Below are 55,784 nucleotides of genomic sequence, written 5' to 3'. Positions count from 1 at the left end.
CGTGGCTGAACCGCACCTTCTCCGTCTGGCTGAACTGACTGGAGATACCGTTTACCTGTCTGTCCGGGCAGGTGGCCGTGCTCTTTGCATTGACCAAGCGGTCGGTTCATTCCCCATTCGCACATTGAACCCGCGCGTGGGCGACCGGCTGCGACTCGGAACATGTGCCGGCAGCCTCGCACTCCTAGCCTGGTTGGACGACGACGATATTGAACATATCGTCCGTGATGATGCCGAGAATCACAGCGGAGGGAGCCTTGCTCTTGAATCGACTGTTCTGCGTCAAATGATCGATGAAACCCGAGCCGCGGGGTATGCGTATTTCCCCGGGCTTCTGGTTCCGGATTCGGCCGGCCTGGGGGTACCTGTTCGAGGCGCCGATGGGCTGCCAGTCGCTTCCCTCAGCGTCGCAGCCATTGAGCCGAGAATGACTGAACCCCGCCGGTCGCAAATTGTCGAATGGCTACAGCAGGAATCGGCTTCCTTTGCGGAAGAATTATTCGATCTAGACCCCTTGTTCAACAACAGCAGCATGCGGCGACTCAGCCTCAATAGTTGATCTGTAGACGTACTCAACGGCTCTACTTGCAAAAAGAAGAACTACCGCCTACAGCAAGGTTGAATTTGGACTAGTTGATCCGGGTTCCAACACTCGCCCTTTCAATAAATTCTCAGGCGATTGCGACGCCGATACAGTAAATCTCGTACCGGCGTCGCTACTTGTTGGGAAGTAAAAGCTTAAGTCACTACAGCTTTCTCGTTAGGATTCGCCTGGCAGCGGCTTCCCTGACTTTATCTAGTGGATTCTCAGACCTGGTGGGCGTCACTTGGCTCCACTGGCGAGCCTTCGAAGAATTTCATTGCCATGAAACCATGGGCAAGACCGCCACCAGCCCTCATCGCCGAGGTGATCATCACCGTCTCTGAAATCTCCTGTTCGGTGGCTCCCTCCTCCTTTGCTGCCTTCACGTGGGCCTCAATGCAGTAGGCGCATTGCGTTGTCAAGGCAACAGCCACGGCCATCAGTTCTGTATTCTTGCGTGAAATGACCTTATTTGCTCCTCTGAGAGCTTCTTGGTCAAAGTCCAGAAATGCTTTGACTGCTTCTGGAGCTCCCGCTCGAAGATTTCGCAGGTATCGCTGGTCTGTGTGTTCGTGGTATGCCATGAGCTGGCCTCTTTCCCTGTTGTTGTTGCCACTCGGTGGGTTTGCGGGTACGGGCCCTGGTCTTGCATGAAACTAGTTGTTACCGCTGTGGGCTCGCGTCTAGGTGTTCAAGTAGACCGAGAGTCGCTCTTCAAAGGCCTCCTTGGGCATCGCGCCAACAAAGGAGCCGGCTGCATGCCCGTTGTCGAAGACCCTGAAGGCGGGTATCGATGTCACCCCATATTGCTGTGCAAGTTGGGGATTTTCATCCACGTTGACCTTGACGACTTTGATCTTCCCTGCGTACTCCTGTGCCAAGGAGTCCAAGACAGGCCCGACCGCCCGGCATGGTGGGCACCAGGGCGCCCAAAAATCTACGAGAACTGGCAGTTGCTCCTGAAGGACCTCTGCCTGGAATGTGGAAGTTGCTACGGATTGGACTGCCATGGTTGTTCCTTCTATTCGTTGTTGTCAGCCGAACCCCACTGCCACTGTCTGCGATGAACCCAAGGTCACGGTTCATTTAACCCGCAAACAACATTATGTAGTGATCGCTAAAGCTGCCGTGAGATAAACTGTATCAATCACTATAGAATTGGTAAAGCCCACCACCTTCTTCAAATCAGGAAGTGCATCATGCCAGCAGGACGTAAGCGCAGTTTCGACGAACAATCTGCAGTGCTCAAGGCCATGGAGCTCTTTTGGAGCCAGGGGTACGAAGGCACTTCCATCGCAGACTTGACTAAGGCTCTGGGCATCAATCCTCCGAGTCTCTATGCAGCTTTCGGAAGCAAGCGTGAGCTGTTTGAGAAAACGCTCGACCTGTACATGTGTGATCGAAGCCACCAGCTGAAAGTAGCCATGGCGCAGCCCCGCGTTCACGATGCAATAACCGACCTGTTGATTGGTCGCGTAGAGGTATTCAAGGATCCAAGTGTCCCGGCTGGCTGCATGACAATTCAAGCAGGCTTATCATCAGCCAATCCCCACAGGGAAATTGTCGATCTACTGGCAGATGCCCGGGAAAACATGAGGCTTGCCGTAATGGAGCGGATCACTCAGGCATCAGACACGGGAGAGATACCGTCCAGCACGGATTGTGAGGCATTAACCCGCTTTATCATGGTTACGCTCTACGGGCTCAGCGTTGAAGCGGCCTCCGGAGCCCCTAAAGATGAACTCATCGCCGCTGCCCGCATTGCAGCCACAGTCATTCCGAGACGCTGACTTCTCGAATTTCAGACTTGGTAGGCTTGCCGGCAATGCCCCCGTTCCCATTCCCGCTTATGTCATTTAAACGCTCGTTTTCGGTGTCCCGTAGAGCGTTCCTCTTACGGGCGGCAGTGCTGTGGACTATGGACAGAAGTGATGACGACTTCGGACTCTGACAGAACCCCGGCGACACGCCGGGGTTTTTTGTTTCAGAAACGTCTTTCAAAACCGAAACGTTGCACAACCTGGCTGTGTACCGTTTTTGATATGGCAGTCATTGGATATGCGCGAGTGAGCACGCGCGAGCAGAACCCGCAGGCGCAGGCGGCCGAGCTGCGCGCGGCTGGGGCCGAACAGATATTTACTAACCGTGGGGAGTCGAGCCGTGAAGCTGCGCGGCCGCAGTGGATCGCGTGCAAGACGCAATTGCAGCTGGGGGATACTTTGGTCATCCGCGCCCTGGATCGTGTGGCAGGTGAAGAGCGGATGGCCATTGAGATTATCCGCGAGCTGGGGAGCGCGGCGTGAGGATCAAAAGTCTTACTGAGCCATTCTTGGACGTGGACATATCTACGCCGATGGGCGAAGCCATTGTGGGCATTATGGCGGTTATGGCGCAGCTGCGCGTTTCTATGATCCAGGAGAACACCCGCCGAGGTTAAGCGCACGCGCGCCCAGGGAAAGTCGGAGGGCGCCCACGCGTCATGGATGCAGACCGCATCGACACGGCGCGGCAGTTGCGCGAGGAAGGGAAAAGCTACGCGCAGATCGGCAAGATTCTTGGTGTCAGCGCGGCGAGTATTTACCGTTCGCTATCGAACAAAACCCTTGATCCATAATGATAACTAATGTTATATTTGAAGTGAGGGAATGTTTGTTTCGAGGTTTAGGAGGTTGTCATGAGTCAGCTAATGGAACGGCCGCAGCATGATGATATGCGTGCGCAGCTGCTGAAAGCTCGGCAGCGTGTCGAGGTTGATGCGCTGGACTACAAGCGTACTTTGAAGGCTGCTGCTGGCGGGATGACTCAGCGTGAGATGGCGGCGCTGCTGGGTATGTCCCAGCCTGCGGTGGCGAAGGCGTTGCAGCGCGCCCAGGCTGTACCGGCAGTGGTTGGCGAGTTCAACGCTGCAAGCCCTTATGAGGTGTGCCAGCGGTACGCGGCCGGATTTATCGACCGTGAGGAACTGGTGCGTCTACTGGTGGAGTGGCCGTACAAGCCGACCCCCTGGGCGAACGAGTACGGGGAGTACGAAGAGAGCCTGGACGGAACTTGGGAAGAAGTGGGTGACGCGCTGCGGCATGAGCTGATTGACGCTGCTACTTACGATGAAGTTTTGATGAAGACGGCCGATTAGGCGGCGAGCAACCGAAGGGTGAATCGTTGGCTAACGACGAATCAATAGAACGACATTACGCGGCGCTGCGTCGGGTGCTGGCTGATCCTAATATGAACCCTCGCGGGGCATACTCGACGATCAAACAGGAGCAGTATTTTATTCAAAGCGGATCGCGGCCACGTGCCATGTCGGAGCGGGAACTTTTGCATAAGAAGTGGATGCAAGAGGTTGTTGCTGACTCGGCCAAGCGCGGCGAAATCAAGCACGAGGGAAAAGCCATTGTGATGGCTGGACCGCCCGGAGCTGGCAAAGGAACCGTGCAACGGGAACGTTTGAATAATGTACCTGGTTACGTTCAGTGTGACCCGGATATGTTCAAAGAGAAGATCATCCAGCACGAGCTAGAGAGCGGGAACCTGGATCGCCTGAAAACTCCATTGGTGAAAGAACTTGAAGCACAAGGGCACAAGTTCGCGCCAATGGAGTTTGCTGCGTTAGTGCATGAAGAATCGTCCATGCTTAGCGCCAAGCTACAGAAGGACTTGCGCAAGGATGGAACGAACTATGTCATTGACACTGTGCTGAAATCGCAAGGGTCGGCGCAGGAAGTTGCCGCTACTTTGGACAAGCGCGGCTACACCTACGATGTGGTGAGTGTGCAGGCCACATTCGAGGAATCCAAGGCCGGAATTTTTGGCCGGTGGCAGGCCGGGCGCGAGGCTTTTGAACGCGGAGAGAGTCAGCTTGGCGGCCGCCCGGTGCCATCGGATTTTGCGAATAATTTGGTCACGCCGGAGGGCAAGTCTGCTACCGAGGAAGCGGCAAGATGGTTGGCTGAGAATGGCAAGGGGGTTGCCAGTTTCAAGCAGTTCCGTCGAGGTTCTGCAGTACCTGAGATTGATCAGGTGAAGCGGGATGGCCAGCTCATTGCGCGTCGCGCAGCGACGGCAAGGCAAGGTTTTCCCAAGGGCCACGGGATGCCGAAAACTATAGGGAAGTCGAACCGATCCGGTCGGGATCGAGGAACTGGAATCGGAGAATAAAGTCCGAACGATTCAGAGAACTTTATCCTGGCGGGTTGCCTTTACTAGAGGCCGTGCACAGGCCGCGATCACTCGTCGTAGAGTAACTCAGGTACCGCAGCTTGTGGCTTGTGTGCGGGCGGTCGATTGGTCCCTGCTGTCCATCATGTGTGCGAAAAAAGCAGCGGAGCGGGAGGGCTTTTTTCGTGCCCATGTGGGCAGGAGGCTACCCACGTAACCAGGTCTAAAAAATGGGCCGGTACTCACTTTTGGGTGAGTGCCGGCCCATTGCCATGTGCTCGTTTAACTCTCTGCTGCTGGGGTGGTTTGGTCGGCCTTCTTGCGAGGCCGGCGACGGGATGGTGAGCCAATCTTGTTCAGCTCGGTTTGCGTCCATCCCTTCTTCAATGCAGCGGCGAAAGATTGCTTTTCGGCGGCCTTGGCTTGTTCTAGTTGCTGTTCAGCTTCCACACGCGCGGCGACGGCTTGGGCAATATCGTTGGCGGCTTGCATGCGCAGGTCGTTTTGCGCTTGGAGCTGTTCGAGGATGCGGCTTGCTGAGTCACTCATGGCTTGAACCTTCCGATAGGACTGCGCCACTTCGGCTAGGCCGATCTGGCGAGCTTCTGATGCTTCCAGCGTAGCGCGGGCATCTTCTTATGCCAACGCTTGTTGCACCCACTAAAGACGAAGTGCCCCGCCGAAGAGGCGGAGCAAGCTATACACTTAGCACGGCTAAGTGGCTTGTGTCCTTGATCTTTGATTTTGCGGGTGGGACAATTGACCTTGTTAGGTCGATTGGCGTTGCACTGGGCGGGAGGTTGGTTCGCATGGCTCGTTTTGATTCGCGCAAGCGCCAGCCGAATGCGGCTGGTGGTCGTTCGGTGCGTCGCGAGGTGAAGCTGACCGTGGAGCAGAACCTGGCGTTGCAGGTTATGGCCGACGAAGTTGGCGTGTCGGTTCCTCGGTTGTTGGTGGAGTCCACGATGTCGCAGTCTCGTGGTGAGACTGCTGCCGAACGTCATGAGCTGATCACGTCGCTGTTCTTGTTGCAGCGTGGTCTTGCTGCTGCGGGGAACAACATCAACCAGATCGCCAGGGTGGCGAACACGACCGGTGAAATCAAGGACGAGCTGCACGATTCGTTGGAGCATCTGCGGGCAACCGTGAAACGTATTGACGAGGTTTTGGAGTCGTTGAAGATCGTGGGTGATCCGGCATGATTCCGAACGTTACTCGCGGTGGCCGTATGGTCGGGTTGATGAACTACCTGGTTGGCCCTGGTCGTGCGAACGAGCATGAGAATCAGCGGTTGATCGCTGGTGATGACCGGGTGACTTTTGCTTATGCTCCGGGCGTGCAGTTGTCGAAGTACGATGCGTTTGAAATCGCGGAGATCTTGGATGCCCCGCGCAAGCTGCACGGCACCGAAGTGGCTAAGCCGGTGTACGCGAAAGATGAAGTTGCCGGCGGCTTCTTGACCGATGGACAGGGCAAGAAGATCATGGTCGGATCGACGCCAACGCATGTTTGGCACTGCTCTTTGTCATTGGCCGAGTCCGAAGGTTCTGTGTCTGATGCGCAATGGAAGAGCATCGCAGAGTCCTTCGTTGAAAAGATGGGTTTTATTGACCCGGATGGTGCGAAGTCCTTGCGCTGGGTTGCAGTGCATCATGGGGCTTCGAAGAACGGCAATGACCACATTCATCTGGTGGTTCAGATGGTGCGCGAGGATGGCACCAAAGCGAATACCCACAATGATTTCCATCGTGCCCAGGTCGCGTGCCGCGAGCTGGAAAACGAATACAACTTGCGTTCCCTTGAATCCTCGGTGACGCAGCAGCAAGGCTTGTCTGGGGAGAAGCCAGCGGAGCGCGAACGGGCAGCTCGTGAAAGCTACGCGGTATCTGATCGGGTGGAGATTTCCCGTCGCATGCGTGCGGCGCTGGCAAGCTCTTCGAGTGCTGATGATTTCATTCGCCAGCTGCCTCAGATGGGGGTGCAGGTTGCCCCGCATTTCGCCAAGGATTCCACGTCTCGGGTTACCGGTTACAAGGTGTCGTTGGGAACGAAATCTGGTGAGGATCAGGCGGTGTGGTACGCGCCGTCAAAGCTGGATCGCAGTCTTGGATGGCCATCCATCAAGTCACGTTTCAACGGGGCTGGGGTGCGCGAGGCGGAACAGTTCTTGGCTGGCCGGCACAGCAGTGCTCGGGTGCAGCGCGCGTCCGGTTACCGGGCGTTTGATTTGTCGCAGTCCACTTCCGCGAAGTTGAATGGCGGGCAGCTTGGGCCGGATACCTTGGCGAACATCTACGCGCGGTTGTCGTTGGAGCTGGAAGGGAACAAGCCTGGCAGTTTGGCCCGGTTGAGCACGCATATGGCCAGGGCTGGGCAGGGCATGGGTAACCGTGCTTATGCTGCGCGTTTATCGTCGCGTTTCGGGTCGCGTTCTGCGGAGCAGGGCTGGATGGCGGTGCTGCGCCAGGCTAACCGCTTGTCGCGGGTGATGATGCAGGGCCGCATGACCTTCGAACGTCCGCAACTGGCTCAGGCTGCGCAGCAGGTCGTGGCGATGGCGGAGAAGATTGTTCGAGATGCCGAGCAGCGTCTACCGGTTCATGCGGTGGCGTATCCGGGTGCGCGAATGACCAAGAAGGATCGGGATCACGGTTTAGGCCGGTGACCGAACAGAGATGGGAGAGTGCAGGACATGGAAAACGACGAAGAATCAGATATTTCGATGGAGTTCGGCCGTGTGCTGCGCATGGCCCTGGGTGCTGCGATGCAGGCCAAGGAAGCTTCTGACCGGCGCGCGGCGAACCGAGACCCCGAAGCCCAAGCGCACCGGTTGCAGCAGCAGGTCGTCTCGCTGTTGAAGAAGGACATGGCTGCACGGGATTTCGTGAAAATGAGTTCCCAGCAAATCGCTGACCGGATGACCGTGGCCTCGGAACTGTCGGCCCGTTATCCCGATGCCTCGAAAGCATTCATGGCCGGATCGGATCGGCTGCGCAACGCGCTGGGGATCAATATCGAGGACATTTACAAGAACCATCCCCAGTCGCCCATGGAACGCTACCAGGCGTTGCGCAATGCCATTGATGACTACCAAGCCAGCACTCGACTAGACCAGGAAGCGAACGCAGAGCGCGGCCACGACGCACCAGAAGCTTCCACCCAGGCTGAGGCGAAGGAAGAACAATCCCAGGCCCGTGAAGAAGCTGCCGAAGGGCATCTGGAGAAGGCTGAACAAGCAGAAGGCGAAACCCAGCTTGATGCTCGGGATCGCGATGCTGCCGAAGGCCGCGAAGCAGTCAACGCGCCGAGTTTGGGAAGACCCGAAACGCAGCACGCGACCGGTGCCAGCGTGCATCCGGATGATATGGGGCAGGGATCCAAGGCTGCGGCGGCCGTGCTCGCCCGAGCAAGGGCCGTCCACGGATTCCCCACCAAGCCCGGTGAAGCGGTGCGCTTCGGTACATCGAGCAGGCCGGCAGCGCAGCATGGCAGCGGGCACGCACGAAAGCGTGGACAGAGCGCGGAGGTGACTCGGTGAGCTTCATCAATGATGAACACCTGGAACCGTCCGCACCAGCCGATGAAGGACAGGGCGAGGAAGCGGAGCACCCCTTAGCTTTTGAGACGGAAGAGGAATGGCTCACCGGGTGGGCTTTGCCCAACTTCCGGCGGCGGCTGAACAAGGGGGAGTTCCGGTGGGATCCTGAATGGTGGCGTTATGAAGAAGCGATCACGCTGATCACCTCGTTGTGGCTGAGCTTCGAAAAAATGCGGTGGGAGGGCGCTACCGGAATGGCCTCGTACATGCGCGATTACTTCTATCCGTTGATGGGGGAGCTGACTTCACCAGATGGCCCATTCTGGGACTATGACCCACCAGTACGCGAGGATGTGCCCGATCAGTGGCCAGCCCAGGACATGCCTGAGGAAATCAGGGAGTCCGTGAACTAGTTCCATGCAAGCGAAAGGGGCCAACACACATCGGTGTTGGCCCCTTCAAAAGTTTTTAGTAGAACCCATTGCTAAAGTAGCTGTAGTCGCCACCGTACATCTCAATAGCTTGGGCAGCTCTATCTACATCACCACCGAATAGTCCCCCACGAACCGGCGGCCAAGACGCGCCATCACGAGTGAGTTCCGCTCCCATCCGCTCGATGGGAGAGGGGGAAGCGTACTGGTATTTCCACCCGGAACGTCCAAACCAGTTTGACCTTGTACGGCTCCCGTTAAGCCCCCGACCTTTTGCATCTTGGATAGCAATGTCCTGGCCGACAATGCCTAACATTATTTCGGCGTGGTGATAATGGTTCTCATATTCGTCAGCTGTGTATTCGAAAAGAGGTTTGAGTACGAAGTGTAACCAGTCTGAAACAGGCGTGTGTCTCGTTCCACCGCGTTTTTGGTACTGAATCATTAGCTCAATAGGGTCATCGCCAGTTTCTAGCGATACAGCAAATACTGAATCCAGTATTCCCCCGCTTGGGAAAGGTTTCCAGTACCCGGTGGCTTTAAGGAGTCCTTCGGTGCTTCCAACGTCATGATTACCCGTAACACGAGGATTAGCCAGGAGTGTCTTAAAGTTGTCCCAACGGGATTCTGTTGTGCAAGCAAGAGCAGCAACACTAACAGTCGCCACCGCAGCGATATGGCGTATATTATTGACAATTTCAGCACCCGGACGTAACTTGTAGGCCGCTGAGACAATGCTCCTGATGCCCGAAACCCACGGTGAAAGCGTATCGCTATTTCCCCAACGAGCAGCGACTGCAAGTGAATAACAGAAGGGCCGGACAGCTTCCCAAGTCTCGTTGCTTAATGCAACAAGTCTTCTGACCCTGTCTTCATTAGTTCCGGAAATGATTTGGTTGCTATAGCGGTTTTCATCATCCAGGAACTTTAGGACGTTGCGGAGTTCGTCTCTAATAAGGTCATCGAGTTCGATTCGCCTGGACGGATTGACAATCATTTCTTTGGTCAATTGTTGCAATAGCTTAGGACGATCTTGCGCCTGAGATTCTTCCACAAATGCACGAGTAGTGGCCGCGTTGTCATTCGCTCCCATTAGCTTGTTAATTTTACTCGTCAGAGCCACAATATTCTCGGCGTAGGAGTTGCCGAACAGATCAACCCGGTTGATGTCATTGAGTGAACGGTTAGGGCCAAGTTCCCAGTCCGGTACATCGCCTTCATCGAAACGGATAGGAATGATCCAGGTTTCACCGGGAGGCATCTTTCTTATTTCTTCAACTGCTAAGTGCAGCTCTTCGTTCATGTTGTTCTTGGTGCGGCTGCGAGAGCTATCGGAGAAACACGCCAGGAAAACCAAGGCGTTGTTTCGTATGGCTCCCCGGATCTTCCGTTTCCAGTCATCCCCCGGTTCAAGGCTCTTCAAATCGCGCCAGTAAGGTATCTGTGCCGCTTTCAGCATTTCGCAAAGCCGGTCAACATTTTCTTTGTCTTCACGAACATAGGAAATGAAAACGTGCTGTCCCTCTTCAACTGTCATGTGAACGATATTAGATGGTGGACGCGACATTAAGTGCGCACTCTGTTCCTGTACCAGATCGGTAGATTATGGAATGAATTTTTCCACGTTCTCGTAGTAGTCCTGGGACAGCTTCACATCTTGGCCATAAGGCTTCTGGGAGAAGTGCACGAGTTCGAGCAGTCCTGCAGGAATGCCAGAGCCGGTAACAATGGCACGACCTCTAGGCAGTGCGCCGAGGTCTGAGACTTCCAGAATGGATTCACGCTGCATCGAGCTGGACACTGAGCGACCGTTGCGGCCACTGGTACTGGAGGAGCGTTTGAGCACGTCGCGGGCACCGATCAGCTTTTCCAGATACGGCAGGAACTTATCGTCAGACAGGCCAGATCCGGCCACGCGGATATTCGATGCGCCCCAGAGCTTATCCATTCCGTCTTGCCCGTAGGCTTCCACGCCTTGCTTGTAGGACTGGAAGAACGTGGACACCACGATGCCGCGCGAGCCGTAGTGCGAATACACGTCGGGCAGCTCGCGCCAGCGAACGACGTTCGCGGCCTCGTCCAGCACCGCCATCATCGGTGTTGTTAACCGGCCACCGGGCAGCGCGGCGGCAGTCTTTTCGGCGGAATCCATCACGGCCATCACCAATGCGGCGGTGATGGCGCGGGCCGTGCCCGCACCTTCCTTGGACACCAGATACAAGGTATCGGTGCTCGTTGCGAATTTGCGGTGATCGAATTCGGGACGGGCAAAGTTCCCATTCGGGCGAATCCAAGGGGTGACTTCCTCATAGGAAAGCACCGTGATCCACGGGCGCATCGTGCCATACACGCCATCACGCTGCTTGGGGGTCAGTCCCTGGATCTGCCAGAGAGCGGAGGAGAAATCCTGGTACCCGTGCTCGTCCAGCAGGTCTCGTGCGGTTTTGTCCTCGGGATCTTGCGCCCACGCAAACACGTCGGTGATCGGCCGGTTGGCAATCGCCGCAGCAAACAGGAAATGAGACAGCAGGCGCTTTCCATCCGACTCAAAGTACGCGTCGGACTTGGCACCGGCTGAGGTCTCCGAAGCAATAAACACATCTGCCAGCTTGACCGCAGTTTTCATATCAGTCACGAAGGAGAGCGGGTTCCACCACCAGGAAGGCTCTTCACCGATGATGCCCTGCACGTCGTGAACCCAGACAGCGCCGACGCGGGCGCGGGGGCCACGGGTCATGTCTACGATGTCGCGCTTGTTCGAGGTGGCCAGTACCGGGCCGCCGGTTTCCAGGATCTGGGGGACGCACACGCAGGAGGTTTTGCCGGCTCGTGGCCCCATCAACCAGATCTGCACCCACTCATAGGAAGCAAACAAGGGCTTATGGTTGTTGACCAGTTTGGCTAGATGTACGCCTATGCCAGCTTTAGTGGCTCCGAGGCGTTCAGCGTCGGCGCGGGCTGCTGGTTCTTCCAAGGCCTTGAAGTCTTTGGCGTGAGCCATTTCCTTGGCCAGGTGATCAATGCGTGAGCTGGTGCCTCGGCTGCGCCGCCACACCACCACGAGCATGGCGATGACCGCCAGCAGGAGCAGCAGCCCGAGGGCGAACACGGCGATTTGCAGCCCGCCCACGGGCAGGTAGCCGCGTGATTGATCCATGAGGATCTGCACTGGATTGTTCGAGGATTGCGGCACGTGCGGGTCGAGGATCGCGCCGAGCGTCCACAACAGCACGCCCATGATTCCGAGGGTGAGGATGCTGCCGCCGATGATCCATAAGGTTTCGTCGTTTGCTGGTTGGTTTTTGCGTCCGGAGCGCGGATCTGCGTTGAACATTATTTGACCATCTCCCATGCCCGGTTGGTATCCGAAATTTCGAATTCCAGATCGGTGAGCTGCGTGACGAACGGGGTGCCCGGGTTCTTGCCGACCTTCATGATGAAGTGACCTGCACCAGGGCGGCGGGAGGCCTTGTTGGTTTTTGGATCGACCACGGCTTCACCGGTCCAGTCCGTCATCAACGATTTTTCCTTGGAGGACAGGGCGAACACTTCTTCCAGGTTGCCCATCTCCGAAGGAGCCAAGCCGCCGAGGAACACCAATGCGGAGCGTTCCACGAACCCCCAGGCGGTGGCGGTCAGGTGTTCTTTGGACAGGCGTAGGTCGTTCATGGTGTGGGTGATCATGACCTGGCCAATGCCGCGCCCGCGATTCAGGCGGGTGATCGTGTCGATGAAGTGCACCATGTCATCCGAGGCCCGCAGGATGCGCCACAGCTCGTCCATGACCAGGAAGTAGGTGCGGCGCTGGCGTTTGCCAGCTGCCGCCAAATGCTGCTCGGCAGAGACAGTGGCTGAGCCGAGGTTCCAGCACAAGGACTGCACAGCAGCGACCAACACGGAGTCGTTCTCGTTGACCCCGGAAATGTCGAACACCACCGGCACGCCGGGAGTGATATGAGCATCCGAAGGCTTGGCGAACATGTCCCCGTACGCGCCGGAAGGGCCGAGATTGATCAGTGCGTCCAGCAGCGCTTGGAGCCGCTGGTCGTATTCGTGGTCATCATCGTAGGCCAGCACGTTTTGGCGCAGCACCTCGGGCCGGGAACGAATGAAATCGACCAGATCACCGATCAACGGCGCGCGACGCAGCTCGGGATCGAGTTCGTTGATCGCCACCGACAAGCAGGTGGATTCGTGCGGTTTCAGAGGCCGGCCCAGCATCATCGAGGCGATGCCTTCCATCAGGGAGCGGCGGCGGCTGATCATCTCCTGGATCGCAATGTCCCGGGCCTTCTCGTCGTCAATCTCGTTCAGGCTGGCCACCAGCGGCCCCAGATCCAACGGGTTCAGATGCCCCTGGCCGGGGGAGAAGGTGATGACCTGCCCGCCCAGAGCGCGGATATGCGGCACGTAATCGGGGCGTGAGTCGGCCAGGATCATCGGCACCACGCCCCAGGCTGAGAGCACGGCCAGCAGGCGGTGCACCAGCGAGGTCTTGCCTAGTCCTGGCTGGGCGAGGATGAAGGCGGAAGGATTGGAAATGATGCCGTTGAGGAACCAGGAAATAGGATCGCCGGTCACGAGCGTGTTGCGCAGCAGATGGCGGCCCAGAGGTGCGCCAATGGTAGGCAATCCGGCACCGTTGACGAAGGGCCAGAACCCGCAGACCTGCACGGCTGAGCCTTGAATCTCTACCGGGTTTTCGATGTAGTTCACCGGCCCGCCGCCACGGCGGTTCCAGCCCGCATCGCCTGGAACATGCCGGGACTGGGCGCCCTCGGCCAGCAGGCGGGCGAGCAATCCTGGTTCCTTGACCGGCTTGGGCGCTGCTTTCTTCGCTGCGCGTTCCAGGCGCGCCACGTCGCGCTTGGACAGAGTGAGGCTATGGGACTCGGTGAGTTGAGAGAGGGCCAGATCCTCAGGGCTAGTGTGCTGGCGTTTCTTCGAGAGTTTCAGGGGAGTCATCAGAACCACGTCCTCAGCTCGTCGGGGATCATCATGTGATCAGGCACGACCATGCCTAGCGGCAAGCCTGCCTGGAACGTGACCGCTTGGTTCGCCAACGCCTCGCGCACCCGCAGCTTGGCGTGGGACACCATGCCGGGGACGGTGCGGTCGAACTTCTTCAACTCGGCTTCATCTTTCACGCTGATGGTGATGATCAGCCCGAAGCGGGTCAACCCGGAACCCAAGGCTTCTTCCTGGGCGGTTTTCTGCGCTGCCGCCAAACGCTGGCGGGCACGCACGGACACGCGCTGCTGGGAGCCGGAGAACATCGCATCTTTCTGCTCGTTCTCCACCACGGTGGAAGTCTGATCCGCTGGGATCGGACGGTACAGCAGGGTCACGCGCTTGCGCAGCGCGCCCTCGCTGGGTGCGGTGAGGCGGGCCAATGAGTTGGACATGAACGCGCCGCGCGGGCCTTCATACATCGTCCACGACTTCGACACTGCCCGGTCGTGCCGGTAATGGTCGAACGCGTCCAAGGCGAACGATGGGCCAGCATCCTCCCAGGCAAGGCCGGTGCCACCGGCAGCTTGGGCTTCTTCCACCGCTACGGCGGTGGTCGGGTCATAAGCCACGCGGGTGAAGTCGATGATTTCCTGGGCCGTATTCGGGCGTACTGCTCCGGCTCCGGTGTTGGCCAGCCCGGAGATGATGCCGGGGAGCTTGTTGCCGATTTCCTCGGCCATCTCTTCCATGCCCCGATCCCCGGCCTTCCCATCAAGGCGGCGGCCGTCAAAGGTCAAGGTAATGCGGGCTACGACCTCGGGAGCAGCGGAGTTATCAGTCTGCGCGATGCGTTCCACGACCTGCTTGGCGAACTCGGGTGCGTCCTCGCGGTGGTTATCGGTCAGCAGTTTTTGCAACCGCAGGCCCGAGTCCTGGGAGGATTCGATGGTGACCGAAGCGCCGCGGATTCCCTCGTCCAACCCGCGTTGGGTCAGCCAGTTCGCCCAGTGCGCTACCTGGTTATCCACGTCGGCCTGGTCAATGAGGTTATCCCCGTTGGGGAAGCATTCGAGCACCACGGAGTAGTTGTGGTGGCCACGGGAGGAGAGGCGGATCAGTCCGAAGGGGTTGCCGTAGGAGTCCATGGATTCAGTCAGCTGGGACTTTGCCATCAGACCGGGCAAGCGTACTTGCCCGTCGGGGGTGAACCCGGTGGGGCCGGAAAGATAAACGTGCTTATTGGATGCGACCTTCTGCCGCTGCGCTAGACGTAGCATGAGTCTCCCATAGATTGAACGGCCTTGTTTCCTGGTGACCAGCAGCAGCATGGCACCGAGGATGGTGGCCAGGGCGATGATGACTGCGGCCATGATCCAGCCGCGGGCTGCGGTGACAATGACGATCAGTACGATGGGCACCAGCATGAGGCTTTGGCCCATGGACAGGCCCAGCAAGCCTGAGCGGCGGGGCACGGTGAGGTTGCCGAAGGTGTTTGGCTCGATCCGCACATCGGTGGTTGCCATGATTATTCGCCGTCCTCGTCTACGAGCTTGCTGGGATTTGCCCCGTTGGCGATGCCTTTAACGTCGCCCATTTTCTGCATTGCCTCGTTGAGCTTGTTTGGTGCTTTTGCTCCTGAGGGGCCACCGGCAGGTGGGGTGCTGTTCTGGGCTGAGCCTGGGGAACTAGAGCCAGGGGAATTAGCGCCGGTGCCCGAACTGCCGGAGCCAGAAGAACTAGGAGAAGTTGATGCACCGGCACCGGTTGGATTGGAACTCGAACTACTCGATGATGCTGCGCCATCCGATCCACCGGCAGAGGTATGAGCACCGCCGCCCGAAGCAGCAGGAGAACCGCTAGAGGTTGCGCCGGACGTGGAGCTGCCAGAACCACTGGCAGAAGATCCGCCACCAGCACTAGAGCCGGAGCCTGCCTCACCAGAGGCAGCACCCGACGCGGAAGAACCCCCATCGGTGCCGCTAATGGTTTCCGAAGCAGAAGAACCACCACCGCCAGATGACCCACTCACGGATGCGCCAGCACTGCCGCCAGTCGATCCTCCACCACCGGCTGGAGTGCCGCCGCCGGCTGTCCCGGCTGCGGTCGAACCGCCACCGGCAGCAGCAGCGGCACCACTGCCACCACCAACGGCACCTGCACCGCCACCCATCGTCGCACCTGCACCACCGGCAGCAGCCGCCGCGCCACCTGTACCCGCGAGAACTGCGGCACCGGCTGCGAGCGTGACACCAGCGCCCAGCGCTGCACCGCCGGAGAACGCGCCAGCGCCAACACCGGCAGCAGGAACGATGAACTTGATCAAGGCGGGCAACGCCAGCGCCGCCAGCAACAAGATCAGCAACGCAATCAGGGTCGAGTGCATCGCCTCAGGAACAGTGGCTTCTTCACCCTCGGGGGCACTGCCTTCTACCAGCATGCGGAATCCCAAAGAATAGATGCCCGCTGCGACCGGCTTATAGAGCAGCAGCGCGATCAGCCAGCCGTTGGCTTTGCGCCATGCTTGCCGGCCCTGCTCTGAGCCACTGGCCGCAGCCAGTACCACGATGAAGGCGGAGAGGATCAGGAACATCACGTCACGGAAGTACATGAACAGCAGGTTGATGACTGCGCCGAGTAGCAAGAGGATGAATAGCAGGAATGCTGGGCCAGGGCTGGCAATCAGCGCAGCACCGGTAGTCAGCATTTGTGTCAGATCCACGTCTCCGCCGGTGGAACGCTCGACGATCCATTTGGAGAATTCATCCGAAGCGGTGAGCAGCAATCCGATACCTGTTGCATAGGCGGTGGCAGCGAGAATCAGATTCGCAATCGGGGTGCCCAATCCGATGAGGCTGTTTTTCACGTCCTGGGACATGACGAGCTTTATTAGGCCGATGAGGAAACCGAGGATCGCGAACCCTGCCACGTACCAAGACATGTCAGCCCGAAGGCTGGTTACGGCTGCATTGTCTACGTCGGGGCTGGGTGTATCCATCCAGAACGTGGAAACCTGGGCAACGAAGGCTACCGCACCGTCATAGAGCGACTGCACGAAGTCCGTAATCGCACTATCAGCAAGATTCTTTAATCCTTCGCCGCCTTTGCAAATGAGATCCCACGGACGGCATTGTGAATCGGCCATAATTGCACCTACTTCAAATCGGTATACGCGCTGGGATCAGTTGCAATGTCCCAAGCCGGTTCACCGGATGAAAGATCCAACCGCCAATCGTTAGCATTTTCATCCCATAGAAGATCTACACGAGTTGAAACATACTGACTGCCCGCTGGGCCGATATATTCGACAGAAGCAGCATCATCTGAGCTATCCATAATGCGGTAGCCAGAAATTACGGGGTATTCGGAGGTCTGTTCCAGGGCCATCCATTGCTCAAAAAGTCGATCGCGTTCTGGTGATTCAACTGCGGCATCGATGATTCCTGCCCCCGAAATGTCTAGGAGTAGAGTCAATCCTGCGAAAATTGCGCCAGATGGTGTGTGGCTGAAACAACGCCAGAAATCCCCATCCATCTTCGCCGGCCCATGCTCCGCCGATACCGGCAGCAGCATACCCACAGGGTGTCGCTTCCACTCCGTAGCCGGAGCATCGTTCGGGAACGAATCGTCGGTGCTTAGCGCAGGGCAATCCCCGGAAGCTGGCGTGGAAGCCGAAGCGGAAGGGGATGACGGGGAAGCAGTCTCAACCGGTACCGACGGGGCCGGAGCGGGCGGAGCTGTTTCTGGTTCAGAGTTGACGCGGGGGAAGATGACTAGCCCCGCGATCACGATGACCACGATGAAGGCGAGGATACCGCCCCAGAGTTTCCAGTTTCTGCCTAATGGATCAGTTTCAGCCATGAGGATCTTCTCTTTCTCTTAGACGGTTCACCTGTGCTTAGACGAAGACGTTGATGATCGTTCCCGCGCTAATGGCCAGGATGCAGACGATCAGGGAGATGACCAGTCCCTTGAAGCCGTTGATTTCTCGTCCGGTGAAGGAAGCGAAGGCCAGGAACCCGGCTGAGGTGAGGAATCCGGCTACGCCGAGCAGGATGACGGCCCAGGCGATCCAGTTCAGGATCGTGGTGAACCCTTCGGTGCCTGGTGGCTGTTCAGGGGTTGGGTTGGGGATGCTGGCGGCCAGGTCGATACCGAATGCCAGGGTTTGCAGCAACATGTGTTTGCCTCTCTATTTGGTGGGAGTGTTCAGGAGTTTGATGATTCGTTTGATCCGTCCGGGCAACCGGGCAGGATCTGGCGGGGCATCGAGCCAGGGATCCATCCATGGGATATGGGTGCCTCGGGGAACCATGCGCAACAGACGCTTGGTGGCTTTTTTGCGGGCGTCACTGGTGCGTGGCCCTGCTTCGATCAGCACCAGGGCTGAGAGCTGGGAACCGCTCAGTTGTCCGTTGGCCCAGGAGCGGACGAAACGGTCCGCGGCGGACAGGCCGGTGTGGTCGGTGCGAGCGACTGCGATCACCGGAAGCGGCCAGGGGGCTTGAGTTCGGGTACTTTGCGAGAGCGGCCATGCCCTGCCTACGTCCAGGGCGGATTCGCCAAGGAGTGTGCTGAGGGTGGTGGCGCCTGCTCCGCCGTGCAGGCCCATGACGGCTAGGCCTTCGAAGGGACCGATGTCCGTTTGTGGCCACGGGGAAGATGGGGCTTCCAACATGGGGGACAATCCTGGTGCAGTGGGCCCGGTGACGATGAGGTCATGGCCGAGAAGGTCATCTCGGATGTCATGACCGCTATCAGGCGTCTTATTTGGTCTTGTAGGCGCAAAAGGGTTTGGGATCCCTGACATATGCGGGTTCACCTCAGTAAAGTAATCAACCGTAAGTAGTGATTCGTTATTTACGCTAACTCGCATAGAAAACAGTGTCAATGTTGTAACGCGGTTACATTGTGAAAACATGTAAAACATGGTTTTATGGGAAAACATGAGGTAACAGGGTTGACGTGGTTTTCGTACTCAAGCACATTTGGAGTGTGACCATGAACGATCCAGAAGCCGTTGAAGATCTCATCGCGGATTTGCCGGAGTGGGCGACGACCGAGGAGATCGCGGACGTGATGCGGGTGAAAGCGCAGACCGTTCTGAAATGGAACAAGGAATACGGCCTGAAGTCGGTGTCTATCGGGTCGAGGGTACGCCGGTACAGGAAGAAAGACGTGCGGGACTTCTTGCTGAAAAGCGATGAGGCCGCCGACTAACCCAAGGAAGCTACGGGTGGCGAAATAGATGACGCTGATCGATCCCCAGAAAGTCCCGGTCTTCCCGGTCTATACGCTGCAAATCAGCGAAGACCGCCAAAGGCTGACCTTGGATGGGGCACCGGTCCCCGTGCTCGATGAGGAGGATTTCATCGAGGCAGGGAAAAACGCGGTCATCGCCAAACTCGCCACGCACCACTTCGGGGCTGTTCGTGTGCGTGCTATTGATGCGTCCACGAACAGCTCCTGGGACATGATCATTTCCGCTGATGGGGAAGTGCTCGATCTCTCCGCGCAGCAGGAAGCCGTGCAAGCGAAGATTGAACGCGCGCAGCGCACGAAAAAACGCTGGTTCATTGCCGGGGCGAGCACCCTAGCGGTGCTTACTCTCGGTGGCGTCGGCACCGCCGTGGTCATCGCCAACCAGCCCGCCGCCACCGTCCCCGCCTACACCCCGCAAGGGGTCGGGGCTACGCTGCCAGCCGCGCCGCCACCGCAACACGAAGCGACCGCCGCGTGGAGCCACCCCACCCTCGCTGGCGCTACGGTCAACATGATCAGCCCCGACCGGCTGCTCACCGCCGATCCAGAAGGCACCGTCACCGGGCGCAACCCGGACACTGGCCAGCCAGTGTGGCGCGGGGACAAAGCCCCGGAAGACCTGGCCAGCATTCACCAGGGCACCTGGGCCGGCAAACCGGTCTATGCCGCTGCAGAACGCAACGAACTGCGCCTCTGGCCGGTAGAGATGCCCTACGACACCCCGGGCGTGGCACCAACCAGCATCGGGCTGGAACCAGGGCAAACAGCACGCACCGACACCCACACCCCCTACATCGAACTGGGGGACTGGTACATCCGTGTCCCCGATGCGGCTGGCACGCTGCATGATGTGATGATCCCGCCCGGATCGACCGTGCTGGACGTCGCCGCCGATGGAACCATCACCACGATCAGCGCCACCGCCATCTACACCCTGGATAACACCGGGAAGATCCTGGAAGAGAAGAACTTCACCGCTCCAGAAGGTGCCACGAAATACCCGGTACGAGTGTGGCTGCTCGACGATACCCACGCCCTGCTGGCGTGGGATGACACCGAACGCATCATGGGAGTGCTGAACACCAGCACCGGTTCAATGCTGTTCTCCGGCACACCACGGGCAATCCCCACTACCACCGAACCCCTGCTGGTAGACAAGGAAGCGAAAACCGCAGCTATCGGAAACGTGGGAATCAGCTACAGCGACCAGGCAGCACTCAAAGACCTTCCTGCCGCTGACCTCTCAGCAATCCACGGAAACCTGATCTACGCGAACACCAGCAACGGGCCAGTCACCCTGGACCTCGCCTCCCCGGAGGCCGAGCCACAGTCGTGGGCGAACTACCGTACCGAAGATCCAGCCCCGGCACTGGTCACCGATGACGCGGTGTATGTGGTGGCAACCCAGTTGGAGAACACCACCGTCTACCGATCCAACAAGACCAACGGCAGCACACGCCAGTAGGGAGGCCTGGTCATGGAAGAACAGGGAGGCGGAGCCAAAATCGTTCTGGCAGTCCTCGGTGTCCTTCTCCTTCTGGTCATCACCCCGATCATCCTGTTCATGGGTGGAGGCGACAGCGAAGAACCTGATCCCAATGCCCCCTGTGTCATTGAAGGCACGCCCATCGGCAAGGGCAAAGACGGAACATCCACGGTGAAAATTCCCGAACAGTACCGGGAAGCTGTGGAAAAATCCGCCGATACTGCTGGGCTTCCCGTAGGGATCATCGCCGCGCAGATCCAACAAGAATCCGGCTGGAACCCCAAGGCAGTCTCCCCGGTGGGAGCACGAGGCATTGCCCAGTTCATGCCAGAAACTTGGGAGGAATGGGGCAACGGTAAAGACCCGTTCGATCCGTTCGCTGGCCTCGATGCCCAAGGCCGCTACATGAAACATCTCGCCGGACAAATCGCGGATCTGGCCAGCAACGAGAAAGAAAAAATCCAATTCACCCTGGCCGCCTACAACGCCGGAGCAGGCAACGTCCAAAAATACGGGGGAATCCCGCCCTTCGAGGAAACCCGCCACTACGTGGAAATCATCATGGGCAACGCCCAGATGGACTATTCCTCAACCTGCGAAGCGCCCGGTGGCTTCGACTTCGGTGAACTGAAAGCCGATGAATGGGCACACCCCATGCCCAATTCAAGCATGACCTCGCCGTTCGGGCCACGCGCCTGCCCGCTGGCCAGCTGCGCTGGCATGCCGTTCCTCTTGAAACACGAAGGCATCGACCTGGCCGGATCAGACCCCTACTTCTACGCTCCCACCGATATGAAAATCACCTATGCCAGCAGAGGCAATCTTGATGAACTCTACGGCTCCTACGGCAACTACATTTTCGCCCAGATGACCGAAGCCCCTTACCTGGTCTTCGAATTCCACGAAGCCCAAGACAACTCCCTGCTGGTAAAAACCGGCGACGTAGTGAAGAAGGGAACCCCGCTGGGCAAGCCGGGAGCTACCGGAAATTCCAGTGGCATCCATGTCCACTTCCAGATCAACAACCCGAAAACCAGTGTGTTTGACCGCCCAGCGATCAACAACGGCAAAACCTATGACCCGGTACCGATCCTCCGACAGCAAAAGGTGAACATCCAATGAAACACCCAGAGATCCTCGCACTGGCCCTGACCGTAGGACTCGCAACAGGGATAGCCGGATGCACCCCCGCCAGCAACGAGACCGAACCAAGCAGCAGCCCGAGCGTTGCCCCCACCACGGCCAGCCCCACCGCGCCAGCGCCCAGCGCCAGCCACGAGCACGGGGATGCTGTGGATGACCCAGCAAAAATCGAATTGGCGAAGCAAGCGGCCACGATCATGACCACTTGGAACCCGAACAAGGACTTCAACCGTACCGCCGCCGAAATGCGCGCCAGAAACCTCATGACCAGCGAACGAGCCAAGCAAGTCATCGCCCCGGAACGGCCAGCGACCGGCGTTGAATGGCTGACCGCAGCAGAGAACAAGGCGACCAGCAAGCCCACGGTGAAACTCATGACCGAGCACCACGAGCAGGACACGGTTGCGGTGATGTCTACTTGGCAATGGGTGACCAAGGACGGGGAATCCTGGGCCGGGGAAGGGAAGCAGACGTTCTACTTCACCTTCACCGACACCGAGCCGTACAAGATCCGCGACTACGTTTCATCAATCCAATAGCAGCCTTGCGGCACAGTCGATTTACCTATTGAAAAGTCCAGAACGAGGTGTGAAGTACTGCAAGAATCCTGCGGATCCGTATTCTCAAGGTTCAATGCGTTGCAATATGCGCCATTGACAGCAAAATGGTGCGAAATCCTCCGCTTATCGTCCCGGTCTAGTACCTTGGTGAACCGAAGGCACGATTTACAACTAAACTAGGTTAGTGCGCTAGATTTTCGGGCCCAACCACTGGGTGGCGAATCGTTCGTTACCCCAAGAATAACGATTCCCAGTGGGCCCGCCGGTTTTCCCCAGAAACCTGCGGGTTGCTATCGTTGACGGTCAGAAGACCCCCTGCAATGACAGCGAGGGTCTTCTCTCCGTGGGACCGACGCTGGTTTTCGGCCACACACCCAAGATATTTTCCTTAGCTGTATAGTCCGAAAATGCCCAAGCAGACTAATCGTTGAGGCTCACTCTTCTCAAACCAGTGTGGTCTCGCCGTTCGGCGATGCGTCCCATGCTTCTTCGACCAGCTCGATCAAACGAGTGACGGAACTAAGGATTTCCGATGAATCCGATGGCACCGTCAACAAACTAGCCCTGTATTTCTTCAGCGCTTCATACAAACTGTAGCTGGCATCATCATTCTCCATCTGCAAAGTAAGTGTGTATGGGACGAACTGCTTGTCAGAATTCATGATTCCTGTTTGACGGTCGTGCCGGGGAACTGTTCGCGGCGTGGTTGATGTGATGGGCGCTCAGACGAGGTACCGAAGATTTATCTCTTGTGCGAGGTTTGCCTGCTATCGGAATACTTCTAGCTCTGAATGCTTTCGGAAGCCGTGAGCAGCAAATGGTACTCATGTGTTTTCTGCAGCCCTGCGCTCCGAGGCGCGGGTGTGCCTTTTGGCTTGCGCGTAGCCAGCGCGCCAGACGAATGCAATTGCCGCTAGCAGCACTGCGCTCAGGACTACGGCCCACCACGGAAAGCCAGGTAGTTCGGATTTTTCTGCTGCGGCTAGTTCATCTGCTAGTGGAGTCGGTGTTACTCGCACTGCATTGACGAGAATCCTGTGGCTGTTCAGCCCGAGAGGCGTGCAGGTTACAAGTGTCAGCATGTCTGTATTTTCGACAGGAAGTATAGCTTCAGTTTCGTCTGGATCAATGACGACCGTTTCGACAACTTCGTAGGTTAAAGTCTGATCGAGTACAGAAACAGTTAGACGGTCTCCGATCTGCGCCCGATCCAGATGGGTGAAAAGCGTAGATTCGGGTAGTCCGCGGTGCGCTGTCAATACAGAACGGGTTTCATTTCCACCGACCGGCAGCGAAGTTCCCTCCAGATGGCCAATGCCGCGTTGCAGTGTTTCGTCACTTGTGCCGTGGTAAATAGGAAGGTCAATGTCGAGAGATTCATATCGAAGGCGCCCCATGAACCCGTTGCCGGTGGTGTCCAGCAGTGATTCGTAGTCCAACTTTTCATCAGCGACGTTGATGTCGCTGCTGGCGATGTTCTCATTAGCCCGGTATACGGCGCCACTGGCTAAGGCACCGTTATATTCATGTGCGCGGGCAATTTGTTCTGCCCGATATGCTGCGTCATTGGTCGGAGCTTCTCGCATTTCGTTGAGCGCCATCTCAGTCACGCGGGACTGCTCGCGCTGCGAGAACCATGACGCCGTGCGAGGATACATGAAAGTCATGACTCCTGCGAGGATCAGGATGGCGGCGAGGGTCTCCAGCCAGGGCAGTCTCCAACTCCGATGGGACTCGCGGTGCGCTGCATGACGCCCAAGTCTCGATGTAGTCACTAGTTATCCTCGTAGGTGATGAAATGGAATTGGCGGCGGCGCATGAATGCACCGCCGCCGAATTCTGGGCCTTTATACGTTCAGGCCAGCTGGAGCTTAGGCATCCTGCTTGTTGTTACGGCGACGGGCTGCGAGGAGGAGTCCTCCGCCGGCCGCAACGATTACCAGTCCGCCAACGGTGAGCAGGATCGTGCCCTGAGCACCGGTCATCGGAAGATCTGGACCTTCAGTCTTGGCGTTCACCACGGTCATCGAATTGACATTGTTTTCACCTGGGGTGATGGTGACAGGATTGTCGATTGGCGTTGCGGTGTGGCCAGCTGGAACCACGGTTTCATAAACGCAGTAGTCCTTGGATGGGGCAGGCGCCGCTGGACCGTTGTCAACGTTGGTGATCCAAAGGCCCAGAGGGCTGCTGGCTGGGGTGGTGTGGCTCCACTGCACAAGACCGTTGGCATCGGAGGTGCCGGTGGCCACGGTGCCATTTGCTGGAGCTTCTGCCGGGCAGGTCTCACCGGTGAGGTTGAAGACCTGGAACTCAGCGCCTGCCAGCTTTAGCGCGTTGGGCTTGGAATCATCGGTCTTCAGAATCGAGAGTTGTCCCCAATAGGTGTAAGGAACTTGTTCGCCTGGGACCGTGGTGCCGTTGAAGGTGCTCTTGTAATCGTCGTTCGGGATAGCCCCGTTGCCGACAGAAATCACGGTGGTGTCGAAGCTAAGAGCGATGCTTTCGCCCATATTCGCATCGAGCACTGCGCGGCCAGCTGCGGTGAAGGTCCACACGGCGTTTCCAGTGACGTTGTAGTGGGTTCCTTGCACAAGTGGCGTACCTCCGACCGTGGCAACTGTCGAGTCAGCTACGTAGCGCAGGCGGGAATCGAGGGCGTCGCGAACGATGGCTTCAGTGAACTTCTCCCCATTGTTAAGGGTAGGCACTGGAACGTTCAGCTTCCAGGTCACATCGCTGCCTACGGTCAGTTCGGACTGTGCAGGATCGATGGTCTTGGTTGGTTCATCCAGGATCTGGTTCTTGGGGTCGGCTACCACGTTGTAGTTCCAGCCGTTGCCTTCGGCACCTTCAGAGGTAGGGATCGAGACATAGAAGTCCGGAACCTTGGAGACGATGTTGTTCTGGCCTGGGTCAGTTTCGCGAACGAAGTAGACACCTAAGTCCAAGTTGAAAACAGTAGAGCCATCCACCGTCGGCTGGGCAACATCGGTACCGGAAACCAAGCAGTACGGCGCGGAAGGAGCAGCTGGCGCAGAGTTGAACAATCCGTTCAAACCGTCCCAGTCGGCAGCCGCAGCCAGATCGATTGGCTCGCATGAATTCCCCGCGTTGAGCTTACCGACCTGCTGCACGGTGAATTCAACTCCATCAAGCAAGTTTTCGGGGTCAGGAGTTTCCCCAGTGCCAACTGGTGAACCCGAATACTTGTTCACGGTCAGGGTGCCGCTAGACGGAGCGCCCGGCTGGTCGGGGCCCACAGCTGCAAAGGCAGGTGAACCAAGAAGCAGCAGCCCGCTAGCTGCGATCGAGATGGCTCCAATGGCGGCGGTTGCGCGCCTTAGGAGCGGATTCTTAACGGTCATTGTTTTTCCGTTTTCCTTTCGTTCCCTCACCGCGCATCGGGTTCGGGTGGACTGATGAATTGTTCTTCGAGTGGATTCGAGATGAGGGATTAGTGTGCGCATGATGCGAGTTCTATAAGGGGATATTGATGTTATGAAACCCCCTGACGGCGTTTGCGCAGACGGCTAAGACCTGCACCAACAAGACCAGCTGCCAAAATCCCGCCACCGAGCATGCTGTAGAAATCACTGCCCAGCCCGCCAGTCAGTGGTATTGCCGGGCCCTCACGCCGGGTGTTCTCAATTGGGCCGAGGTCGAAAGTCAGAGTATCTGCAGATACTTCAAACTCCAGAGGTTCATCGAGCGGATAATAGCCAGCTGGTGCTTTGGTTTCTTCCAACTGGTATTGCCCCCACGGCAGTTCAGGTATCTTGAAGCCGCCGGCCTTTGGATCACGGTCTGCACCGGTGCACGAAGAAGCTTCCTGCGCGGTGCAGTCCTGGATTTCTAGCCCTTGCCCGCCATTGAAATTCGATGGTCCGGTGAGCGTCCACTGCGATCCGGAGAGAGCCTTGCTGGCCTCGTCGATCTTTTGCCAGAGAGCTGCTCCGCTCTTGGGCTTATTGGTGAAAGTGCATTCAGCAACGTCACCCGGTTTAAGACCTGTCAGGACTGAAGACGCCGAAGAGAGGTTTTTTTCCGCTTTGGCTCCGCCGGCACTAGTCACCGAGCACACACCGCTGACGAAGTCGTACCCTGTCTGCATCGTCTCAGTAATAGTCACATTGGCAGTGGCCGTAGGATTGTTCGGAAAATTAATAGCCCACGGTGTCGCGACCTTGCCATCGGCACCAGTCAGCGATGTTGCCGGGGTGCTGATGCTGGTTCCAGAACTGCTTCCGGCTGCCAGGGTGGCGCCTACGGTCCAGTTGCTAGCTGGTTTAGGGTTCTGCCCCTTGAAATCCTGAAGCTGCTTTCCGATTGATACACTTGCGGGTTTGAGGCTGTTGACGATGGTGCAGTCGACTACGTCCCCGGGAACGATTCCAGCTGCAGGATTGTTGTCCGGACCGGTCAAAGTGATAGCCGTTTTGGTTCCGTCAAGTTTGGTCACGTCGCATTTTCCGCTAGCGAATTTGTAACCGTCCTGCATGACTTCACGTATTTTCAGATCGGCTTTATTGTTGCTGGCTCCGAACTGAAAACGCCATGAGGATGTTCCTTCAGTATTGGTTTGCTGTGTAGTTGCTGAAGGCGTCGAAGAAATGGTACCGGTGATCGCTTGCGCGGTAGCTCCCACAGTCCAGTTCGTTCCTGGTTGCGGGTTCTCGCCCTTCGAGTCGGTGACTTGCTTGTGGACGTTCACTTGCGCAATGAGCGGTGAATTGTAGAACCGGCATTCCACTGCTTGGCCACTGGAAGGAATCGTGATTTTTCCTGCAGTTCCTGTGCCTTGCACGGTTTGGACACCATCTACCAGACAACGGTAGCTAGAGGCGTAGTTGCTTAGGTTTGCGGTTCCCGCGGCGGTTTCCGCGAAATGCAGCTCGACATTGCGCACAGTCGGCAGGGGACCGACACGCTCGGGCTGCTGCCCATTAGCGTTGCCCGTGGTGGTAGCCGTGCCGATGACAGTACCGGTAGCGCTTCCTTGGCGTAGCGACAAACCGAATTGATCGCCTGCCGTTACACGTCCACCTTCAACAAACTTCTCAATGGTAATGGTCGGCGGTGATCCGCACGATGCGAGGTCCGTACTTCCGCCGAAATTCGTGCTCACGACGGTTTTCGGATTGCTCCAGCCGGGCATGTCATAGGATTGCACAATATCGCCCGAGCTCAGATAACCCTTGCCGTCGGCGTCGAAGGCCACACCGTTGACGTTGGTCGTGGTGTTATTAACCGTGTTACTGACTGACGAAGTGATAATTCCGCCATTCGCAGACGCCAGATTAGCTGCCGTCACAGAGTATATGGTCGCAGTGCTTCCGGAGCCACGGACAACGAAGAGGTTTCCGTTCGCATCGAAACCCATGTCGCCGTTCGCCGCAGCGGTGGATCCAGTATCTGTGGCGATGCGGCCCTTGTAGGAGATCGCATTTGTCGCGGGATTGTATTCCCATAGCTGGAATGACCGTGTGCTATTGCCGGTAGGGGTGTAGCCGCCGATGTAATAGCGACCGGTGCCCAGATCGACTGCTCCTGCAACGAATACTGCCGAACGATTCAGTGTGCTGGAGTTTACCGCAGCGCCGGTGGTGGACCAGGAACCTGTGTTGACGTCGAAACGGTAAACCGTGGCACCTAGCGTGTCCGTGCTGCGGTGGTAAGCGAATACTGTGGATCCGCCGGCACCGATTCCTAGGCCGTTCATCTGCATGTTTGCCTGGTTGACAGCACTGCCCAGGTTTGAAACAGCTCCACCTGGTGCGACGGCACGGATTTGGCCAGCAGAGGTCAGCCCGTAGACATATCCGGGACCACAGATTGGGGAATAGGTTGCCGCAGCTCTAAGAGCTCTGGACTCCACTACGGAAGCACCCGACTCTTTGGCTGTTGGGTCCGAAGAACTTGGCTCTGGCTCAGGGTCAGTGGTTGACTCGACCGACTTCGAGCTGGAGGGGGACGGCGCTGGTGTTTCCGATGGACTGTTCACCGGAGCAGGAGGGATGGATTCCTCGGTTGCACCGGACGGTTCTTCCTCGGAGGAAGCCGATGGCTGTGCAGAAACGGAAATTTCCGGGCTGGCAGTGGATGCTGGACTCGGGGATGCCGTTGTCGAAAGTTCGCCTGCTTCTGAAACGGGACCGGTGGTCGACGTGGCATATGCCGCTCCGGAATCCTGAAAACCAAGGCTTCCGATGGCAATGAGAGCTGCACAAAAAATGAGCCAGTTCCGCGATCCTCGGCGCGGAGAAGCATCCCTGCGCCGGAAGCTTCTTGGCACAGGCAGGACGTTGGGCAATCTGGCCCTGCCGCTACTTTTCCGAGTACGAGGATTGTCGTAGTGCTTGCCGAGCATTTATCGTTCCCCAACTGATGAAAGGCGTGGGGAAGAAAGTCGCTTGCGAAAGAAGACACAACCAGTGGGCAACATCAGTCAAGCGCTTGACGATAAACCTCTGCTTATACATCCAGGACCCCACACCTGAATTTATGTATCGGCTTTAAGCTATCAGGATTCAGCGAATACTAAGGTTTTAAGTCAGTAACATTTCTTAATAGATTTTTGACGCGCACATAGGACAATTTTGATATTCTGATATACTAAATATGCCTATGCCATTAAGCCTTTGCATAGGTGAAAATTGACATTAACGCTGCTTGCCGTAGATTCGCCGGTGGTGGGTATCTCGCAACTAATTTTTCGCCCGTAAGTTTCAAGTCAATGGCACGGTTCACGATTGAGCCGGAGTCCTCATGAAGATAGCGAATTCAGCATGAGAGTCACCGCAGAACTTACTGGAACGACTCCCAGCAACGGTGGCACCGCAACTGCAGGAATCCAAGAGAGCATCTACTAGTTCACCGCAGCCACCAAAGCTGCGGCCCGGGCCAAATCGTATGTCGGGTCAGCAAATAGGGCATATAAGGTGGTACAGGATTAGGTGAACTTGGTTGGGTCCCCGAAAAGTAGTCCAGTGACTATGTGAGTACCTGTGTCCGACAATGGACACAGGAGGAATCACAGAAACAACGGCACGCAGACACACCCCAGACCAGGTCATCGCTAAAGTCCGCCAAGGACAGAAGATGCTCAATGAAGGCCACCCGATGATCGAGGTCATCAAAGAACTGCAGATCACTGAAGCTACTTGGTACCGCTGGCTCAACCAGTACGGGTCCGAGAAGAACGCTGAAGCCAGCAAACGTACCAAAGAGCTGGAAAAGGAAAACACCCGCCTGAAGAAGCTGCTCGCTGATCGGATGCTCGCCAACGACATCCTTACCGAGGTGGCCATGGGAAAATTCTAAGCCCCGAACCACGCCGTCGTGCCGTACGGATGGCGATGGAAAAATTTGGGGCGTCCGAACGTTTCGCATGCCAAGTTCTGGGCCAGAACCGTTCTGCGCTGCGTAAGAAGAAATCACCGATGAGCTTTGACGAAGCGCAGCTGAGAGCCGATTTGCGCGCTGTCGCGTCCGAGTATCCGGTCTGGGGCTGGCGCAAGGCCCGCTGGCACTTGCTGGCCACCGAACGATGGGCAGGCACTGTCTTGAACAGCAAGCGTGTCCGACGGTTGTGGCGCGAGGAAGGCTTGGTCTGTAAGCCCAAGCGTCGAAAGAAGCGGCGCACCGGTCCAGACGCTGGGGAGCAGAAGCGGTTGACCGCCGAGTACCCGATGCATGTACTGAGCTTTGATTTCCAGTCGGATGTCACCTCCTGCGGACGTCACGTCCGCTTTTTCAATGTCATTGATGAGTACACGAGAACAGCATTGGCGATTATTCCGCGGCGGCCTTTCAAGGCTGAGGACGTGGTGGCAGTTTTGGAAGGGATCATTGCCAAGACAGGGACCCAACCAACATTCGTGCGGTGCGATAACGGGCCTGAATTCACTGCCGGTGCGTTGGTGGATTGGTGCAACACTGTTGGAGTTTCTACTGCGTTCATTGATCCGGGTTCGCCTTGGCAGAACGGTTTTATTGAGTCGTTCAATGCGCAGTTCCGACGTGAACAACTCTCCGGAGAGATCATGGACACCATGTCGGAGGCGAGGTATTTGGCTGATAAATGGAAGGACATTTACAATCAGGAACGTCCCCGTGGCTCCTTGGATGGGTTGACGCCGTCCCGTTTTTGGGATGAATGGGTTAGAGAGAATCTGTTAGCTATCGCATAGTTGCTGGACTGCTGCTCAAAGGGACCCAGCCATCCCCTGTGAACGGATTGCTCGAAAGGACTTGATAGTGGCCAAGCTGCCTCGTACTCGCGTCACTGCGACTTCCCGTCAGCGGATTCTTCAGTGGCTCGATTCCCCTGAAATTCACGCCGCGTTTCTGCGCGAGGATTTGAAGTTCTCTTTGTTGCTGCTAGACCAGTACGAGGCCGGTGTCGACCGGATCCTTGCCGAGCGGGCCGAACTAGGGGAGCTGTCCTGGCTTGGAGGGCCGGCATTAGGCCCGATGGAGCAATGGCCTCGTAACGCGGACGGGGAACCGCTGGCGCATATCGCAACGATTCAACTTGGTGAGGCCCAAGCACTGATTGAATCCCCGGATTTCACGGAACCCGACTGGCCCGAACCCACGGCCCGTTTACCGGAAACTGGCTATCTTGAGGTATTCCATCACTTGGGCACCTACGGGAACCCTGAAGACGAAGACACCGGCGGATGGCTTGTTCGTCATGTGCCGCTAACCGGTGAGCATTTTCCCCCATTGGTTGATGGTCCTGAGGATTTGGAAGTCCCTCACCCAGTGTGCCAACCAGTCCTGCTTGGGACGGGTTTCAGCCTGCCGCGCGCTGTGGAGTTCATAGATGATGCTGCTGCATTCGAGGCTGCTGAGCGGGTTGAAGAAGAAGCTAACGCGACCTGGATGGCCTGGCGGCAGGGAGCTGATTCTGTCACCGGCCCGGTCATTCCCACCTCGCACCTGTACGGCCAGAGTGACTCAGGCGATACCTACGCTCACGAAATCCTTACGGCAGTTCGCCCACTAGAGCCGGGAGATACCTACGTTCTGATCCTTAGTGTCGAAAGCTGGACGCATTTTGACGGTTGGTTCGCAGACGCCGGAAACTTCGAAGTATGGATGCGCGCCAGCGATCTTAAAGCGCAACGTTTCAACATGGCTTGGTGCATGATCCGAACCGATCACTAAATTAATGGCGGCCCCCTCAAAGAACACAGGGGCAACATCGGGTTAGCGACACCATTTGGCCGCAGCAGCAAAGACTCGTCTCCTCGGCAGAAATACTCTTCTCACCGTGTCTAAGGAGCTCTCGCAGCTACTTCTATTCCCGTGAGTTAAAAGCCGATAATGTACGTTATGTAAAGTCATAGAGATTTTATTTGCTCCTGCCGCACATAATGAAGTTTCGGGTAACTTTCACTCCGTACCGACCCAGGAGCTGGGCGAAGAAGCGTCTGCACAGTAGATCATCACCCTAATATTCCTCCTGATTTTCGCGTCGAAACTTGATGCTGTCAGACTGTGGCCTAAAATTCGAAGTGCCGGCAATCGGCATCTAAGAATGTGAGGATCATGGCTGCATATCAACTGGATGATTTACTGGTGGTTGGAGTTGCATCAAGCGCTCTCTTCGACCTGACCGAATCAGATAAATATTTTCGTGAAAATGGTGAAGACGCCTACAGGGAATATCAGGACAATCACCTACACGATACACTGCAGCCCGGTGTTGCTTTCCCGTTTATCAAGCGGTTACTCGGACTAAATGATTTGGCTGAAGAGGGCAAGCGCCTTATTGAGGTAATCATCATGTCTCGAAATGATCCTGATACAGGTCTTAGGGTCATGAAATCGGTAGAAAAACATAATCTGGATATTTCGCGAGCAATATTTATGCAAGGGAGATCTCCTTATCATTTTATGGAAGCTTTATCTATGTCCCTCTTTCTCTCAAACAGTGAGAAGGACGTGAAAGATGCTATTGCGCAGGGCCTTCCGGCAGGACAAGTCGTTGGAATCCCTGCAACGGCAGGTGAAAGCAAAGATCTCCGTATCGCTTTTGATTTCGACGGTGTGCTCGCCGGTGACGAATCCGAACGGGTAATGCAGGAAACTGACTTAGAAACTTTTCACGCACACGAAGTTGACAACGCTTCAGTCCCGATGGTTGAAGGTCCTCTTTCATCCTTTCTTCGTGGAATAAATAAGATTCAAGACGTTGAAGAAGAGCTATTTAGGTCTGCAAAGTCCCAGGGTGAAGATTATAATCGAAGACTTCATGTTTCCATTGTCACCGCTCGGAATGCTCCGTCTCATGAGCGAGTAATTAAACACTTAAGGTCTGTCGGGTTACGCGTCAACGATGCCTTTTTCCTTGGTGGGATCGAGAAAGGAAGCGTTCTGAGAGTGCTACGTCCTCATATCTTCTTTGATGATCAAAAAGGGCACATTGAGAAAGCGCAAAAAGTCGTCCCAAGTGTCCACGTTCCATTCGGTATAACGAATGTGGAATCTGATTTAAGCGGAAATGACGATGCGTCGCTACTGGTAAAGAAATCGAAAGAAGAGGATGTCGATCATGGCTGATCCAATGATCAACGTGCTTCCAGTCGGCGACGGTGCTTGCACAATCCTAAGGCCATGGCCTGAGCGCGATCCAGGGTTGAGCGCAGTACTGGACTGCGGCGTTTGGCGTGGCCCAACCATTGATGGATCAGAGATGCTCTTCAAGTCTCTCGGTGGAACGCTCGCGAACGTTAAATCATTCGTTGTTAGCCATTTTGATTGGGATCACTGGGGAGGTTTGAAGAAGCTTTCCCAAGTATCTGGAGTCAAATGCGATCTAAACTCCGTTGAGCTTTACTATCCCGCAATGCCAGTGACTTTATCGGCCGGACTTATGGCCATGTTGGGAGGTCTCAAGGGAACGGGATCTGCTGTCCTAGATCTGCAAATATCGATGAATCCACTACTTGCTCCAGATGAGATCATTCATCTCCGACCGCTGAACAGCTCCAGTGGGCCAATTTCATTAGCGGGAGATGAATTTGACGTTCTTTGGCCTCCAACGCTGCTTACCCCGGAATTGCATCGGAGCCTTTATCGAGCGGTCGAAGCGGTCCGGAAGTTAGCTTCGGATCTAGACGATGCTGGCCACTCTACTTTGCTGGAAAACCTATCAAAGGCAAATTCTGTCGCGGCGAACCGTGACGAACTTTCAGGGCACGAGCTAAACGCACAGCTGGACTTAATCCCAGATGATGAGCACTCTGAGGACTTCGAATTCGAGATTAGTGGTAATGGCGATGCCTCAGAGTTTTATTTGGGGCAGGACAATGAGTCGGGCGTGGACGAAGAACTAAAACCTTTGCTAGCTCTCGATTTACCCCCTGATTTCCGAGATAGATACAAAAAAGTTCTGTCCAAAATCAGAAAAGCAAACAACAACCTTTCGCTCGTTCTATCGAGCCAATCAGGGAAGCTTATTTGTTTCGGGGACATAGGGGGAACTGCGCTCAAAGAAGTACTGAAATCCCCTATCGGGGAAGAATACCGTGTCATGTTGGCTCCCCACCACGGTACCCACAAATTTCCATCTGGCATGCCAAAGACGCGCTGGTGCATTTCTCAAGGTGGAAAATTTCATGAGCCTAAATGGAAATCGAATCACCCCAAACCTCATGCTGAGGTCAGTGAGAAGTGCTGGAATACTCAAAACGACGGCGAGTTCGGAGCGGCGCAGAGATAACGCCCCATTGCCCCTGTGTGATCCGGCTTAGCTCTAGAATATGTCTCCTTTAGGAGGTAATAGTTATTATCGCGCGTCAGTTGAACCTCCTGCAACGATTGGGTTGCAGGAGGTATCGTTATGTCCCAAAATCGTTCGTTTTTGACACATTGATCACTTGGTCGTTGTGAAGATTCCTGACAGTTGAAAATTCAACAGATTTCGAGCAGCATTTAGTCGCATAACTCAGTGCCACAAACTATGCGTCGATACATCGCTTATCCCACGAGTATTGATACATTTAGGCCCATGGGACACCTCCTCGGATACGCCAGAGTCTCCACCGGCGACCAAGACGCACAACTTCAACTCGATGCACTGACCAAAGCGGGGTGCTATCGCATATTCACCGACACGGCATCCGGCTCACTCGAGTCTCGGCCCGAACTCGACAAACTCCTGGACCAGATCAGACCCGGCGATACCCTCGTGGTCTGGCGTCTCGACCGTCTCGGCCGATCCATCCGCCATCTGATCAACCACATGGACGCGCTGCAGCAACGAGGCGTTGAGTTCAAATCCCTGCAGGAGAACATCGACACCAGTTCTTCAGGCGGCCGGCTTGTGTTCAACATCTTCGCGTCCCTGGCGGAATTTGAACGCGACCTCATCCGCGAGCGCACCAACGCCGGCCTAGCAGCGGCCCGGGCACGTGGCCGCACCGGAGGGCGCCCAACATCCCTCTCCCCCGACAAGCTTCGCACTGCGAAGAGGATGTACGAACAGCGAGACATGACCGTGGCACAAATTGGCGAAGTTCTCGGCGTCAGTCGCAGTACCGTTTACAGGGCGTTGCAGAAGTCCAGACTGTAGCAAACGAAGACAGGCACAATTGGTACATGAGTTCACCGCTAAATGACGAGATTGCAGGAGCCATTGGACAGTTCTTCTTCGCTGGGGATGGCCCTTCGCATTCCGTTTTGACACGAGTTTTCAAGACAGCGGGCATGTCAGATCATGACCCCTATGATCCGGAGACACAGACACCGAATAAACAACAACGTGTACTTGCTGTAGCTAGTGTAGGATCCCGCAAATCCGAAACAGCACGAAAACTCGTTGATAGCTTGCTCAACGCACTCAGACTCCATGGCTCATTTAGCCTTTCTGAAGACCAGCAGAGAGTCGATACTCTGCGATCCGCGCTTACCCACAGTGGATGGGGTTTAACGACTGATGGACGCCTAGAACAGCTAGGAAAGATTGATCTCGAAACTGGTGGCCGTGCAGCCCTCGATGAGCAGCTTAATCGATTGCGCAGAAATGTGGACGACCCGGCGGCTGTCTTGGGCGGAGCAAAGGAGCTCTTGGAGGCAATAGCCAAGTTTGTTCTCGAAGAAGGCGGTCTCCCCCTGGATCCGAGGGTCCCATTCCCTGGTCTTATTGAAATATCGTTCGAGCGTCTAGGTTTGCTCCCCGCCGTAGTTAACAACTCTGTTGAGGGGTCAAAACAAATCCATGACATCTACAGGTCAGCTAAGAAGATAGTTATCGCCGTCAACGAATTAAGAAACCTGCAAGGGACTGGGCACGGCAGAACACTCCCGACAGGAGTAACTGTGGAAGCAGCTCGTTACGTTATTCGAGAAGCAACGCACGTTGCCGAGCTCATGCTAACGACCCATGATCGACAAATGGGCCGATAAGCACTTTTATCGGTTCCGATCATGCGCCAAGTATGAAAATACTGAATGCAGATATCCTACAACTGAAGGGTTGCAAGACGTCTCACCGAGGACCACTCCCCCGATGAAAATTCTGCGAAAAGTCCATGCTCCAAAATTCTCGCAACTCTGTTTCGCAACTGATTTCCTAGAATCATGTCAAAACCATTAGTTGCGAGACACTTTTCGTCTTCCTGGCAACACTTGACGAAGACCAGCGCGAAATCTCGTTGCGGGAATTAGTTGCTGCAAGCAATAACTTCATAAATTCGCCGCTTGCGAAAAATAGGAAGTGGCGGATTTCAGTTTCCAATAACACCTTTTTTGTTTCTCGTAAGGGGAACCTCTTGCGGGACACCGGACCGATGTGACGAAGGGAAGATGCAGATCATGCTGCTCTTCGGGGAGACACAGCGCCATCTACTAGAACCAGAATTCGTTCGTCAGCCGCCGCGGTTTCAATCGCTTCGATGACGTGAACAGAAAACAACCTCCAACGTCCATCATCCTCGGTATCAATTGTGGGATCCCACAGCGGTACGTCCTCGAAAGCTAGAACGTGATGGAGAATCGCGGAAGGGGAGTCCGCGAATTCGAAGTGCTGACCGCCTTCATTAGCAATGATGCGCACGTGTGTTCCATCAGTCCGTTCGACACTAGTCACATGCGCATAGCTCTTTAGGAATTGGGTCAATTTATCGAGGATAACTTTCAGATTTTCACTCAGCGCACTGTCTCCTTTGCTCTTGCCCTGATCTATTTGGAGTACGATATCAGGAACCGCTACCGGGACGCTGATTACCTGCTCGGGTGGTCGAAGGTAACTAGTGAGACAGGATCTCCCAGTAGCGTACTGGTGCATTCTTGTATATTGGTCCCATGCGCGCCATAGAAACAGTTCACGCGGGACCACACGACTCGGTTGATTCACCCTGTTATCGAGTCAATTTTTGGGAACGACCTCGTCCTGGATACGGCTGGAACCTAGATGCTTTTGTACTAGTTGAGGTGCAGGACGTATCAGAGGCGCTCTGTTGGGCAGAGGAGCACGCGAATGGGCGGCCCTTCGAACTGTTTGTAGAAATGGACTCCGAGCCCGAGAAGCCGTTCGGTGATTCGCGAGAAACTGCTCTTGTACGTTTGTGCGGAAACAACCCCAATGCCGACTATACCGATGAGGTATCAATATTTGGCGTTTGGTATTAGCCCTAAATGATGTTTCGACCGGTCCCAGTAGAGGAAACCTCACGGGGACGGTGCAAGGTAGATGCGGAGCGCCACTCAATTTCTGAGGAGACTCGGCATCGGACCCTAGTCGAGCTTCCCAAAGGGGCCGGCCGCGTCGAGCGGAATCCGCTCTGACCTCCTGGACATGATCAAGAACGATACCCCTACGAGGAGTACGGAAATGGCAAGGCCAAGTAGGCCCAAATCATTTGATGTCGCAGGACAGCCCGCAGAACTGTCATCAATCTCAGGACAGCTCCTCCACGGCTGCAAGAACATCACGAAACCACCTGCCGCTCCTGCGAGCGTCAGCAGGAGTCCCAACATCATGTAAACAGTATTTCTGGAAGCTTTCACGCTTCATTCAAACACAGCAATGCTTGCCTTCTTCATGGCACCGTATGAGGAAGGCTCTACGGGACAGTCACACCAAAAGGTGGTTAGAGTAACGACCGCTGTTTCTCCTATGTTGCTATGAGGTCCATTTTCTGACCGCGATGATCAATCTAACCTAGGTGATCAGCTTGAGCGATTTAGCTTATTCAAATGACTCCAGTAACCGACCAGCGGAACGACGGTGTAGACGACGGGAAATACGAACACCATCAGCAAAGACAGTTCTAGCCATTCATTCCATGAGGCCACACGAACTCCCAAACCGACAAGCAGGAAGGCAATCAGCGCGATGACGCTGTAGCGAAGATAGCGATCTCGATTTCGGGTAAGTTCGTCTCGTCGTGACTCGGCGTTGGTGTGGATCGGAGCCGTTCCCGGTACTGCTTTAAAGATGTGCACGTCTCCTATCGAGATCACGAGCTCCCAGCCAGCCGCCTGGAAGATGTCGAAGTACTCCGACGATGCGTTGCTTTCGTAAGCGAGGTCGAAGACCGCCTCTTCGGGGACCCCATCGACGAAGCTCCATCCGTGACCCAGCATCGCGATACCGTTCAGGTGTTTTCCCTGACCTGCCATGTCCGCGAACATAGCCAGGTCCTTCTCGGGGCTGACTGCCAGACCGTTGCTCATCTTGTTAGTGGTGCTCATGCTTCCTCCATGATGTGATCCGCCATGACCAGCAACTGGCGGCGACGTTCGATATTGCGGACGAGGACCTCGTGACCCTTCGCGGTTAGGTGGTAAGTCCGACGCGACTCGTCACCCTCGATTTCCTTGATGAGGCCGGCGACGGCAAGCTTCTTGAGCGTCGTGTAGAGCGAGGCAGGCCCGAGCGTGATAGCCCCCTCGCTCTCCTGTTCGAGGAAATGCATCACGGCATAACCATGGCGCGGGTGGACCAGTGCGAGCAGGACGTGCAGTGCAGTGTCGACAAGGTCTCCACTCTGATAACCAGAATTACGTCCCATTACGACACTCCGCGGGGAATGTATCCATAAACGATATATCCATGATTGATATATAAACACGGGAGTCCATATGAGGTCAAACAGAAGACCACCTCGTCGCCCTCTTCGCATTACCGTGGCGCCCGCAAGCCGGTCCCCGAGAGGAACGCCCGTAAGAGGAACCCTCACCGGACGCTATTTTCGGCGCAGACGCCCTACGCTGCCCAAGCGATTGATTGTTTTAAAACTCAAACTTGCTGATTTGAATCGGGTGCCATGCGCGCGAGGGAGAAAGTCCGGGCTTGTCTGCCTGATGGGAAGTGCCCCAATGCTGGGGCACACGTTGAGGTAGGCCGCTTCAAGAAATGAGGCGACACCCCGGTGGGTTGGCCTCAGCGCGGGTCAGGAAACCAAACTCGTGAAATGCGGTGTTATGCGGTGTAGTGCTGAATCAATGCCGGGATGGCAGTCAACATCGAGAAGAGCGCGAAAGCGGCAATGGCGTATCCAATCACGAGCGCAACGATTGCCAGCCAGCGGCCGCGTCCGCCCCGCAAAGCGATCTGGCTCAGCGCGACGTGACCTGCGCCCACTGCAAAGATGGCCAGACCTGAAGTGCCAAGGAAACACAGGCCCAAAATGGCTAAGGCCGCGAGGGCCAGGGCTACAACGGAGAACTTGTTCAGCGGTTCCGTATCCGTGTGTGACGATACTCTTTGCGTTGACATGCGATTCCTCCATCGTTTGCTGTTACAACGGAGTCTAGGCGTTTATGCCCTCGAAAGGCCAGAGACAACCAGTAGGAGCGCTTCGCGAACTTCTGAACAACCGTATAAGCCCGGTAGGGTTCGTCCGGCGTGGCATGCCTGGCTGTTCCAAATAGGGGCCGTAGGGGGAACCTTCAATGGGACGCTCATCTAGGAACCATTTCAGGAGTGGAATGTGGAGTTACTCAAAAATATGGTGCACTTCGACGGACCAAGCGTATGCAAAAATTAACCATGGAAAACCAGTTTTTTGATGTCCCGCGCGAATACCACTTTGAAAAATGGGTAGCGCTCGGCAATGACTATCTCATCATTGAACGAGACGCAGCAGAACCGTCAATGACTGCCGCAGAGGTAGTGACGTTTTGTAATCGTCACGAAGGCCCAGGTGCCGACGGAGTACTGGAAGTTATGCGAGGGTCAGACAATAACGTCGGCTCGATTCGCATTATCAACCCAGACGGAAGCGACGCCGAACTGAGCGGTAATGGAACTCGAGAAGCCATCATGTACATGTTCCGTAAAGGATGGACTGATCGCACAGAGTTCCAGGTAAGTGCGCCTTCAGGCATCCTAAGCGCCCATATCCTTGGAAGCGACAAATGCCGGGTAAAACTTGGCGATGCCGTCGTCCGATTCCCGGACCTTCGGTTCTTCGAATTACCCGCAGTGCACATCAGAATTGGTAACCCACAAACCCCGCTGCGCGTCGGATCCTTAACTGAGCTGCAGAATATCGACCTGGCACAAGTTGGGCATGCCGTTGAAAATGACCCGATGTTCGAGGGTAGGACCAATGTCTCGGTATGGACACCTGTAAATGAGGGAGTGATTAGAGCTCGCATTTGGGAACGCGGCGTGGGTCTGACCGATTCCAGCGGAACAGGCGCTACGGGTGCAGCGATTGCGTATTTTCTTGAGTCAGGTTGCAGAAAAGTTCAAGTTCAGATGCCGGGTGGGGAACTGCTTGTAGAAATCACTGAAGGCAGTTCCGGCAATCTGAGCATTGATCTCACTGGGACTGCCCGCCGCGTCTATCGCGGATTTTGGGGATCGGTTACTGAGACTTCCGGAACTGTCTTAACACGGTAGATCTTGGCAAATGCCAGAAACCGACTGTGCTGGATCTCCAAAGTCGATTCCGCTGCGATTTCGCGTCCGAAACGGGAACCTTCACTGGGCACAATCTCCCACCCTTTTCATGGGGTTCGGTTCACTCGTGCTGAGACGAGCCCGCTGACCGGTTCGCGGTTGATGATTTCTGTGACATCGCTGATTTCCGTGATCCAGTCATGGACTTCGGGTGCCACAAGCTTGAAGAGGGCGTTCATATCGGCCAAGCGCTCCGTGACACTGGTTGAGGCACTGGCAACCGGTTCGAGGTGGGCCAGCCGATTTCTTAAACTTACTGCCGATTCGAGAAACCTGGAGACGTCCGCCCGGGCTGTGCCGCGTGGGAAACCCCGATGTAGATAGGGGGTCCAGAGCGTGCTTTCTCGGACTCTCGGCGTGATGAGGAATTGCCAGAAGCCAAATGAGAGCCTGGCAATGACCATACCGTGGGTGGCAGCCGCTCCGACGTCACGTTGGGCTTGGCGGAGTAGTTTCAGGCCGTCGTTGTTTAATTTTTGCTGTCGCATGCGGACCCTTTGCGTACCGTTTTGCAGTTGCAGCCAGCCGGGCGTTGGTTGTGCTGCCCAGTCGGGAAAAGTCGGTGCCAACTGACCGTCAAGGGCGTTGCGAACTGCGACTTCCACATGGGCTAGATCGCGAAGGATTGCCGAAGAGAGTTCAGAGTTCCAGGAGTAGATTTCCATGGCCAGCGAGTGATCACCTGAGGCCAACGCCAGATACTTGTCGTAGCGGTGTTGCGATAGCCATGCGATGGCCTGCCTGGGAGTGGGAGCATTGGCATGTGGTAATCCTTCAGGCATAAGTAGTAGACTACAGGGGCACTACGGGATCGGTCCTCTGTTCAATGGTTCGCCATTCGAATAGGCAGCGTGGTGCATAGAAGGTATTGAAGGGCCCACGATGGTGGGCCCTTTCTTTCGTTAAGCCTCTTGTTCCGGATCTGGAACCAAAGTCCCTTTCAGTGCGTTTGCGCGTCCGTAAGAGGAACCTTGACCGGGCATGTTGAGGAAATCACTGCATGGAAGCTTGTGGTGGTGTCATGCCTCGTTTATCCGACGTATGACACCACCGCTATTCGGTTAGGCCAATTCGAGGAACCCAAATCGCTTATATAGCTCCAGCGCAGCACCGGAAGTTCCATCACCGATCCGGAGACTCAGCGTGTCCGCGCCATGCTTCTTACACGCAGACATGGCAGCGGCAATCAAGGTGCGGCCCAGTCCATGCCCCTGATGCCGAGGATCAACAAAAAGATCGATGATGAATGGGCCGAGTAAGTCTTCATCCCAGATCGACTCCTTGACAACAAAGATCGCCCCAATCGGCGTTCCCTGTTGCATTGCGACAAAAGAAGAATTTTCGAGGAGCTGCCCATACTCGTGAGCGAAGGTTTCTTCCATCTCGGATTGCGCTTCTTCAAGAGTTCCGGCCGCAATGCCAGGTGGGTATGCTGCGAAATACGCATCAGCTAGTGCTGCCGGGGATGATGAATCTGCATGGCAAATATCTGCGTACGAAGAAACGGCGGGAGTGAAATCTGCGTGCTGAAGAACAGCTTGTAAAACGTCGGAGGGCATGACAAATCCATTCGTAGGTCTTCTGAACTAGTTGCGAGAAAACTTTATGAATGGAACATGATTCGAATCTAGCACCGAAAAGATCAATGGGCTACAGAAAATTTTCCAATACTTTTGAGTTGTTGAAGAGGCTCAAGTGACCTTCGATGGAAGTGTCCCGTAAGCCGGTCCTCCACCGGACACGCCAACCGCTGACCTGCTGCTTTGCTAATGGTGACCTATGAAGTGTCCGTATAGGGTGTACGGTGAACTGTCCGGTGAAGGATCCCTATGTGACACACTGATCTACATGTCTAAGATCATGGTCGGTTACGCACGCGTGTCCACGGAGGAGCAAGACCTCACCGCCCAGCGTGATGCCCTGGCATCCCTCGGCGTTGAACCCGAACGCGTCTATGTTGATCATGGCTTTACCGGCAGGAACAAGAATCGCGCAGGACTTCACGAAGCCCTCGCCGCCTGCCGGGCCGGAGATACCTTCGTCGTTACCAAACTCGACCGCCTGGCCCGGTCCGTCCGAGACGCCCACGAGATAGCCGACGACCTCGCCAGACGCGAAATCAGACTCAGCATCGGTGGTTCCGTCCACGACCCCACCGACCCAATGGGCAAACTGCTGTTCAACGTCCTGGCGATGATCGCTGAGTTCGAACCCGACCTCATCAGCATGCGCACCCGCGAAGGAATGAAGGTTGCCAAGGCCAACGGCCGACTCCGGGGAAAACAGCCAAAACTCACCGTGAAACAAGAAACACACCTCCTCGAACTGCACGATGCCGGCAAACACACCATGACCGAAATGGCAGAACTATTCTCCATCAGCCGATCCACCATCTACCGGGCCGTTGAACGCGGCCAACGCAAGAAAACCGGCACAATCACTCCGTGACCTCTTCCTGCCACCACCGAAAGATGACGTGCGGCTCTCATCCGTTGCCCCACACTGCGAAAGCTTTGCGTCGGGCATTTCGCTTTTTCGCGAGCCCTATCCACGCCAGGATCGACACCGGGATGTCGTTAGCGTGAATTTCCGTACCGATCTTCCTCAGACCCCGAGCCTGACACGACGAACCCACCGCAGCGCCGAGAGAAACCAGCACGCCGCCGCGCTGATAGCCCAGTAACCCATGTGGCCACCACCGACCAGCAGTCATTGACCAAGCGGCCGCACAAGACACTGAGGAAACACCAGAACAGCCAGTGTCCGAGGCACCGGCCTCAACGGAACCTACCGCCGAAGGGGAAGAACCAGCAATGGAAACCGTGCAAGCAAAGGCACCCCAAGGACAAACTACGCCGCAGCCAGCTACGGCAGCTAAAGCCCCCCAAGATAACCCCTTCGCCAAGAAGTCTCCTACCCAGGACAGCGCCCGGCAACGCGCCGCGAAGCGCGGCAAAGCTTCCTAACCCAGGAACAAGTCGAAGAACCAGCCACCAAAGGCTGGCGCGGCACCATGACCCGCATGGGCATCCGCATGGCCCCGAGCGAGGACGAACGCGCCGAACGTGCAGATGTGCAGGCCGTGAGCCAGCACTGGCCAGGCCCACGCACCATCGCCATTGTCAACGGCAAAGGAGGGGCAGGGAAAACCCCCACCACCGTCCTGCTCAGTGCGATCTTCGCCCGTTACGGCGGGGCAGGTGTACTGGCTTGGGACAATAACCAAACCCGAGGCACCCTGGGCTGGCGCACCGAGCAAGGCCCGCACGAGGCGACCTTGTTGGAGCTGCTACCTGAATCAGAAAAGCTCCTAGGCACCGGGGCACAATCCGCAGACCTAGCCCATTTCGTGCACCACCAGACCCGAGACCGGTTCGACGTGCTGCGCTCTAAGCCAATGGAATTGGCCAGCGCACAGCGCGTGGACGCCGAAGACGTGGACGCAATTCACCGGGTGGCCTCGAAGTACTACCGGCTGATCTTCATCGACTCAGGAAACGACGAATCAGATCCGATGTGGCGGCGCATGATCGACCACACTGACCAGCTTGTCGTGGCAACCACCACCCGTGATGACCACGCCGAAGCCGGTGCCCTGCTGCTGGAAGCGCTCGCGCAGCAAAACGACAAGGCTCACGCCCTGGCACAAAACGCCGTAGCCGTCGTGACCCAAGCAGATTCCAAAGCCACTACCGCCGACGTGAAGCGCGTGGCCGATGGCTACAAAACCCTGGCCCGCGACGTAGCAACTATTCCGTTTGATCCAGCTATCGTGGACGGTATCCTGCGCTATGACGCGCTGCGGCCAGCCACGCAACGCGCGTGGCTGGCCGCAGGTGCAGCTGTAGCGCGTGGACTGTAAATGTCTTGATGATAGTCCGCACGTTTTCAGGTGAAAGCAGGCACTCCTACCTGCTTTCACCTGAAATCCAGCTATCTAGTATTCGTTGCAGGTTTCGGTCGATTAAAGCTTAGTGCTCCAGCTCTTGGTCCCTTGGAGTTTGTAGCCACCGCTGGAAGGCTTCGCTACCACAGTAACTTTGCCGGTGTATTTGTGGGTGCCGGCCTTCTTCTTGGTCCCGTTGATGTAGTAGGCGACGCCGGTCTTGGAAGGGATCTTCACCGTGTTCTTCTTGGCGTCGAATACTGGCTTCGAGGCCGTCACCGAATTGCGGTTATCGAACTTCCAGGACGTGGTGCCCTTGAGCTTGTATCCGTTGGATGAAGCCTTCGCGCTCACGGTGCCGGTGCCGGTGTATTTGTGGGTGCCGGCCTTCTTCTTGGTCCCGTTGATGTAGTAGGCGACGCCGGTCTTGGAAGGGATCTTCACCGTGTTCTTCTTGGCGTCGAATACTGGCTTCGAGGCCGTCACCGAATTGCGGTTATCGAACTTCCAGGACGTGGTGCCCTTGAGCTTGTATCCGTTGGATGAAGCCTTCGCGCTCACGGTGCCGGTGCCGGTGTATTTGTGGGTGCCGGCCTTCTTCTTGGTCCCGTTGATGTAGTAGGCGACGCCGGTCTTGGAAGGGATCTTCACCGTGTTCTTCTTGGCGTCGAATACTGGCTTCGAGGCCGTCACCGTGGTCCGAAGATCGTACTTCCATGACTTTCCGGTTACTTGATAGTTCGCAGCGGAAGCTTTTGCAGTGACGATAATCTGCGTGGAGAACTTATGGGATCCCGGCTTTTTATGCACCCCGTCGACGTAGTAGCTGACTCCATCAACTGAAGGAATCGTCAGGACGAGTGTGGAGTAATTTACCTTCGGCTCTGCGGGAATTGCGATCGTCTTACGCAGATCGAAGGACCACGAAACCTTACCTGATAGGGCATATCCGGTTTGTGCTTCAGCGGCAATGGAAACCTTTGAATAACCAGATTCGTAAGTTCCTGATGGCTGTGGCTCTCCGTTAACCAGATAATTCACACCTGCGACCGATGGGATCGTATAGCTACCGGTTACTCGATCGATCTCGGGCGCTTGAGGCGTAACAAGAACAATTCCCGGATCGATCTTTACCGTCGGGGCACTGGCTTTACTTGTGCTTGTGTATCCCGCGAGGGTGCCAGTGACGTTGACAGTGATGGTTTTACCTGCGAGATCTGCGGTTAGAGGCAAGGTGTTCTTGGTAGCCCCAGTTAGGTTGGCCCCGTTCGCGGCCCACTGATAGGTGAGTTTTACTCCCGAGGGTCCCCAAACACCTGGTGCGGCTGTCAGTATGTTGCCGACTGTTGGGATACCAGTAATCTTTGGAGAAGAGACAGCGAGCGAGCCACGAGCAACTTTAGTCGTCGGGGCACTGGCTTTACTTGTGCTTGTGTATCCCGCGAGGGTGCCAGTGACGTTGACAGTGATGGTTTTACCTGCGAGATCTGCGGTTAGAGGCAAGGTGTTCTTGGTAGCCCCAGTTAGGTTGGCCCCGTTCGCGGCCCACTGATAGGTGAGTTTTACTCCCGAGGGTCCCCAAACACCTGGTGCGGCTGTCAGTATGTTGCCGACTGTTGGGATACCAGTAATAGTAGGCCTAGAAAAAATCAGTGAGCTATCAAAAGTGTATTCCCAAAGAGAACGAGCTCCAGGTGCCAAATCATATCCAGGTTGCGCTTCGGCACTGATAGAAATGGAACCTTCCCAATTGTAGGTTCCCGCAGGAATGATCTCACCTACGAAATAGTCCACACCTTCCGTAGAGGGTATAACGTACGAATCCTCTGCGCTTCCCGGTCGGTCGAGAAATGTAACGGCTTTCGGAATTACGAACTGCGGCGCATGGCTAACGGTGAAGTTGAGGGTGGATAGTTTAACGCCCTGGCCGAGAGCCTGCCCGTATCTGGTGTCGGCTCCGTTTCCTGCGATGTCTTCGAATTGTGCGAATTCCACTCGATAGTTGCCCTCGGGCCAAGTGAGGGTATCGATAGGTTTTGTTTGGGCGGTGCCCGTTGATTTGTTCCCAGCAAAGTTTGATGAATTTGAGTACGCGTATTTGATTTGGCCACCATTAGGTGCGTAGATCCAGAAAGTCATGTTTCGCACTGGACTGGTATCGGTGGCCACCCACTCAAACGTAGGTGTTTGTCCTGGGCGAAGAGTCTTTGCAGACTTCATGGAGACTGAAGTCAGAACAGGATCAACCGTATCTGCAGCTGTCCCGGTAACGGTGAAGTTGAGGGTGGATAGTTTAACGCCCTGGCCGAGAGCCTGCCCGTATCTGGTGTCGGCTCCGTTTCCTGCGATGTCTTCGAATTGTGCGAATTCCACTCGATAGTTGCCCTCGGGCCAAGTGAGGGTATCGATAGGTTTTGTTTGGGCGGTGCCCGTTGATTTGTTCCCAGCAAAGTTTGATGAATTTGAGTACGCGTATTTGATGCGGCCATCAGGCGCATAGATCCAGAAAGCCATGTTTCGCACTGGACTGGTATCGGTGGCCACCCACTCAAACGTAGGTGTTTGTCCTGGGCGAAGAGTCTTTGCAGACTTCATGGAGACTGAAGTCAAAACAGGATCAACCGTATCTGTCTGAGTGGTAGCGGCGGGGAGAGCATGAGCTACCGCAGGCGGAGTCGCTCCTGCTAGTAAAGAAATAAACAACAACCCAGAAATTACTACCTTACCGATTTTTTTCAAGACTTCCCCATAATCACTAATTCTTAGGAGTGAAAAACTAGGAGAAACTTTACCCTAACTATTGCTATGGAAATGTTCGTGGATATCTTCGATGAATTTTTCATCAAAATCGGTCGGCAATTTCGTGCAAACTTCTGGTAGCCAACTTTTCAGAAGTCACGCCTAATGAGGTGTTGCATTCACATCCGACTCTGCCAGTGCAGGAACGCAGCATCCATCATCTCCAGACGCCACGGCAGCAGCGTGCCCTATGCCCGTCTTTGATGCTGCACATGCAACCAGATCCCGAGGACCCGTTCGGCCTCCGTCCTGTGTCGTGCCAAACGCCTTAGTAACCACCACGAAGACGCGAAAGCACTTCCTCCAAGCCTTCAGGAATCTGCGCAGCGAACGTCACCACTTGCCCGTTGACCAGTACTTTCGCTGACCTGGCGGCTTTCAGATCAGTGACCAACCTCTTCAGCGGCAGCCCTGTCAGTTCCTGCAAATGCCGGCCGATAGCTAACGCCGCGAACACCACAGTCAAATGCGCGTCGATGGAATCCTTCTCACGGTGGAAGATCGGCCTGGCCCGCAGATCCGATTTCGTCATCCTGAACGACGCCTCCACCTGCCACAGGTCATGATACGCACCGATCACCTGCGTGGCAGGCACCGATTCGATCGGCAGGTTCGTCACGTAACCCTCCAAGCCAGCCAACATCCTGGCCCGCTCAATGACCTTCTCATCCAGTTCTTTATCGGCCCCAGTCACCTTCAAGAACCGCACCTTCTTCAACGGCGATTTCCCTTCGGCCACCGCCAGGGCTTTGCGTTCCATGAGGTTGATATTCCGGTTATCCCTCGCGAACCGCTTGGCCGACCACTGATACACCACTCTGCGTTCCCGCCCGTTCTTCCCGGTACCCATGACCTGGGTGGATTCAAGAACCTGGCCGTTGGTGAACCGGTTGCCCTTGGTATCGAAATGCTCCTGCAGGTCGTAGGGCGCCGTAGTCAGCCGGGATCCGACGATGAACCTGAACCCCGCGTCCTCAATCGCATTTAGATTATTGGCCGAAAGCATGCCCGCGTCAGCGACGACCACCAAGTCGGTGAGGCCGTGGCGTTCCTGGAACGCTTCCAGGACGGGGATAATCGTGGTGGTTTCGGCCTTGTTGCCTTCGAACATATGCAGCTCCAAAGGGAAACAAGACGGGTCAACCAGCAATCCCACTTGGATTTGCGGATCGACGCGGCGTTCTTTGCTCATGCCGACCTTGCGTAGCTTGTCCTCGTCTTTCGCCTCGAAATGCAGCGTGGTCACGTCATACATCACCAAGGAGGCCAAGCCCGCGGTGGCCGACCGGTAGGCGACCCTGGCCTTGGCCAGCTGATCGCGGTAGTCCTTCTCGATGCAGGCACCCAGGCTGCGGAACAGGGTCCGCAAGGACGGGTGAGGTGCATCAATGTGTTTGAGGACACGAACGGTATCTGCTTATGAGGTCGGTTCGATCAGCCTGGCCAGGACCATGGCCTTGAACGCTGTGTCATCCAGGATGTTGAATCCCAGTCGGTCGTAGGCGGCCTCAAGAATTTCCCAGAGTTCCGTAGCTGGGGATGCGATGACTCTCGCGTCAGCGTCGACCGGCGCGCTGCGTGGCCGCCCGACGGCTCCTGCTTCCACGGGCAACTTTTGAACGGTCCAGTTCGGGACATCATCCATGGCCGCAGGTTGTTGCTCGATGCTGAAATCGAGGGTGCCCTGGCCAGGCAACAGGCGTTCTTTCGCAGTAGCAAGCAGGACCGCGAGGTCTTGGTCGGTGTTGGCGGAGCCGAGGTGTTCAATGCCGGTGACGGTTCTGCCGTTCTTCTCCACGATTTGCACTGCAATCGCGCCGCAAGCGGTGCGAACCTTGCGTATATATCGTGATCCCATGCTCTTCAGCGTACAGAAACACCTATTTTTAGTAACCACATCGCGCCTGCGCGTTCCCTAAAGTTACAGGTCAAAACCCATATCTATTTTCAGTTCTCAAAACATGGCACGAAACAGGTCCGTGGAATAGGTCTGGTACCTCGGCGTCCGATCATAGGTTCCGGCGAACTCCACCAGCGAGGCTAGGCGCGCCCGCCAGCCCTCATCGAGCTGCCGCTGATGCGCATCGATGCTCCAACCGGTGAGGTCTTCCAGCAGGACGATCTTCGAGAGAGACAGCGAATTGCTGCGGTGGGCCCGTCGCTGCTCGAGCAGCCACCGGTGCAACTGGAGCTCTGCTTCATCCCCATCATGGCGTGGAAGCCGGTCTCGGGTCTTCTAGTACTCCAGGACCTCAGCCAGTCTCTTGCGTCAGCGAACCGTCGGGCGGTCCACTCCCCTAGCGGCCAATGCTGCTTCATGCTTGGCATGAGTACCGGGTTCATACCTTTCCCGTGCCTGGAAATGCGCGTGGATGGTGGTGACCCCCTTGTGGCAGCGGTCGGCGATTTCGCGGGCCGTCAGTCCGGCTGCATACATCATGTCCCATTCGGGATGCATAGACACTTCCCAACCCGCCATAAAGATAAAGATACTTCAGAGATTCGTAGTACCGAAGAGAGCCTCCGGGATACAGAACTACCCAGACAATTACTTCAGATCCGCCTCTATCAGCATCCAGTGACTATCGGATACCTGAAAAATAAACTTTGTGCGTGTCGCGAGTCGATTAACTTGGTTGCGCAACCATAGGATGTTTATATGAAGAATCCGCATGGCCGCGCTTATGGCACCATGAAACACCCTACGCCGATGGGGTGGAAGGTCGAGCGCGAAAATAAAGAGCATTTCGCGGATCTTGCGAAGAAAGCTGGCATGTCAGCCGCCGCATTCTTCGACCTCATGGTGGAGACCTTGGAATATGACGACCGAGGACTTCCAACATGGGTTCCCCAAAACGATAGCAAGGAAGGCCACCTGCCTATCGACTAAGCCTTAAACAGAAAAGCCCGCGCAATGCGCGGGACTGAAATTCTGAATCCGATCTGTGTAGCTCGCCAAAGTTCCCAGATCGAGATTTACCACGAAGCTTCCGGTTACCAAGCCGGATGCTCCCCTTCCTTTACCCTCCAAAGAGAAAAGGACTTATGTGTCTATAGTAGCGCCTCCGCGCGCCCAATCAAGCACCAGCACCAAAGAAACGCCGCAAAACACCGCGATCCACACCACAAAACCACGCTGGTGCACCCGCCCCACCGACGGGCGCATCGCCGCAATCCTCGCCCACACCACCAAAGGACACCGTCCTTTCACCAAAGCTGAAACCCCCCAAACCTTCAGCGCCAAAGGCAAGACGCAGTTCAACGCGGGCAAAGAAGCCCTCGCCACCAAACACGCCCGCACCCCCGCACCCCTGCACATCAAGCGGGTCTCGCGCGCCCAGGAAACCTCCCCCCGCGCCATCAACTGGGCCATCCCCAACGGCAGCAAGAAAATCGACCACACCGCCCAAGCCTGGCGCGCCACACGCACCCTCGACGCCCTGCTCGAACGCCGCAAAGACTGCAAACGCAACATCCTCGCCGTGCTCTGGGTCCTCCTTCGCTACACCGACCACGACAGCATGACGGTGCGCATCACCTGGGACACCATCGCCACCAAAGCACGCGTATCCCGCGCCACCGTAGGAAACGCCCTACGCTTCCTGCGCACCCACGGCATCCTCGGCATCGTCGCCTCCGGCCGCAGCGCACAATACGCCGCCAAAGCCGGCCAACCAGCTACCAACGAAGCCCCCGTCTACGTCATCTGCCGCCCTATCGGCCTCGGACTACGCCACCAAGACGCCGAAGACACCACCGCTACCCGACCAACCCACCAAACCCCCAACAACACTGCCTGTGGAAATAACTTAGAACCCCTCCCCGTAGGGGGGTTAACCACTTACGAAGTAAGTTCCTACACGCGCACGCGCGAAGAAAACACTCACAATGAGCCGCTACGCGGCACAATCAACCCAAGGCACGGCTCCGCCGTGCGAACTCACCAAGCCGATCATCGACCAGTCGAACTGTGGCCAGCTCACAGAACGATCAGCTCTAGAGGACAGGGACTATCGGCTGCCGCTGAAATCTTGCGTCGGATGCCAGATTTTGCCCGTTTTTCCAAGAAAAACGTGCTCAACATGTTCAAACCCTTCTTCTCCAACGGATGGACAATCTCAGATATCCAACACGCCCTCGAATGGCGCACCACACCAGGACTGCACGGCAAGGAAGCCTGGGGAGCACTACCCCAGCACAACCGTGAAACTCAGTCCTACATCGACTACTGCCGGATCTTGCGCGCAGCGATCCTGCACCGCATGAACCAATGGCGCACCGCCACCGGAGAAATCACGCTCAGCCGATCCCAGCGAGCAGCAGCAGCCAGCAACCACGCACGCGCCGCCGCCCGAGCCGCAACCGAACGCCGCGCCAAACAAGCCGCGCAGCGCCCGCAACTGCGCAGCACCGCTTCCCGCGGCGCCGCAGCCGCACGCGCAGCCCTGGCTGCCGCACGCCGAACCGGGGCATGTTCCTAGCCTCCTGCCCACATGGGCACGAAAAAAGCCCTCTCGCTCCGCTGCTTTTTCGCACACATGATGGACAGCAGGAACCAAACGACCGACCGCACACAAGCCACACGTTTAGTACTCGAGTTATCACACGACACGCGAGCATGACATGTGCACGGATCTCTAGAAAGCAGCACTCATGGCACCAAACCCAGAACAAGCAACGCACCATCTAACCCAGGCGCGCGCCGCAATAATCTTTGGACTTATCTATCTGGTATTTCTTTTCGTCACGCCAGGACGTGACGGCTGGATCTACACCAGCGCCGCAGGAACAATCCTCGTGATGGGCGCGGCAGCGCGCGGCCACTACAGATTTAGCCAAGAAAACCAACCACAAACAACAGAATTACGTTGGTTGTATGCAGCAGTCCTGCTCGGATTCTTAGTAGCTTTTGCCGCCGCGATAGGTCGAAATGTCACCTAGACCTAACGAATCTAGGACACCTCGCGCACAGACCAGGAACCAAGGCGTGGATGCTCCACCAGCTCCCAGGTCAAAATATCCGACCTCGGATTAGCCCCTAGCCTCACCTGTACCAGCCATACGGCATAGTCGATTCTGTCGGCAGCTCCCTTCCTGACCTTGAAGGTCAGGTCTTCCCACCAGGCGACCCGCTCAAAATGACAGGTTGGCTCCACCACCACCTGCCAGACACGGCCGCCCCGCCGAATCTTCCAGGGCGCACCGGCCGGCGTAAAAACACGTCCACAAGTTCCTCAGGCATAACGAGCCTAGGCTACTCCCCCGCTCCGTCAGATAAACTCAAGCCCATAAAGGAATTTTGCTAGCTATTTTGAAAAATAGTTTGCGTGAATGCTAGCAAACTAGTAATCTTATGCTTAGGTAGAAAAATTGCAAGATAGCTTGCGATTTTACGATATTGCATGCAAAATAACTTGCGTGCAAATGATTAGGAGGCGAATGTGGCAACAACCATTGCACTCGTGCAAACCAAAGGCGGCGTAGGCAAGACGACCAGCGCCATCTATCTCGCCTGTGCACTCATTGTCCTGGGCTTCACTGTCGAGCTCTGGGATACCGACATGCAGGGTTCTGCCACTGAATGGGCTGAAGACGCTCAGGAGGCTGGAACTCCGCTGCCATTCCCGGTCGAGATTGTGAACATCGCTAAACTGAAGCGGCTTGCTGGCAAGAGCACCACGGATTTCGTCATCATCGACACTCCCCCAGGAGATCCGGCGACTATCGATGCCGCAATCAAGATTGCTGATGTGGTCATCATGCCAACAGAGCCAGCAGTCATGGATCTACGGCGACTGGTCGCCACGAACGCGAACTTGCCGGCCGACACCGCGCGGATTGCCCTTTTCACCAAGGTCAACGAACAAACGGTCGCACTCCGGGATAGCTTGGAATTCCTGGAAGACAGCGACCTGGCCCTGTTCGACACCCGAATCAAGCACCGCCAGGCATTCAAGACTATTCCAGGCGAAATTCCCACCGACCTGATGGGCTATGAAGAAGTGGCCAAGGAACTAATGGAGGCACTGTCATGAGCAGCCTTAAAGACAAGATGAAGCCAGCTGCGAAAACTTCAACCGAGAAGACTGCCTCGGTGAGCGAGAGCTTCAGGACCCCAGAATCAAATGAGCCGGAGATGAAGCCGCTCAACGTGCGGATACCAAAAGAGCTGCATACTCAGATCAAGCTCTACGCTGCGGCTAATGACATCAAGCAGCAGGTTCTCGTGGCACAAGCTCTCCAAGAATTCCTCGAGAAGCGTGCTTAAGCCGCCCGTGAGACAATAGATTCACTTCCTTTCCTTGGAAGCAAACCGAACCCGACCGCCTTCCTATGCGGTCGGGTTCGCCTTTTGGTGCCCGAAACCTGGTACCGGTTTTCCTTGCCCCGATGCCCGATTGTTGCACGTCTGAAAGCCCAGTCAAGGGCGCTGCGCGTCGCTACGCGATGGACTAGCGCCCACCCCTGACAGAACTTTCAGGCGTGCATTCTGGCATGTATCGGAACAAGGGGAACCCATGCAATCACGCGTAAAAGTTGCGTTGACCTGCTAAGCAAGTTTTCTAGGATGCTTGAAAGATAGCAAACATCTTTCAATAAAAACAGCAAACTAGCTTGCTAGCAAGATAGCAAACTGCTAGAATTGAAGTATCAACAGGGGATAGGAACCCATGCTGGAAAGACCAGCTCGGGCCTCAGTTGAGAACCAAGGAAAGGCAGTCACAATGACTAGCATCGAATTCGCCGGCCCGCAGTTGCCACTCGATGACTGCGCAGGAGACGGCTACGACTACATCGAAACCGCCGAGAAAGCAGGCTGGACGGTCATCTCGCAGTGGGGAGGTGAAGGCTACGACTTCGGCGCATGGCCCTACATCATCGGTTTCGCCCGACAAGCCCAGGATGTCAGCGGACAGCGCCACTTCGGATACGGCCTCTACGTTGAAGGCGACACCACCACCAAGTATTTCGACAACTTGGAAGCGTGCAAGGAAGCCATAGACCGCGACGCGCACTTCTTCTGGAAGACCGGACAGAGCGACGGCCCTGAAGGAGTCCCCGAGCAGTTCGAGAAGCTACCCGAAAAATATCGCGGACTACCCAACGACTAGCCAACCGCCCCGCCGAAAGGCGGGGCACCACGCCCCTGAAAGCAGATCACCAATGACTACCGTTGCCCCTTATGTCGTGCTGAACTGCCCAGTCACGGAAATTCTCGGATTCTATGACACGGAGGTAGAAGCCAGCGCAGCAGCGACAGCATTCGGACAATGCAGTTTTGCCTACAAGCTCAGTCCCCAAGAAATCACCGCCCTGGAAGCCCAGGCCTAGCACTAGGAAGAAAGCCATGAAATCGACTGTCACCGTCTACAGCAAGCCTTCTTGCGTCCAGTGCAACGCCACCTATAGGGCGCTAGACAAAAAGGGCATCAAGTACGAAACGATCGACATCAGCCAGAACGCAGAAGCGCTCGAATATGTCCGATCGTTGGGATACGGGCAAGCCCCTGTCGTGGTCACCGATCAAGATCACTGGTCAGGATTCCGGCCGGATAAGATCGACATTCTCTAAGCGGGGTTTTCCTTGCCCCGATGCCCGATTGTTGCACGTCTGAAAGCCCAGTCAAGGGCGCTGCGCGTCGCTACGCGATGGACTAGCGCCCACCCCTGACAGAACTTTCAGGCGTGCATTTTGGCATGTATCGGAACAAGGGGAACCCATGCAATCACGCGTAAAAGTTGCGTTGACCTGTTAAGCAAGTTTTCTAGGATGCTTGAAAGATAGCAAACATCTTTCAATATAAACAGCAAACTAGCTTGCTAGCAAGATAGCAAACTGCTAGAATTGAAGTATCAACAGGGGATAGGAACCCATGCTGGAAAGACCAGCTCGGGCCTCAGTTGAGAACCAAGGAAAGGCAGTCACCATGGCTACCATTAATGACAAGGTAGGGATTGCGAGCCTCGTGCGCGCAGCCCTGCACCTTGACCCCACCGATTCCATCGTGCTGGTACTCTGCGCCAACAGCTCGGTACTGGCCACCCTGCGCATCGACGCACACCCTGAGACCGAAGCTTCGGAGTTCGCCTCGTCAGTGATTCGGATTCTCGCCTCGATTAGTGAGCCGATCGATGCGACCATTCTGGTCAGCTACGAGGGCGACAAGGCTATGACGTTCGCCCAGTACGACGAACTGAGCCAGCGCCTTGACTCAGCAGGCGCACCCATCGCCAAGGCTGTTCTGGTCACCAACGGGCAGATCATGGACTACGACGGGGACAGTACCGACGCAGTGGATTACGCCGAGGTCTACACCAACCCGTTCACCCTCGAAGCTATGCTGGCCACCGGATCGCTTCGGCTGGCCGAGGATGCACCGCAGTGCACCGAAGCCACCGAGGCCACCATGGATGCCAAGGCTGACCGCATCGCGCAGATGGCGGGGGAGGACTACCTGAGCATTCAAGCCCGGGGTATTACTGGCATCGCCCTTCAGCTCGGCAACGACATGATGCACCAGATCGCCCGCTACCTCGATCACGGGAAAGTCACCGAGGACATGGCCGGCTGGATCGCCGGAACCTACGCCCTGCGCATGGGACGCGACACCGCCACCGCAGCACTGGCCGGAACCGCCAGCACCGAGCAGGAGCTGGCCGAGCTGCTCATGGGAGATACGCTGATCGCTGATCGGAAGATCTTCGATGCCGGCGCAGCGATGCTCTACGAGGCGCTAGAGTTCCTGGCCGGCGATGACCGCCCTAACGTTTTGGCAGCGCTGGGATGGACTCGCTGGATGGCCGGACAGGGCACCGAAGCGATGAAGTTCTTGGATCAGGCACTAGCCATTGACCCGGAACACCGGCTCTCACACTTGCAACGGCGACTGTTCACCAGCGGGAAGCTACCGAAATCGGCCAGCACACCCGATAAGTAAATAACCGGCTAAGTGAGGGGCAACCAAGCCCCTCACTTAGCCATATCCCCAGCACACCAAGGACAATAAAACCTATGACTAGCGACCCCAGCATCTGGGAAAGAAACCTGCAAGCGGACACTG

General features: G+C 56.2%; 56 protein-coding genes and 2 pseudogenes (1 of these 58 running past the window's edge). 33 read left to right on the top strand and 25 right to left on the bottom strand.

Annotated features, from left to right (window positions below):
• Nucleotides 1-559, top strand: partial view of an IclR family transcriptional regulator gene (locus tag AC1Z36_RS18110; protein ID WP_483562007.1) — the 3' portion only. It extends 293 nt beyond the left edge of the window; 559 of the gene's 852 nt are visible here — the last part of the coding sequence; the start codon falls outside the window, past its left edge; its stop codon occupies nucleotides 557-559.
• A 248-nt stretch (nucleotides 560-807) separates the two neighbouring features.
• Here the strand turns inward: AC1Z36_RS18110 and AC1Z36_RS18105 are convergent, their stop codons facing one another.
• Entirely contained in the window at nucleotides 808-1,167 is a 360-nt protein-coding gene (locus AC1Z36_RS18105) for a carboxymuconolactone decarboxylase family protein (protein WP_483562005.1), read from the bottom strand.
• A 99-nt stretch (nucleotides 1,168-1,266) separates the two neighbouring features.
• Entirely contained in the window at nucleotides 1,267-1,593 is a 327-nt protein-coding gene (trxA, locus tag AC1Z36_RS18100; protein WP_483562004.1) for a thioredoxin, read from the bottom strand.
• A 189-nt stretch (nucleotides 1,594-1,782) separates the two neighbouring features.
• Here trxA and AC1Z36_RS18095 point away from each other — a divergent pair, with 189 nt between their 5' ends.
• The 5 genes and pseudogenes from AC1Z36_RS18095 to AC1Z36_RS18075 all read left to right on the top strand — a co-directional run bounded on the left by AC1Z36_RS18095 (nucleotide 1,783) and on the right by AC1Z36_RS18075 (nucleotide 4,741).
• Nucleotides 1,783-2,373 (top strand): TetR/AcrR family transcriptional regulator, encoded by a 591-nt coding sequence (locus AC1Z36_RS18095; RefSeq protein WP_483562002.1) that lies wholly within the window; start codon nucleotides 1,783-1,785, stop codon nucleotides 2,371-2,373.
• Nucleotides 2,374-2,514: 141 nt separating this feature from the next.
• Nucleotides 2,515-3,020: pseudogene (locus AC1Z36_RS18090) on the top strand (recombinase family protein).
• A gap of 42 nt (nucleotides 3,021-3,062) precedes the next feature.
• On the top strand, nucleotides 3,063-3,197 hold the full coding sequence (locus tag AC1Z36_RS18085) for a helix-turn-helix domain-containing protein (protein ID WP_483562001.1): 135 nt from the start codon (nucleotides 3,063-3,065) through the stop codon (nucleotides 3,195-3,197).
• Nucleotides 3,198-3,257: 60 nt separating this feature from the next.
• Nucleotides 3,258-3,716 (top strand): hypothetical protein, encoded by a 459-nt coding sequence (locus AC1Z36_RS18080; protein WP_483561999.1) that lies wholly within the window; start codon nucleotides 3,258-3,260, stop codon nucleotides 3,714-3,716.
• 26 nt (nucleotides 3,717-3,742) lie between these two features.
• On the top strand, nucleotides 3,743-4,741 hold the full coding sequence (locus AC1Z36_RS18075; protein WP_483561997.1) for a zeta toxin family protein: 999 nt from the start codon (nucleotides 3,743-3,745) through the stop codon (nucleotides 4,739-4,741).
• 282 nt (nucleotides 4,742-5,023) lie between these two features.
• On the opposite strand, the gene AC1Z36_RS18070 is transcribed toward AC1Z36_RS18075, so the two are convergent.
• The gene (locus AC1Z36_RS18070; protein ID WP_483561995.1) at nucleotides 5,024-5,290 is read right to left on the bottom strand and encodes a hypothetical protein; all 267 of its coding nucleotides are present in this window, start codon (nucleotides 5,288-5,290) and stop codon (nucleotides 5,024-5,026) included.
• Nucleotides 5,291-5,550: 260 nt separating this feature from the next.
• Between AC1Z36_RS18070 and mobC the strand changes: the two genes are divergently transcribed.
• From mobC to AC1Z36_RS18050, 4 genes are read left to right on the top strand one after another with little or no spacing between them, the layout of a single operon-like run.
• Entirely contained in the window at nucleotides 5,551-5,943 is a 393-nt protein-coding gene (gene mobC, locus AC1Z36_RS18065) for a plasmid mobilization relaxosome protein MobC (protein ID WP_483561994.1), read from the top strand.
• On the top strand, nucleotides 5,940-7,406 hold the full coding sequence (locus AC1Z36_RS18060; RefSeq protein WP_483561993.1) for a relaxase/mobilization nuclease domain-containing protein: 1,467 nt from the start codon (nucleotides 5,940-5,942) through the stop codon (nucleotides 7,404-7,406). The genes mobC and AC1Z36_RS18060 overlap by 4 nt, the downstream gene beginning before the upstream one ends.
• Nucleotides 7,407-7,433: 27 nt before the next feature.
• On the top strand, nucleotides 7,434-8,279 hold the full coding sequence (locus AC1Z36_RS18055; RefSeq protein ID WP_483561992.1) for a hypothetical protein: 846 nt from the start codon (nucleotides 7,434-7,436) through the stop codon (nucleotides 8,277-8,279).
• The gene (locus AC1Z36_RS18050; RefSeq protein WP_483561991.1) at nucleotides 8,276-8,692 is read left to right on the top strand and encodes a DUF4913 domain-containing protein; all 417 of its coding nucleotides are present in this window, start codon (nucleotides 8,276-8,278) and stop codon (nucleotides 8,690-8,692) included. Before AC1Z36_RS18055 ends, AC1Z36_RS18050 begins: the two co-directional genes overlap by 4 nt.
• 55 nt (nucleotides 8,693-8,747) lie before the next feature.
• On the opposite strand, the gene AC1Z36_RS18045 is transcribed toward AC1Z36_RS18050, so the two are convergent.
• From AC1Z36_RS18045 to AC1Z36_RS18010, 8 genes are all read right to left on the bottom strand, one after another.
• Nucleotides 8,748-10,247, bottom strand: coding sequence for a toll/interleukin-1 receptor domain-containing protein (locus tag AC1Z36_RS18045; RefSeq protein ID WP_483561990.1), 1,500 nt, complete (start codon nucleotides 10,245-10,247; stop codon nucleotides 8,748-8,750).
• 66 nt (nucleotides 10,248-10,313) lie between these two features.
• Nucleotides 10,314-12,044: a type IV secretory system conjugative DNA transfer family protein gene (locus AC1Z36_RS18040; RefSeq protein WP_483561989.1), complete on the bottom strand. Its 1,731-nt coding sequence runs from the start codon at nucleotides 12,042-12,044 to the stop codon at nucleotides 10,314-10,316.
• A complete protein-coding gene (locus tag AC1Z36_RS18035; RefSeq protein WP_483561988.1) occupies nucleotides 12,044-13,675 on the bottom strand; it encodes a hypothetical protein in 1,632 nt (543 codons plus the stop codon). Before AC1Z36_RS18035 ends, AC1Z36_RS18040 begins: the two co-directional genes overlap by 1 nt.
• Entirely contained in the window at nucleotides 13,675-15,186 is a 1,512-nt protein-coding gene (locus tag AC1Z36_RS18030) for an SCO6880 family protein (protein WP_483561987.1), read from the bottom strand. Before AC1Z36_RS18030 ends, AC1Z36_RS18035 begins: the two co-directional genes overlap by 1 nt.
• Nucleotides 15,187-15,188: 2 nt before the next feature.
• Nucleotides 15,189-16,805, bottom strand: a complete 1,617-nt coding sequence (locus AC1Z36_RS18025; protein WP_483562049.1) for a hypothetical protein — start codon at nucleotides 16,803-16,805, stop codon at nucleotides 15,189-15,191.
• Between the two features lie 8 nt (nucleotides 16,806-16,813).
• Nucleotides 16,814-17,521: a DUF8175 domain-containg protein gene (locus AC1Z36_RS18020; protein ID WP_483562047.1), complete on the bottom strand. Its 708-nt coding sequence runs from the start codon at nucleotides 17,519-17,521 to the stop codon at nucleotides 16,814-16,816.
• A gap of 37 nt (nucleotides 17,522-17,558) precedes the next feature.
• Nucleotides 17,559-17,840: a hypothetical protein gene (locus AC1Z36_RS18015; protein ID WP_483562046.1), complete on the bottom strand. Its 282-nt coding sequence runs from the start codon at nucleotides 17,838-17,840 to the stop codon at nucleotides 17,559-17,561.
• Between the two features lie 12 nt (nucleotides 17,841-17,852).
• A complete protein-coding gene (locus tag AC1Z36_RS18010; protein WP_483562045.1) occupies nucleotides 17,853-18,338 on the bottom strand; it encodes a DUF6668 family protein in 486 nt (161 codons plus the stop codon).
• 323 nt (nucleotides 18,339-18,661) lie between these two features.
• Here AC1Z36_RS18010 and AC1Z36_RS18005 point away from each other — a divergent pair, with 323 nt between their 5' ends.
• Genes AC1Z36_RS18005 through AC1Z36_RS17990 form a run of 4 tightly spaced genes read left to right on the top strand, consistent with a single transcriptional unit; the run spans nucleotide 18,662 to nucleotide 22,090 of the window.
• A complete protein-coding gene (locus AC1Z36_RS18005; RefSeq protein WP_128471534.1) occupies nucleotides 18,662-18,880 on the top strand; it encodes a helix-turn-helix domain-containing protein in 219 nt (72 codons plus the stop codon).
• Between the two features lie 28 nt (nucleotides 18,881-18,908).
• A complete protein-coding gene (locus AC1Z36_RS18000; RefSeq protein ID WP_483562044.1) occupies nucleotides 18,909-20,387 on the top strand; it encodes a hypothetical protein in 1,479 nt (492 codons plus the stop codon).
• A 12-nt stretch (nucleotides 20,388-20,399) separates the two neighbouring features.
• Nucleotides 20,400-21,530 (top strand): transglycosylase SLT domain-containing protein, encoded by a 1,131-nt coding sequence (locus AC1Z36_RS17995; RefSeq protein ID WP_483562043.1) that lies wholly within the window; start codon nucleotides 20,400-20,402, stop codon nucleotides 21,528-21,530.
• Nucleotides 21,527-22,090 carry a hypothetical protein gene (locus tag AC1Z36_RS17990; protein WP_483562042.1) on the top strand — a complete coding sequence of 188 codons (564 nt, stop codon included), beginning with the start codon at nucleotides 21,527-21,529 and terminating at the stop codon, nucleotides 22,088-22,090. Before AC1Z36_RS17995 ends, AC1Z36_RS17990 begins: the two co-directional genes overlap by 4 nt.
• Before the next feature lie 464 nt (nucleotides 22,091-22,554).
• On the opposite strand, the gene AC1Z36_RS17985 is transcribed toward AC1Z36_RS17990, so the two are convergent.
• From AC1Z36_RS17985 to AC1Z36_RS17970, 4 genes are all read right to left on the bottom strand, one after another.
• On the bottom strand, nucleotides 22,555-22,773 hold the full coding sequence (locus tag AC1Z36_RS17985) for a hypothetical protein (RefSeq protein WP_483562041.1): 219 nt from the start codon (nucleotides 22,771-22,773) through the stop codon (nucleotides 22,555-22,557).
• 162 nt (nucleotides 22,774-22,935) lie between these two features.
• Complete coding sequence (locus AC1Z36_RS17980; RefSeq protein WP_483562040.1) at nucleotides 22,936-23,886, bottom strand: class C sortase; 951 nt, start codon at nucleotides 23,884-23,886, stop codon at nucleotides 22,936-22,938.
• A gap of 96 nt (nucleotides 23,887-23,982) precedes the next feature.
• Complete coding sequence (locus AC1Z36_RS17975; protein ID WP_434694022.1) at nucleotides 23,983-25,479, bottom strand: SpaH/EbpB family LPXTG-anchored major pilin; 1,497 nt, start codon at nucleotides 25,477-25,479, stop codon at nucleotides 23,983-23,985.
• A 131-nt stretch (nucleotides 25,480-25,610) separates the two neighbouring features.
• Nucleotides 25,611-27,839, bottom strand: coding sequence for a SpaA isopeptide-forming pilin-related protein (locus AC1Z36_RS17970; protein ID WP_483562039.1), 2,229 nt, complete (start codon nucleotides 27,837-27,839; stop codon nucleotides 25,611-25,613).
• A 211-nt stretch (nucleotides 27,840-28,050) separates the two neighbouring features.
• Here AC1Z36_RS17970 and AC1Z36_RS17965 point away from each other — a divergent pair, with 211 nt between their 5' ends.
• From AC1Z36_RS17965 to AC1Z36_RS17935, 7 genes are all read left to right on the top strand, one after another.
• Nucleotides 28,051-28,305: a hypothetical protein gene (locus tag AC1Z36_RS17965; protein WP_483562038.1), complete on the top strand. Its 255-nt coding sequence runs from the start codon at nucleotides 28,051-28,053 to the stop codon at nucleotides 28,303-28,305.
• Between the two features lie 823 nt (nucleotides 28,306-29,128).
• A protein-coding gene (locus AC1Z36_RS17960) for an IS3 family transposase (protein WP_483562037.1) occupies nucleotides 29,129-30,303 on the top strand; the annotation gives its coding sequence in 2 pieces (ribosomal slippage) (nucleotides 29,129-29,420 and nucleotides 29,420-30,303; 1,176 coding nt in all).
• A gap of 67 nt (nucleotides 30,304-30,370) precedes the next feature.
• Nucleotides 30,371-31,285, top strand: a complete 915-nt coding sequence (locus AC1Z36_RS17955; RefSeq protein ID WP_483562036.1) for a DUF1963 domain-containing protein — start codon at nucleotides 30,371-30,373, stop codon at nucleotides 31,283-31,285.
• A 384-nt stretch (nucleotides 31,286-31,669) separates the two neighbouring features.
• Complete coding sequence (locus AC1Z36_RS17950; RefSeq protein WP_483562035.1) at nucleotides 31,670-32,683, top strand: 5'-nucleotidase; 1,014 nt, start codon at nucleotides 31,670-31,672, stop codon at nucleotides 32,681-32,683.
• A complete protein-coding gene (locus AC1Z36_RS17945) occupies nucleotides 32,676-33,845 on the top strand; it encodes an MBL fold metallo-hydrolase (RefSeq protein ID WP_483562034.1) in 1,170 nt (389 codons plus the stop codon). Before AC1Z36_RS17950 ends, AC1Z36_RS17945 begins: the two co-directional genes overlap by 8 nt.
• Before the next feature lie 288 nt (nucleotides 33,846-34,133).
• The gene (locus AC1Z36_RS17940; protein WP_434694034.1) at nucleotides 34,134-34,697 is read left to right on the top strand and encodes a recombinase family protein; all 564 of its coding nucleotides are present in this window, start codon (nucleotides 34,134-34,136) and stop codon (nucleotides 34,695-34,697) included.
• A 26-nt stretch (nucleotides 34,698-34,723) separates the two neighbouring features.
• Nucleotides 34,724-35,530 (top strand): abortive infection family protein, encoded by an 807-nt coding sequence (locus AC1Z36_RS17935; protein WP_434694037.1) that lies wholly within the window; start codon nucleotides 34,724-34,726, stop codon nucleotides 35,528-35,530.
• Between the two features lie 406 nt (nucleotides 35,531-35,936).
• Here the strand turns inward: AC1Z36_RS17935 and AC1Z36_RS17930 are convergent, their stop codons facing one another.
• From AC1Z36_RS17930 to AC1Z36_RS17915, 4 genes are all read right to left on the bottom strand, one after another.
• Nucleotides 35,937-36,179, bottom strand: a complete 243-nt coding sequence (locus AC1Z36_RS17930) for a hypothetical protein (RefSeq protein ID WP_402473985.1) — start codon at nucleotides 36,177-36,179, stop codon at nucleotides 35,937-35,939.
• Between the two features lie 1,115 nt (nucleotides 36,180-37,294).
• Nucleotides 37,295-37,819, bottom strand: coding sequence for a DUF2812 domain-containing protein (locus tag AC1Z36_RS17925; RefSeq protein ID WP_434693979.1), 525 nt, complete (start codon nucleotides 37,817-37,819; stop codon nucleotides 37,295-37,297).
• Nucleotides 37,816-38,139, bottom strand: coding sequence for a PadR family transcriptional regulator (locus AC1Z36_RS17920; RefSeq protein WP_434693976.1), 324 nt, complete (start codon nucleotides 38,137-38,139; stop codon nucleotides 37,816-37,818). The genes AC1Z36_RS17925 and AC1Z36_RS17920 overlap by 4 nt, the downstream gene beginning before the upstream one ends.
• Before the next feature lie 410 nt (nucleotides 38,140-38,549).
• Complete coding sequence (locus AC1Z36_RS17915) at nucleotides 38,550-38,846, bottom strand: DUF4190 domain-containing protein (protein WP_448938534.1); 297 nt, start codon at nucleotides 38,844-38,846, stop codon at nucleotides 38,550-38,552.
• A gap of 258 nt (nucleotides 38,847-39,104) precedes the next feature.
• On the opposite strand from AC1Z36_RS17915, the gene dapF reads away from it, so the two are divergent.
• Entirely contained in the window at nucleotides 39,105-39,977 is an 873-nt protein-coding gene (dapF, locus tag AC1Z36_RS17910) for a diaminopimelate epimerase (RefSeq protein WP_448938533.1), read from the top strand.
• A gap of 107 nt (nucleotides 39,978-40,084) precedes the next feature.
• Here the strand turns inward: dapF and AC1Z36_RS17905 are convergent, their stop codons facing one another.
• Nucleotides 40,085-40,819, bottom strand: coding sequence for a hypothetical protein (locus tag AC1Z36_RS17905; RefSeq protein WP_448938532.1), 735 nt, complete (start codon nucleotides 40,817-40,819; stop codon nucleotides 40,085-40,087).
• Nucleotides 40,820-41,098: 279 nt separating this feature from the next.
• Nucleotides 41,099-41,596 carry a GNAT family N-acetyltransferase gene (locus AC1Z36_RS17900; protein ID WP_448938531.1) on the bottom strand — a complete coding sequence of 166 codons (498 nt, stop codon included), beginning with the start codon at nucleotides 41,594-41,596 and terminating at the stop codon, nucleotides 41,099-41,101.
• A gap of 289 nt (nucleotides 41,597-41,885) precedes the next feature.
• On the opposite strand from AC1Z36_RS17900, the gene AC1Z36_RS17895 reads away from it, so the two are divergent.
• Both AC1Z36_RS17895 and AC1Z36_RS17890 read left to right on the top strand, forming a co-directional pair.
• Nucleotides 41,886-42,485 (top strand): recombinase family protein, encoded by a 600-nt coding sequence (locus tag AC1Z36_RS17895; RefSeq protein ID WP_448938530.1) that lies wholly within the window; start codon nucleotides 41,886-41,888, stop codon nucleotides 42,483-42,485.
• A 565-nt stretch (nucleotides 42,486-43,050) separates the two neighbouring features.
• On the top strand, nucleotides 43,051-43,899 hold the full coding sequence (locus AC1Z36_RS17890) for a MinD/ParA family ATP-binding protein (RefSeq protein ID WP_483562033.1): 849 nt from the start codon (nucleotides 43,051-43,053) through the stop codon (nucleotides 43,897-43,899).
• Between the two features lie 102 nt (nucleotides 43,900-44,001).
• Here the strand turns inward: AC1Z36_RS17890 and AC1Z36_RS17885 are convergent, their stop codons facing one another.
• The 4 genes and pseudogenes from AC1Z36_RS17885 to AC1Z36_RS17870 all read right to left on the bottom strand — a co-directional run bounded on the left by AC1Z36_RS17885 (nucleotide 44,002) and on the right by AC1Z36_RS17870 (nucleotide 49,186).
• The gene (locus tag AC1Z36_RS17885; protein ID WP_483562032.1) at nucleotides 44,002-46,437 is read right to left on the bottom strand and encodes a hypothetical protein; all 2,436 of its coding nucleotides are present in this window, start codon (nucleotides 46,435-46,437) and stop codon (nucleotides 44,002-44,004) included.
• A 553-nt stretch (nucleotides 46,438-46,990) separates the two neighbouring features.
• Nucleotides 46,991-48,580, bottom strand: a pseudogene (locus AC1Z36_RS17880) (IS1634 family transposase).
• A 96-nt stretch (nucleotides 48,581-48,676) separates the two neighbouring features.
• Nucleotides 48,677-48,907, bottom strand: coding sequence for a hypothetical protein (locus AC1Z36_RS17875; RefSeq protein WP_448938522.1), 231 nt, complete (start codon nucleotides 48,905-48,907; stop codon nucleotides 48,677-48,679).
• A gap of 84 nt (nucleotides 48,908-48,991) precedes the next feature.
• Nucleotides 48,992-49,186: a hypothetical protein gene (locus tag AC1Z36_RS17870; protein ID WP_483562031.1), complete on the bottom strand. Its 195-nt coding sequence runs from the start codon at nucleotides 49,184-49,186 to the stop codon at nucleotides 48,992-48,994.
• A gap of 195 nt (nucleotides 49,187-49,381) precedes the next feature.
• On the opposite strand from AC1Z36_RS17870, the gene AC1Z36_RS17865 reads away from it, so the two are divergent.
• The 9 genes from AC1Z36_RS17865 to AC1Z36_RS17825 all read left to right on the top strand — a co-directional run bounded on the left by AC1Z36_RS17865 (nucleotide 49,382) and on the right by AC1Z36_RS17825 (nucleotide 55,661).
• Nucleotides 49,382-49,612, top strand: coding sequence for a hypothetical protein (locus AC1Z36_RS17865; RefSeq protein ID WP_442347035.1), 231 nt, complete (start codon nucleotides 49,382-49,384; stop codon nucleotides 49,610-49,612).
• Between the two features lie 157 nt (nucleotides 49,613-49,769).
• Complete coding sequence (locus AC1Z36_RS17860) at nucleotides 49,770-51,203, top strand: hypothetical protein (RefSeq protein WP_448938520.1); 1,434 nt, start codon at nucleotides 49,770-49,772, stop codon at nucleotides 51,201-51,203.
• A 172-nt stretch (nucleotides 51,204-51,375) separates the two neighbouring features.
• On the top strand, nucleotides 51,376-51,663 hold the full coding sequence (locus AC1Z36_RS17855; RefSeq protein ID WP_417367960.1) for a hypothetical protein: 288 nt from the start codon (nucleotides 51,376-51,378) through the stop codon (nucleotides 51,661-51,663).
• A gap of 500 nt (nucleotides 51,664-52,163) precedes the next feature.
• Nucleotides 52,164-52,757 (top strand): ParA family protein, encoded by a 594-nt coding sequence (locus tag AC1Z36_RS17850; protein WP_102599347.1) that lies wholly within the window; start codon nucleotides 52,164-52,166, stop codon nucleotides 52,755-52,757.
• A complete protein-coding gene (locus AC1Z36_RS17845) occupies nucleotides 52,754-52,990 on the top strand; it encodes a toxin-antitoxin system HicB family antitoxin (protein ID WP_102599348.1) in 237 nt (78 codons plus the stop codon). Before AC1Z36_RS17850 ends, AC1Z36_RS17845 begins: the two co-directional genes overlap by 4 nt.
• 457 nt (nucleotides 52,991-53,447) lie before the next feature.
• A complete protein-coding gene (locus tag AC1Z36_RS17840; protein WP_102599349.1) occupies nucleotides 53,448-53,834 on the top strand; it encodes a hypothetical protein in 387 nt (128 codons plus the stop codon).
• A gap of 52 nt (nucleotides 53,835-53,886) precedes the next feature.
• The gene (locus tag AC1Z36_RS17835) at nucleotides 53,887-54,054 is read left to right on the top strand and encodes a hypothetical protein (protein WP_180993171.1); all 168 of its coding nucleotides are present in this window, start codon (nucleotides 53,887-53,889) and stop codon (nucleotides 54,052-54,054) included.
• Between the two features lie 16 nt (nucleotides 54,055-54,070).
• On the top strand, nucleotides 54,071-54,295 hold the full coding sequence (gene nrdH / locus AC1Z36_RS17830; protein ID WP_483562030.1) for a glutaredoxin-like protein NrdH: 225 nt from the start codon (nucleotides 54,071-54,073) through the stop codon (nucleotides 54,293-54,295).
• Between the two features lie 355 nt (nucleotides 54,296-54,650).
• The gene (locus AC1Z36_RS17825) at nucleotides 54,651-55,661 is read left to right on the top strand and encodes a DUF4192 family protein (RefSeq protein WP_483562029.1); all 1,011 of its coding nucleotides are present in this window, start codon (nucleotides 54,651-54,653) and stop codon (nucleotides 55,659-55,661) included.
• Nucleotides 55,662-55,784 lie beyond the last annotated feature (123 nt).

It is taken from the genome of Glutamicibacter sp. BS14, assembly GCF_056934375.1.
Note: the sequence above shows the minus strand (reverse complement) of the source record. Positions and strands in the feature narration are given on the sequence as shown.

Excerpts from the sequence above, each read along its gene's own strand:
- AC1Z36_RS18105 (WP_483562005.1), bottom strand. The coding sequence starts at position 1,167 with ATGGCATACCACGAACACACAGACCAGCGATACCTGCGAAATCTTCGA.
- trxA (WP_483562004.1), bottom strand. The coding sequence starts at position 1,593 with ATGGCAGTCCAATCCGTAGCAACTTCCACATTCCAGGCAGAGGTCCTT.
- AC1Z36_RS18095 (WP_483562002.1), top strand. The coding sequence starts at position 1,783 with ATGCCAGCAGGACGTAAGCGCAGTTTCGACGAACAATCTGCAGTGCTC.
- AC1Z36_RS18085 (WP_483562001.1), top strand. The coding sequence starts at position 3,063 with ATGGATGCAGACCGCATCGACACGGCGCGGCAGTTGCGCGAGGAAGGG.
- AC1Z36_RS18080 (WP_483561999.1), top strand. The coding sequence starts at position 3,258 with ATGAGTCAGCTAATGGAACGGCCGCAGCATGATGATATGCGTGCGCAG.
- AC1Z36_RS18070 (WP_483561995.1), bottom strand. The coding sequence starts at position 5,290 with ATGAGTGACTCAGCAAGCCGCATCCTCGAACAGCTCCAAGCGCAAAAC.
- mobC (WP_483561994.1), top strand. The coding sequence starts at position 5,551 with ATGGCTCGTTTTGATTCGCGCAAGCGCCAGCCGAATGCGGCTGGTGGT.
- AC1Z36_RS18060 (WP_483561993.1), top strand. The coding sequence starts at position 5,940 with ATGATTCCGAACGTTACTCGCGGTGGCCGTATGGTCGGGTTGATGAAC.
- AC1Z36_RS18055 (WP_483561992.1), top strand. The coding sequence starts at position 7,434 with ATGGAAAACGACGAAGAATCAGATATTTCGATGGAGTTCGGCCGTGTG.
- AC1Z36_RS18045 (WP_483561990.1), bottom strand. The coding sequence starts at position 10,247 with ATGACAGTTGAAGAGGGACAGCACGTTTTCATTTCCTATGTTCGTGAA.
- AC1Z36_RS18040 (WP_483561989.1), bottom strand. The coding sequence starts at position 12,044 with ATGTTCAACGCAGATCCGCGCTCCGGACGCAAAAACCAACCAGCAAAC.
- AC1Z36_RS18035 (WP_483561988.1), bottom strand. The coding sequence starts at position 13,675 with ATGACTCCCCTGAAACTCTCGAAGAAACGCCAGCACACTAGCCCTGAG.
- AC1Z36_RS18030 (WP_483561987.1), bottom strand. The coding sequence starts at position 15,186 with ATGGCAACCACCGATGTGCGGATCGAGCCAAACACCTTCGGCAACCTC.
- AC1Z36_RS18025 (WP_483562049.1), bottom strand. The coding sequence starts at position 16,805 with ATGGCCGATTCACAATGCCGTCCGTGGGATCTCATTTGCAAAGGCGGC.
- AC1Z36_RS18020 (WP_483562047.1), bottom strand. The coding sequence starts at position 17,521 with ATGGCTGAAACTGATCCATTAGGCAGAAACTGGAAACTCTGGGGCGGT.
- AC1Z36_RS18015 (WP_483562046.1), bottom strand. The coding sequence starts at position 17,840 with ATGTTGCTGCAAACCCTGGCATTCGGTATCGACCTGGCCGCCAGCATC.
- AC1Z36_RS18010 (WP_483562045.1), bottom strand. The coding sequence starts at position 18,338 with ATGTTGGAAGCCCCATCTTCCCCGTGGCCACAAACGGACATCGGTCCC.
- AC1Z36_RS18005 (WP_128471534.1), top strand. The coding sequence starts at position 18,662 with ATGAACGATCCAGAAGCCGTTGAAGATCTCATCGCGGATTTGCCGGAG.
- AC1Z36_RS18000 (WP_483562044.1), top strand. The coding sequence starts at position 18,909 with ATGACGCTGATCGATCCCCAGAAAGTCCCGGTCTTCCCGGTCTATACG.
- AC1Z36_RS17995 (WP_483562043.1), top strand. The coding sequence starts at position 20,400 with ATGGAAGAACAGGGAGGCGGAGCCAAAATCGTTCTGGCAGTCCTCGGT.
- AC1Z36_RS17990 (WP_483562042.1), top strand. The coding sequence starts at position 21,527 with ATGAAACACCCAGAGATCCTCGCACTGGCCCTGACCGTAGGACTCGCA.
- AC1Z36_RS17985 (WP_483562041.1), bottom strand. The coding sequence starts at position 22,773 with ATGAATTCTGACAAGCAGTTCGTCCCATACACACTTACTTTGCAGATG.
- AC1Z36_RS17975 (WP_434694022.1), bottom strand. The coding sequence starts at position 25,479 with ATGACCGTTAAGAATCCGCTCCTAAGGCGCGCAACCGCCGCCATTGGA.
- AC1Z36_RS17970 (WP_483562039.1), bottom strand. The coding sequence starts at position 27,839 with ATGCAGATGAACGGCCTAGGAATCGGTGCCGGCGGATCCACAGTATTC.
- AC1Z36_RS17950 (WP_483562035.1), top strand. The coding sequence starts at position 31,670 with ATGGCTGCATATCAACTGGATGATTTACTGGTGGTTGGAGTTGCATCA.
- AC1Z36_RS17945 (WP_483562034.1), top strand. The coding sequence starts at position 32,676 with ATGGCTGATCCAATGATCAACGTGCTTCCAGTCGGCGACGGTGCTTGC.
- AC1Z36_RS17940 (WP_434694034.1), top strand. The coding sequence starts at position 34,134 with ATGGGACACCTCCTCGGATACGCCAGAGTCTCCACCGGCGACCAAGAC.
- AC1Z36_RS17935 (WP_434694037.1), top strand. The coding sequence starts at position 34,724 with ATGAGTTCACCGCTAAATGACGAGATTGCAGGAGCCATTGGACAGTTC.
- AC1Z36_RS17925 (WP_434693979.1), bottom strand. The coding sequence starts at position 37,819 with ATGAGCACCACTAACAAGATGAGCAACGGTCTGGCAGTCAGCCCCGAG.
- AC1Z36_RS17920 (WP_434693976.1), bottom strand. The coding sequence starts at position 38,139 with ATGGGACGTAATTCTGGTTATCAGAGTGGAGACCTTGTCGACACTGCA.
- AC1Z36_RS17915 (WP_448938534.1), bottom strand. The coding sequence starts at position 38,846 with ATGTCAACGCAAAGAGTATCGTCACACACGGATACGGAACCGCTGAAC.
- dapF (WP_448938533.1), top strand. The coding sequence starts at position 39,105 with ATGCAAAAATTAACCATGGAAAACCAGTTTTTTGATGTCCCGCGCGAA.
- AC1Z36_RS17905 (WP_448938532.1), bottom strand. The coding sequence starts at position 40,819 with ATGCCTGAAGGATTACCACATGCCAATGCTCCCACTCCCAGGCAGGCC.
- AC1Z36_RS17900 (WP_448938531.1), bottom strand. The coding sequence starts at position 41,596 with ATGCCCTCCGACGTTTTACAAGCTGTTCTTCAGCACGCAGATTTCACT.
- AC1Z36_RS17895 (WP_448938530.1), top strand. The coding sequence starts at position 41,886 with ATGTCTAAGATCATGGTCGGTTACGCACGCGTGTCCACGGAGGAGCAA.
- AC1Z36_RS17890 (WP_483562033.1), top strand. The coding sequence starts at position 43,051 with ATGACCCGCATGGGCATCCGCATGGCCCCGAGCGAGGACGAACGCGCC.
- AC1Z36_RS17885 (WP_483562032.1), bottom strand. The coding sequence starts at position 46,437 with ATGGCTTTCTGGATCTATGCGCCTGATGGCCGCATCAAATACGCGTAC.
- AC1Z36_RS17865 (WP_442347035.1), top strand. The coding sequence starts at position 49,382 with ATGAAGAATCCGCATGGCCGCGCTTATGGCACCATGAAACACCCTACG.
- AC1Z36_RS17855 (WP_417367960.1), top strand. The coding sequence starts at position 51,376 with ATGGCACCAAACCCAGAACAAGCAACGCACCATCTAACCCAGGCGCGC.
- AC1Z36_RS17845 (WP_102599348.1), top strand. The coding sequence starts at position 52,754 with ATGAGCAGCCTTAAAGACAAGATGAAGCCAGCTGCGAAAACTTCAACC.
- AC1Z36_RS17840 (WP_102599349.1), top strand. The coding sequence starts at position 53,448 with ATGACTAGCATCGAATTCGCCGGCCCGCAGTTGCCACTCGATGACTGC.
- AC1Z36_RS17835 (WP_180993171.1), top strand. The coding sequence starts at position 53,887 with ATGACTACCGTTGCCCCTTATGTCGTGCTGAACTGCCCAGTCACGGAA.
- nrdH (WP_483562030.1), top strand. The coding sequence starts at position 54,071 with ATGAAATCGACTGTCACCGTCTACAGCAAGCCTTCTTGCGTCCAGTGC.
- AC1Z36_RS17825 (WP_483562029.1), top strand. The coding sequence starts at position 54,651 with ATGGCTACCATTAATGACAAGGTAGGGATTGCGAGCCTCGTGCGCGCA.